The sequence below is a fragment of the Collinsella aerofaciens genome (genome assembly GCF_040926185.1).
GTDB lineage: Bacteria > Actinomycetota > Coriobacteriia > Coriobacteriales > Coriobacteriaceae > Collinsella > Collinsella aerofaciens_BC.
Genome location: NZ_JBCOIQ010000007.1, coordinates 57,672 through 98,624 on the forward strand (window position 1 = coordinate 57,672; position 40,953 = coordinate 98,624).

At 57.3% G+C, this 40,953-nt stretch carries 38 protein-coding genes and 2 pseudogenes (1 of these 40 cut by a window edge); 17 read left to right on the forward strand and 23 right to left on the reverse strand.

All coding sequences use genetic code 11. The annotated features are described in order from the left end of the window. On the reverse strand, positions 1-235 hold the beginning of the coding sequence (locus tag AB5750_RS04785) for a putative RNA methyltransferase (protein ID WP_368145568.1). The gene continues 581 nt to the left of window position 1, outside the view; 235 of the gene's 816 nt are visible here — the first part of the coding sequence; it begins with the start codon at positions 233-235; its stop codon lies beyond the left edge, outside the window. A gap of 206 nt (positions 236-441) precedes the next feature. On the opposite strand from AB5750_RS04785, the gene AB5750_RS04790 reads away from it, so the two are divergent. Next, a complete protein-coding gene (locus tag AB5750_RS04790; RefSeq protein ID WP_368145567.1) occupies positions 442-1,824 on the forward strand; it encodes an MATE family efflux transporter in 1,383 nt (460 codons plus the stop codon). Between the two features lie 27 nt (positions 1,825-1,851). On the opposite strand, the gene AB5750_RS04795 is transcribed toward AB5750_RS04790, so the two are convergent. Beyond that, positions 1,852-2,718, reverse strand: coding sequence for a LysR family transcriptional regulator (locus AB5750_RS04795; RefSeq protein ID WP_161161009.1), 867 nt, complete (start codon positions 2,716-2,718; stop codon positions 1,852-1,854). Positions 2,719-2,876: 158 nt separating this feature from the next. Between AB5750_RS04795 and AB5750_RS04800 the strand changes: the two genes are divergently transcribed. Together AB5750_RS04800 and AB5750_RS04805 are read left to right on the forward strand one after the other, a co-directional pair. After that, entirely contained in the window at positions 2,877-3,779 is a 903-nt protein-coding gene (locus AB5750_RS04800; protein WP_161161008.1) for a DMT family transporter, read from the forward strand. Between the two features lie 88 nt (positions 3,780-3,867). Next, positions 3,868-4,593 carry a uracil-DNA glycosylase gene (locus AB5750_RS04805; protein WP_161161007.1) on the forward strand — a complete coding sequence of 242 codons (726 nt, stop codon included), beginning with the start codon at positions 3,868-3,870 and terminating at the stop codon, positions 4,591-4,593. 50 nt (positions 4,594-4,643) lie between these two features. Here the strand turns inward: AB5750_RS04805 and AB5750_RS04810 are convergent, their stop codons facing one another. The 3 genes from AB5750_RS04810 to AB5750_RS04820 all read right to left on the reverse strand — a co-directional run bounded on the left by AB5750_RS04810 (position 4,644) and on the right by AB5750_RS04820 (position 7,826). Beyond that, positions 4,644-5,324: an SDR family NAD(P)-dependent oxidoreductase gene (locus tag AB5750_RS04810; RefSeq protein ID WP_161161006.1), complete on the reverse strand. Its 681-nt coding sequence runs from the start codon at positions 5,322-5,324 to the stop codon at positions 4,644-4,646. Between the two features lie 9 nt (positions 5,325-5,333). Then, entirely contained in the window at positions 5,334-6,056 is a 723-nt protein-coding gene (locus AB5750_RS04815) for a VUT family protein (protein WP_022093974.1), read from the reverse strand. Between the two features lie 156 nt (positions 6,057-6,212). Then, a complete protein-coding gene (locus AB5750_RS04820; RefSeq protein ID WP_055286676.1) occupies positions 6,213-7,826 on the reverse strand; it encodes a peptide chain release factor 3 in 1,614 nt (537 codons plus the stop codon). 215 nt (positions 7,827-8,041) lie between these two features. Here AB5750_RS04820 and AB5750_RS04825 point away from each other — a divergent pair, with 215 nt between their 5' ends. Genes AB5750_RS04825 through AB5750_RS04835 form a run of 3 tightly spaced genes read left to right on the forward strand, consistent with a single transcriptional unit; the run spans position 8,042 to position 10,022 of the window. After that, positions 8,042-8,422 carry a GntR family transcriptional regulator gene (locus AB5750_RS04825; RefSeq protein WP_368145566.1) on the forward strand — a complete coding sequence of 127 codons (381 nt, stop codon included), beginning with the start codon at positions 8,042-8,044 and terminating at the stop codon, positions 8,420-8,422. Positions 8,423-8,445: 23 nt separating this feature from the next. Beyond that, positions 8,446-9,327 carry an ABC transporter ATP-binding protein gene (locus AB5750_RS04830; RefSeq protein ID WP_368154927.1) on the forward strand — a complete coding sequence of 294 codons (882 nt, stop codon included), beginning with the start codon at positions 8,446-8,448 and terminating at the stop codon, positions 9,325-9,327. Further along, the gene (locus AB5750_RS04835; RefSeq protein ID WP_368145564.1) at positions 9,324-10,022 is read left to right on the forward strand and encodes an ABC-2 transporter permease; all 699 of its coding nucleotides are present in this window, start codon (positions 9,324-9,326) and stop codon (positions 10,020-10,022) included. Before AB5750_RS04830 ends, AB5750_RS04835 begins: the two co-directional genes overlap by 4 nt. Positions 10,023-10,111: 89 nt before the next feature. Here AB5750_RS04835 and AB5750_RS04840 read toward each other — a convergent pair whose 3' ends face one another. The 3 genes from AB5750_RS04840 to AB5750_RS04850 form a co-directional block, all read right to left on the reverse strand. Next, positions 10,112-11,416: a chloride channel protein gene (locus AB5750_RS04840; RefSeq protein ID WP_368145563.1), complete on the reverse strand. Its 1,305-nt coding sequence runs from the start codon at positions 11,414-11,416 to the stop codon at positions 10,112-10,114. Between the two features lie 125 nt (positions 11,417-11,541). Continuing rightward, a complete protein-coding gene (locus AB5750_RS04845) occupies positions 11,542-12,075 on the reverse strand; it encodes a TIGR00730 family Rossman fold protein (protein WP_368145562.1) in 534 nt (177 codons plus the stop codon). Positions 12,076-12,111: 36 nt separating this feature from the next. Beyond that, a complete protein-coding gene (locus AB5750_RS04850; RefSeq protein ID WP_368145561.1) occupies positions 12,112-12,537 on the reverse strand; it encodes a potassium channel family protein in 426 nt (141 codons plus the stop codon). A 229-nt stretch (positions 12,538-12,766) separates the two neighbouring features. Here AB5750_RS04850 and AB5750_RS04855 point away from each other — a divergent pair. The 3 genes and pseudogenes from AB5750_RS04855 to AB5750_RS04865 form a co-directional block, all read left to right on the forward strand. After that, positions 12,767-14,416, forward strand: a pseudogene (locus AB5750_RS04855) (transporter substrate-binding domain-containing protein); the annotation flags it as partial. A gap of 150 nt (positions 14,417-14,566) precedes the next feature. Next, a complete protein-coding gene (locus tag AB5750_RS04860; RefSeq protein WP_368154929.1) occupies positions 14,567-15,382 on the forward strand; it encodes an ATP-binding protein in 816 nt (271 codons plus the stop codon). A 41-nt stretch (positions 15,383-15,423) separates the two neighbouring features. After that, positions 15,424-15,903: a pyridoxamine 5'-phosphate oxidase family protein gene (locus AB5750_RS04865; RefSeq protein WP_368145560.1), complete on the forward strand. Its 480-nt coding sequence runs from the start codon at positions 15,424-15,426 to the stop codon at positions 15,901-15,903. 95 nt (positions 15,904-15,998) lie between these two features. Here AB5750_RS04865 and AB5750_RS04870 read toward each other — a convergent pair whose 3' ends face one another. Then, entirely contained in the window at positions 15,999-17,213 is a 1,215-nt protein-coding gene (locus AB5750_RS04870) for a MalY/PatB family protein (RefSeq protein WP_368145559.1), read from the reverse strand. A 111-nt stretch (positions 17,214-17,324) separates the two neighbouring features. After that, entirely contained in the window at positions 17,325-18,062 is a 738-nt protein-coding gene (locus AB5750_RS04875; RefSeq protein WP_368145558.1) for a tRNA (N6-threonylcarbamoyladenosine(37)-N6)-methyltransferase TrmO, read from the reverse strand. Positions 18,063-18,203: 141 nt separating this feature from the next. Here AB5750_RS04875 and AB5750_RS04880 point away from each other — a divergent pair, with 141 nt between their 5' ends. The 3 genes from AB5750_RS04880 (at position 18,204) to AB5750_RS04890 (ending at position 20,429) form a co-directional block, all read left to right on the forward strand. Continuing rightward, positions 18,204-19,031 (forward strand): TipAS antibiotic-recognition domain-containing protein, encoded by an 828-nt coding sequence (locus tag AB5750_RS04880; RefSeq protein WP_368145557.1) that lies wholly within the window; start codon positions 18,204-18,206, stop codon positions 19,029-19,031. Between the two features lie 51 nt (positions 19,032-19,082). Beyond that, positions 19,083-19,328 (forward strand): glutaredoxin family protein, encoded by a 246-nt coding sequence (locus AB5750_RS04885; protein ID WP_368145556.1) that lies wholly within the window; start codon positions 19,083-19,085, stop codon positions 19,326-19,328. An 834-nt stretch (positions 19,329-20,162) separates the two neighbouring features. Further along, positions 20,163-20,429 (forward strand): ribbon-helix-helix protein, CopG family, encoded by a 267-nt coding sequence (locus tag AB5750_RS04890; protein ID WP_368145555.1) that lies wholly within the window; start codon positions 20,163-20,165, stop codon positions 20,427-20,429. Between the two features lie 151 nt (positions 20,430-20,580). Here the strand turns inward: AB5750_RS04890 and AB5750_RS04895 are convergent, their stop codons facing one another. The 5 genes from AB5750_RS04895 to AB5750_RS09695 form a co-directional block, all read right to left on the reverse strand. Further along, on the reverse strand, positions 20,581-21,534 hold the full coding sequence (locus tag AB5750_RS04895; RefSeq protein WP_368145554.1) for a tRNA dihydrouridine synthase: 954 nt from the start codon (positions 21,532-21,534) through the stop codon (positions 20,581-20,583). 53 nt (positions 21,535-21,587) lie between these two features. Next, complete coding sequence (locus AB5750_RS04900; protein WP_368145553.1) at positions 21,588-24,842, reverse strand: ABC transporter ATP-binding protein/permease; 3,255 nt, start codon at positions 24,840-24,842, stop codon at positions 21,588-21,590. Positions 24,843-25,095: 253 nt separating this feature from the next. Continuing rightward, complete coding sequence (locus AB5750_RS04905; protein ID WP_368145552.1) at positions 25,096-26,067, reverse strand: TlpA family protein disulfide reductase; 972 nt, start codon at positions 26,065-26,067, stop codon at positions 25,096-25,098. A 29-nt stretch (positions 26,068-26,096) separates the two neighbouring features. Then, positions 26,097-26,786: a 4Fe-4S binding protein gene (locus tag AB5750_RS04910; RefSeq protein ID WP_438266013.1), complete on the reverse strand. Its 690-nt coding sequence runs from the start codon at positions 26,784-26,786 to the stop codon at positions 26,097-26,099. Positions 26,787-26,991: 205 nt separating this feature from the next. Then, positions 26,992-27,081 carry a CD1871A family CXXC motif-containing protein gene (locus AB5750_RS09695; RefSeq protein WP_022094046.1) on the reverse strand — a complete coding sequence of 30 codons (90 nt, stop codon included), beginning with the start codon at positions 27,079-27,081 and terminating at the stop codon, positions 26,992-26,994. Positions 27,082-27,210: 129 nt separating this feature from the next. Between AB5750_RS09695 and AB5750_RS04920 the strand changes: the two genes are divergently transcribed. Both AB5750_RS04920 and AB5750_RS04925 read left to right on the forward strand, forming a co-directional pair. Then, complete coding sequence (locus AB5750_RS04920) at positions 27,211-27,903, forward strand: response regulator transcription factor (RefSeq protein ID WP_438266012.1); 693 nt, start codon at positions 27,211-27,213, stop codon at positions 27,901-27,903. Continuing rightward, positions 27,900-29,039 (forward strand): HAMP domain-containing sensor histidine kinase, encoded by a 1,140-nt coding sequence (locus AB5750_RS04925; RefSeq protein ID WP_368145549.1) that lies wholly within the window; start codon positions 27,900-27,902, stop codon positions 29,037-29,039. Before AB5750_RS04920 ends, AB5750_RS04925 begins: the two co-directional genes overlap by 4 nt. 113 nt (positions 29,040-29,152) lie before the next feature. On the opposite strand, the gene AB5750_RS04930 is transcribed toward AB5750_RS04925, so the two are convergent. The 4 genes and pseudogenes from AB5750_RS04930 to AB5750_RS04945 form a co-directional block, all read right to left on the reverse strand. Then, positions 29,153-30,187, reverse strand: coding sequence for an IS3 family transposase (locus AB5750_RS04930; protein ID WP_368145548.1), 1,035 nt, complete (start codon positions 30,185-30,187; stop codon positions 29,153-29,155). Then, positions 30,076-30,315, reverse strand: a pseudogene (locus AB5750_RS04935) (transposase); the annotation flags it as partial. The pseudogene AB5750_RS04935 and the gene AB5750_RS04930, both read right to left, overlap by 112 nt. Positions 30,316-30,337: 22 nt before the next feature. Continuing rightward, positions 30,338-30,832 carry a hypothetical protein gene (locus tag AB5750_RS04940; RefSeq protein ID WP_368145547.1) on the reverse strand — a complete coding sequence of 165 codons (495 nt, stop codon included), beginning with the start codon at positions 30,830-30,832 and terminating at the stop codon, positions 30,338-30,340. Between the two features lie 415 nt (positions 30,833-31,247). Continuing rightward, positions 31,248-32,456, reverse strand: coding sequence for an ATP-binding protein (locus AB5750_RS04945; protein WP_368145546.1), 1,209 nt, complete (start codon positions 32,454-32,456; stop codon positions 31,248-31,250). A gap of 252 nt (positions 32,457-32,708) precedes the next feature. Between AB5750_RS04945 and AB5750_RS04950 the strand changes: the two genes are divergently transcribed. The 3 genes from AB5750_RS04950 to AB5750_RS04960 all read left to right on the forward strand — a co-directional run bounded on the left by AB5750_RS04950 (position 32,709) and on the right by AB5750_RS04960 (position 38,084). After that, positions 32,709-34,706, forward strand: a complete 1,998-nt coding sequence (locus AB5750_RS04950; protein WP_368145545.1) for a DNA gyrase/topoisomerase IV subunit B — start codon at positions 32,709-32,711, stop codon at positions 34,704-34,706. Positions 34,707-34,751: 45 nt separating this feature from the next. Next, on the forward strand, positions 34,752-36,992 hold the full coding sequence (locus AB5750_RS04955) for a DNA gyrase subunit A (protein ID WP_368145544.1): 2,241 nt from the start codon (positions 34,752-34,754) through the stop codon (positions 36,990-36,992). A gap of 228 nt (positions 36,993-37,220) precedes the next feature. Beyond that, the gene (locus tag AB5750_RS04960; protein WP_368145543.1) at positions 37,221-38,084 is read left to right on the forward strand and encodes a DUF8462 domain-containing protein; all 864 of its coding nucleotides are present in this window, start codon (positions 37,221-37,223) and stop codon (positions 38,082-38,084) included. A 109-nt stretch (positions 38,085-38,193) separates the two neighbouring features. Here the strand turns inward: AB5750_RS04960 and AB5750_RS04965 are convergent, their stop codons facing one another. The 4 genes from AB5750_RS04965 to AB5750_RS04980 all read right to left on the reverse strand — a co-directional run bounded on the left by AB5750_RS04965 (position 38,194) and on the right by AB5750_RS04980 (position 40,615). Beyond that, entirely contained in the window at positions 38,194-38,724 is a 531-nt protein-coding gene (locus AB5750_RS04965) for a flavodoxin family protein (RefSeq protein ID WP_368145542.1), read from the reverse strand. Positions 38,725-38,960: 236 nt separating this feature from the next. Then, entirely contained in the window at positions 38,961-40,133 is a 1,173-nt protein-coding gene (locus AB5750_RS04970) for an ATP-binding protein (RefSeq protein WP_368145541.1), read from the reverse strand. A gap of 154 nt (positions 40,134-40,287) precedes the next feature. Then, on the reverse strand, positions 40,288-40,470 hold the full coding sequence (locus tag AB5750_RS04975) for a restriction endonuclease subunit S (protein ID WP_368145540.1): 183 nt from the start codon (positions 40,468-40,470) through the stop codon (positions 40,288-40,290). Positions 40,471-40,513: 43 nt separating this feature from the next. After that, complete coding sequence (locus AB5750_RS04980; RefSeq protein WP_218565035.1) at positions 40,514-40,615, reverse strand: TetR/AcrR family transcriptional regulator; 102 nt, start codon at positions 40,613-40,615, stop codon at positions 40,514-40,516. Between the last annotated feature and the right edge of the window lie 338 nt (positions 40,616-40,953).

Here is a 40,953-nt window from a genome sequence, read left to right on the forward strand (position 1 = left end):
GCTTGCGCACCAGCTCGATCATCGCATCGCGCAACGGCGCGTAGTATCCACGGTTCAGAAAGTCACGACGGCTGCGCGCCTGAGACTTGGGATCGCCCATGGAGTCGCCGCTCTTGGACGAGCGCAGCAGATACAGATAGCCCTCGCGCGCACGGTCAAACCGGTGTCCGCCCGCACATGCAGCACCGCGCTCGTCGTCCACCAACGGCTCATGGCAAACGGGACACAACAACATGGCAACTCCTTAGCGCGAACAACACAACGCCCACCATTGTCGCACGCCTTCCCCACCTAGTCATTCAAGAACGTCCCCAACGACTAGTTAGGAGTGTCCCCAACTGCCGGCAGAAAAGGAACGTCCCTAAGTGCCGACTGGTTGCATTAGGAGTATCATCATCTGCGCAAATAAGCACGAAAGAGCATATTAGAGATTGAGAGCGTATGGCTGACACCGTATCTAAGCACATTGACATGACCACCGGCTCGCTGTGGCGCAATATTCCCCTGTTTGCCTTCCCCGTGGCCGCCACGAGCATCTTGGAGCAGCTGTCGAACCTCATCGCCACGGTCATTATCGGTAACTTCTCGGGCGACCAGGGAACCCTCGCCATGGCGGCGGTCGGCTCCAATGTTCCGCTTACCAGTCTTATGCTCAACCTGTTTATTGGCATGTCGCTTGGCTCCAACGTGGTCATCGCCAACGCTATCGGCCGCGACGATCAGAACATGGTCAAACGCGCCGTCCATACCTCGATTTTAATGGCGCTCGTGGGCTTTGTCGTCATCGCGCTGGGCGAGATCTTTGCCGAGCCCATGCTCGCCGCCCTCAACGTTCCCGCCGAAACCATGCCGCTCGCTTCGCTCTACCTGCGCGTCTTTTTGCTGAGCATGCCCTCGATCTTGCTCTACAACTTTGAGGCTGCGATCTTCCGCTCCGTCGGCATCACCCGCATGCCGCTGCAGGCGCTTGCCGTGTCCACCGTCCTCAACATTGGCCTGGACCTCATCTTTGTCCCTGTACTCCACTGGGGCGTCGCGGGCGTCGCCATCGCCACCGCCATCGCTTACACCGTCAGCGCCGCTACGCTTTTTATCCGCCTACTCAAGACCGACTCCGTCGTCCGCGTCACCCCACGCGACCTGGCTATCGACCCCGTCGCCCTCAAGCGCATCGTTAAGATCGGCCTGCCCGCCGGCATCCAAAGCGCCGTCTTTGCCGTCGCCAACATCATCATCCAGTCCGCCATCAACAGCCTTGGCACCGAAGTCATGGCCGCATCGAGCGCCGCCATGAGTCTGGAGTACGTGTGCTACAACCTGCTCAACAGCTTTAGCCAGGCGTGTACCACCTTTGTGGGACAAAACCACGGTGCCCGCCAGATCGATCGCTGCACCAAAACGCTTAAGGTCTGCCTGGTCGAAGGCGGTATCGTTGCACTCACCACGATCATCGTTATTGTCGGCCTGGGACGCGAGATCTTGTCGCTGTTCAACAGCGACCCCAACATCGTCTCGATCGGCTATATCCGCGTGTGTTCGATCTTCCCGGCGTACGCCTTTAGCATGTTCTACGAAAACATGTCAGGCTACCTGCGCGGCTTTGGTATCTCGCTCACGCCCGCCCTCATCACCATGATCTGCGTCTGCGGCATCCGCTTCTATTGGGTGTTCTGCGTGTTCCCGCACTTCCGCACCTTTGCGAACATCATGATGGTCTACCCCATCAGCCTGGGCACCACGGCGTTCTTTATGGTCGTGGCGGTGCTACTCTGCCACCCGGCACGCACCTATCGCGCCACCCAAGCCAAAGCGACAGCCCGCTAAACACCGCACCCAACGCTACGCCAGTCATTAATTGACAATATGCGAGCTCATATAGTCGATAAAGCGCCTCGTGGCGATAGGCATGGTGTCCCAGCTGCGCCAAGCCGCCACCACGTCGCGCGAGGGGGCATGCACGATGGGCCGCACACGAATATCGGCTCGCATGCCCTCCACAGTACGACGGTAGAGCATGCTCACGCCTAGGCCCTCCTCCACCATCGCCATGATGGTGTAGTCGTCGGTCACCTCGCTCGTCACGTGCGGCGACAGCCCATGCGCCGCAAATGCATCGAGCACCAGGCTCTGTTCGCCCTCATCCAGCAGTACAAACGGCTCGGACGCCAGGTCGGCGAGTGTCACCTTTTCCTTTGCCGTCAGCGGATGCGCGGCCGGCAACAATGCCACCAACTCGTCGTGATAGACCACGCGCTTCTCGAGCCCAGCGGTAAATCCGCGTGCCGTAAAGCAAAAATCAACCACGCCATCGTGCACCCACTGGGCGTTGCGCGTGTAATCGCCCTGCTTGAGGGTAAAGCGTACGCCCGGGTGCAGGGCTCCAAAATCGCGGATCACGCGCGGCAATACGGTTCGACTCACGTTGGTAAACGTCGCGATGCGAATATCAGTCGACGAAAGTCCCAGCAGCTCCTGGCGCTTGCCCTCGAGCTCGGCCTCGGCGGTCACAATCTGGCGCAGGTACGGCAGATATTGTTTACCGTCGCGCGTAAGCGACACGCCCTGCTTGCCGCGCTCGATAATCGTAGTGCCCAGCTCGCGCTCGAGTGCCTTGACGGCCTGGCTCACCGCACTTTGCGTATAGCCCAGCTCGTCGGCCGCACGTTTCAGACTGCCGCGATCGACTACCATACAAACAATCTGATACCGCGATGCCATCGTGCCTCCACATCGATATGGTTGTAAAACGTTTTGCCATGGCTCTTTCTGTCAACATTAGTATTTCTTAATCATACTGAAGACACATTCGCTTTACTACATCAACATCTGGGAGCAGAATCCTTTTTGCGTAACCGTTCTGTAACAAAAGGAGTCCCATGGATCGCAAAAAAGCAATCGCGCTCTCATTTTCCGTTCCCGTCGCATGGGGCTTTTCGTATCCCCTCATGAAGATTGGCATGGACAGCATGAACGCCACGAGCATCGTCGCGCTACGCTGCATCATCGCCTTTGTGGTCTGCCTGCTGCTCTTCCACAAGCACGCGTTGCGCATTAACCGCGACCTTATGGTCCGTGCCGCCATCATCGGCGCCATTATGGCAACCGAGCTCACCTGCATGTGCCTGGGCTCTAGCCTCACCTCTGCCTCCACTGCCGGCTTTTTGCAGAGCCTGACGGTCGTGATCGTGCCGTTTGCCAACGCAGCTCTGCTGCGCCGCGCCCCCGAGCGCAAAGTGCTCGTCGGCACCGCCATCGTCACCTGCGGTATGTTGCTGCTCTCGGGCGCTGACTTCACCAGCCTGAACCCGGGCGCGCTCATCATGCTGCTCTCCGCCTTTGTCTACGCCGGACACATCATTGTCGCCAAGCGGTTTGTCGAAGAAGTCGATCCGCTGGCTCTGGGCGTTTGGCAGCTGGGCTTTGGCGGTTTGTTCTCGGGCGTCGCGGCATTCACCTTTGGCGGCTTCACGCTTCCCAGCACGCCCAGCGAGATCGTCGTTGTCGTCGCGCTCGCACTCATCTGCTCTGCCTACGGCTTTATCACCCAGACGCTCGTGCAGCCCCACGTGCCCGCCGAGACCACCGGCTTTGCCTTCTCGCTCGAGCCGGTCTGCTCCGCTGTCTTCTCGTTCTTCCTAGTCGGCGAGGTCCTGAGCCCCATCGCCTTCCTGGGTGCAGCTCTCATCCTCACCGGCGTCATGGCGGCAACCGTCGAGCTTCCGCGCCTCCGCGCACATGGACGCGCTCGTATGGCGGGAGCGCCCGAGCGCGCCTCGTAGACCCCGCTCTTCATGCAGCCGCGGCATGAAGGCAACCGGTGCGCCTTTACAATAGATGCCAACAGAGCATCTGCCATAAAGGAGCCCCATGGACACCGCAACCCGCGACCGCAACATAGCAACTTGGTTGGGCAATGCGCCGCAGCCGGTACGTGACACTACGAACCAGCTGCTCGAGCGCATCGCCCTTTTGCGTGCCGAGCAGACTATCTACCCGGCACAAGACGACATCCTCAATGCCCTCGCCTACACCCCGGCCGACCAGGTCAAAGTTGTCATCTTGGGTCAAGACCCCTATCACGGACCCAACCAGGCCATGGGACTGTCGTTCTCGGTCCCCGCGACGCAAACCAAGTTGCCGCCGAGCCTGCGCAACATCTATAAAGAACTCAAAGCCGATCTGGGTTGCCCCATTCCCGCCACGGGAGACCTAACCCCATGGGCACAGCAGGGCATCCTGCTCCTCAACACCACGCTCACCGTGCGCGAGCATGCCGCCAACTCGCACGCCAAACTGGGCTGGAGCACGCTCACCGACTACGTTATCGAACGCTGCTGCCAGCTGCCCCAACCAGTCGTCTTTTTGGCATGGGGTCGCTTTGCCCAGCAGATGGTCGAAGGTAAGCTCGTCGCAACTGGTGCGGGCAAGGCAACCGACAAGTTCTGTCTGGCCTCCACACACCCCTCGCCGCTTTCGGCCAACCGTGCCACGGCAGAACTCCCAGCTTTTATGGGGTCGCGCCCCTTCTCCGCTGCCAATCGACTACTCGAACAGCACGGCTCGACCCCCGTCAACTGGACCTGCCTCGGCTAAAAATCGATACATCAAAAACGCGCCCGACGGCTTTCCATCGGGCGCATTTCCTATTCGGGCCAAATAAATTGTGTGCGGCCGGCCTCGCCGCCATCGATCAGCAGGCTCTGCCCGGTCATAAACCGGTTGGTCACGCCCACAAAGTAGATCCACTCGGCAATCTCTTGGGCGGTGGCCCAGCGCTTAAGCGGCGTGAGCTCCATAATCTGGTTCCACAGGTGTTCGTCTTCCATCACGCAACGGTTGAGCGGCGTGATAACGCCGCCCGGGTCCACACTGTTGGCGATAGCCTGCGGCGCCAGACGGTTTGCAAGGTTCTTGGTGTAGGCGATAACGCCGCCCTTGCTGGCGGCATAGTCGGGAAACTCCGATCCCGTATGCCCGCTCGCCGACCCCACATTGACCACGGATTTGATAGCCGGCGCCGGCTTGGCGGCAAGCCCCTCCCCCGCAAAGGCGTAGCGCTCGGTCACGTTGATGGTGCCATACAGGTTGGCGGCGATGTCGTCGGCCGAATCCTGCGTACCGGCAACGTTCACGATCACCTGAGGCTCAAGGTCACCTGGAAACGCGTCCGGCTCGCGGACATCAACAATCAGATGGCGGTAGTGTTCGTGTTCGATCGCCGCCGGCAGCAAATCAAAGCCCACGACCTCGTGGCCCTCGTCCAAAAAGTGCTGCACGCACGCGGCTCCGATGCCACCCGAAGCGCCCGTGATCAAAACCCGCATACTTGCTCCTTAGGCGGTTGCGTGGCGCTCGAGGTACTCGGAGCCCACATTCTCGCGCTCCCAGCCGCGCACGACCTTGTAGCCCACGGGGCTCAGGAAGACTTCGCACAGCAGCTCGGCGACGGCACCCGTCAGCGAGCACATAAGGACCTGCACCCAGGTCCAACCAAAGAACGTGTGGCTCACCACAATGGCAAAGACCAGATTGTCGATAAACTGGCCAACGCCCGTAGACACATAGGAGCGGAAGGCGAAGCTCGCAAAGTTATTCTTTTTGAGCATACGGCCGAGCGACTGGTTGAGCGTGGAGTTAACCACGGCAGAAACGAGCATTGCCAGCGAAGAGCCCAACACCACGTACCAGGTGCCGCCGATGGTGGCGTTAAGGGCGGTGTTGACCTCGATCATGCCCGTGTCGTAGTAAGCGCCCCACATGCCGGGCGTGAGCGAACACGCCCAAAAGCACAGGCTGACGGCGAGGTTGACCAGCAGCGCAAGGATAGAGATTTTGATGGATGCCTTGGCGCCAAAGCGCTTGCAGATCATGTCCTGGCACAAAAACGAAACCCAGCTCACCACAAAGCCGCAATCGAGTGCCAGATACGGCAGGCTGATAAGCTCTTTGTTGGCCAGCAGGTTCATCATGATGACGCTCACGAAAAACAGCGAAACCGTTGCCGCGGGAATGCTCCGCAACAGGACCTTGTAGTCCTCCATGACCTTCTTGATCATTATGTACTCCTTTGGTTTTAGGTTTAACGAGCAGGATATCGGACCCGAACTGCTCGGACGCCCCGGTCTTGAGACGACGGTGGGTATGATAGCCGCTCACACGGCATCAGGCAAGCAAACGGCGCGGCAGCCCCGCAGGGCCACCGCGCCGATGCGTTAAAAGGCCACGTTGCCAAACTCCGACAGGATAAGGTCGGGGTTGTGGTCGGTTGCCCAATCCACGTTCCACGGGCTCGTGAACAACAGCAGCTTACCGCCGCGCATGTCCTCGACGCGCAACGTGTCGCGCGTGAGCGAAAGGCCCGGGATATCGATGGTGTCGGGGTCGTTCTGGATCCAGCGGATGTCCGTATAGGGCAGCGGCTGGCGACGAACCTCAACACGGTACTCAGCCTTGAGGCGGCGCTCGAGCACCTCAAACTGCAGCACGCCGACCACGCCCACAATGACGCTCTCCATGCCGGCACCCAGCTCGCGGAAGATCTGGATGGCACCCTCCTGGGCAAGCTCCTCCATGCCCTTGACGAACTGCTTGCGCTTGAGCGTGTCGACCTGCGTAATGCGAGCGAACATCTCGGGGGCAAACGTCGGGATCTGCGGATACTGCACGTGGCGCTTGCCAGAGCACACGGTGTCGCCGATGCTAAAGATACCCGGATCGAAGAGGCCCACGATATCGCCCGCGTACGCCTCGTCCACGATGGCACGGTCATCGGCCATCATCGACGTGCCCGTGGCAAGCTTAAGCTTGCGGTTGCCCTGCACGTGGAAGGCGTCCATGCCGCGCTCGAACTTGCCCGAGCAAATACGCACAAAGGCGATGCGGTCGCGGTGGTTCTTGTCCATGTTGGCCTGGATCTTAAAAACAAAGCCGCTAAAGTCGTCGCGGCAGGGATCGACCGGCTCGCTGGTGAGCGTATCGGTATAGGCACGCGGCGTCGGGGCCAGACGCAGGAACTCCTTGAGGAAGGGTTCCACGCCAAAGTTGGTGAGCGCCGAGCCAAAGAACGCCGGGCTCAGCTTGCCGCAGGCCACGGCATCCAAATCGAGCTCGTCGCCGGCGCCATCGAGCAGCTCGATGTCGTCCATCAGGTTCTTATGGTTCTCCTCGCCGATGAGCTCATCCATGGAAGGATCGCCCAACTCGGCCTCGACCTCGGCGACCTTCTTGGTGGCGTTGGCGTGACCGTCGCCCTCAAAGGCGATAACGCGACGGGTCTGACGATCGAACACACCGCGGAAATTGCGGCCGCTGCCGATCGGCCAGTTCATGGGATACGTATTGATACCCAGGACGTTCTCAATCTCTTCCATGAGCTCAAACGGATCACGAGCCTCGTGGTCGAGCTTGTTCACAAAGGTGAAGATGGGAATGTGACGCAGCGTACAAACCTTAAAGAGCTTTTTGGTCTGGGCCTCGACGCCCTTAGCGCCGTCGATGACCATAACAGCAGCGTCGGCGGCCATAAGGGTACGGTAAGTATCCTCCGAGAAGTCCTGGTGACCGGGGGTATCGAGGATATTGACGCAGGCGCCGTTATAGGTGAACTGCAGGACCGAGGAGGTAACGGAAATACCGCGCTCCTTCTCGATGTCCATCCAGTCCGAGACGGCATGCTTGGCCGAGCTCTTGCCCTTGACCGAGCCGGCAGTCTGGATGCTGCCGGTATAGAGCAGCAGCTTCTCGGTAAGTGTGGTCTTACCGGCGTCCGGGTGGCTGATGATCGCGAATGTGCGGCGCGACGAGATTTCATCCGACAGGCTTGCCATGCGGATCCTTTCTTGCATTGAGTGCATTACGTCGTTGTAACCGCACTATTGTAGCCGCGAAATCCCGCTCTAGGGCGCCTATCAGGACAAATTCATCAGTTGGGACCTGGGTAGCCGGCCCAATCCGTATTTTCCTCTTGCATAACTGTGTATAGTGTATATATACTGTGATTACCGGTTATATACACGTGTAGCCCAACAGCTAAGGAGCCGCTGTGGACATCATCCTATCCAATTCGAGCGACAAGCCCATCTACGAGCAGATAACCTCGCAAGTCAAAGTTCAGATCTTATCGGGCACGCTCGCTGCGGGAGCCAAACTCCCCAGCATCCGTGCACTCGCGAGCGATCTTGGCGTGAGCGTCATCACCACAAAGCGCGCCTACGCCGACCTGGAGCAGCTCGGGTTTATCTGCACCGTGCAGGGCAAGGGCTGTTTTGTCGCCGAGGGCAACCAGGAGCTCTTGCGCGAAAACCAGCTCTGCCATATCGAAGAGCTGCTTGCGAAAGCGGCGAGCCAAGCCGAAACCCTGGGTGTCACGCGCGACAAGCTGCACGAGATGCTCGACCTGGTAGCCCCCGAAACCATGCAGTAGCCATCTGCAAGAAAGGCTATACCATGCAATATTTGCTAGAAATCAAAGGTGCATCGCGCCATGTGAGCGATCGCTTTTCGCTGCACGACGTCACGCTTGCCGTGGAGCCTGGCCAGATCGTCGGCTTTGTAGGCGCAAACGGTGCCGGCAAAACAACGACGATTCGCGCCGCGCTCGGGCTTATAAAGCTCGATGCCGGCGAGGTGCACCTGTTTGGGCAGCGCTGTGGCGCCGACGCGCCCGATGGGTCGCAACGCCATCTACGCTCCCGCGTCGGTCTTGTCCTGGACACGTGCCCCTTCCCCTCCACGCTCAAGGTGGGCCAGGTCGAGTCGCTCGTAGGCCCGGCGTACCCCACGTGGGACCGCGAAACGTTCGCCGGATTCATCAACCAATTTGGCCTCGATCCCAAGACAAAGGTCAAGGACCTCTCCCGCGGCATGGGCATGAAACTGCAGCTTGCCTGTGCACTCAGCCACAATGCCAAGCTGCTCGTTTTGGACGAAGCCACCGCGGGCCTCGATCCCATGGCACGCGAGGAACTGCTTGATGAGCTGCTTGCCTTTGTCGCCGACGACCAGCACAGCGTGCTGCTCTCGAGCCACATTACGTCCGACCTCGATCGCACCGCTGATCGCGTCATCTGCATCGATAATGGCGCGATTATTTTTGACCTGCCGCGCGAGGACATTACCGACCGCGCCGGCATCGCCCACTGTACCCAAGCACAGGCTGCCGAGCTTATGACTTGCGTCGAAGGCGCCCGTGCCGTCCACCACGCCTATAGCGTGGACGTGCTCGTGCCCAACCGTCGCGAAACGCTCGAGGCCTTTCCCGAGATTCCCTGCGACCGGGCAACCATTGATGACTATCTGCGCCTCATGCTGAAAGGGGCTTCGAAATGAAACGCGCCTTTATGTCCGAGCTCGCCATCGTTCGCACGCTCATCCCGAGCATCGCGGGTGTCGGCCTGTTCATCTTCGTCGTGTTGACGCTCGCCAACGCGTCGGATGGCGATTCCGGTATGAGCGCCGGTGCCTGCGCCGTCAGTGCCATGTCGCCCATCATAATCATGAACTCGCTGGCAGGCTTCGACAATCAAAATGGCTGGGAGCGTTATCGAGCAACGTTGCCCTTCTCGCGCAAAGACATTATTTGCGCACGCTACCTGTGCATCGTTGTCTTCTCGGCCATCATGGCCTGCGCCGCCGTGCTTTTGAACATCATCGCCCTTCCGTTCTTCAACAGCGCGGGCGTGGCCTCGACAGGACAAACCATCTTTGAGATCGCAATTGCCTCGGCAGCATCGATGCTCATCTCCCTCATGATGGTGTTCTTGGCACAGCCGCTATTCTTCCGATTTGGACACATGGAGGCACTGCGCCTATCCGTTGGCCTGTTTGCCCTACTCGGATGCCTTACCATGGCAGCGCTGAGCTCCTCCAACCCCATCAGCAACTGGCTCATGTCGATTGCCGGGGCGAATCCCGATCCCGCCGTGATTGGCTGTCTGTGTGCAGGAATTGCCGTACTGGCGCTCGCACTATGCGCAATCAGCTGCACCGTCAGCACCAAGGTTTATCGAGTACGCGATCTGTAGCCACACGAGTCTCAATCCGCGAAGGACGCGATCGCCCCCCTCCCCGCAAATCCGTGGCAAAGGGCATGTCCCCGGCGTGCGCCACCGCACTACCTGCGCAGCGGCTTGGGCAGTGGAATGCCGGCGGCAATGACGGCCGCGATGATCATGCAGACGATACCCTTGAGTGGGAAGCACATGAGCAGCAGGCCCACGACCATGACCGGCTGACGCATGACCGCACCCATCGTCGATGCCGTGCAGACGGCGACGCAAAAGACCGGATCTGCGCCGGTGAGGATGGCAAGGCCATAGCCCAGGCTTACGCCCGAGAAGATAACCGGGAAGAAGTGACCGCCGCGCCAACCAAGGTTGATGAGGGCGGGCGTCAGCATGGCCTTAACGAGACCGGTCGCGATAAGCACGCCGGCGGGAATGGTCAGATAGGTTTCCATGAGCACGTCGGCCTGGGTCTCGCCGGCAAACATGGTATAGGGCAGGACCGTGCCACAGATGGCGAGTGCCAAACCGGCCAGCATGGCCTTGACGACAGGACGCTCCCCTATTGCGTGGGACAGTGCCTCGCTTGCATGCTCAGAGACAAAGTACAGCCAGCCGCAGACGGTGCCGATCAACGACAGAGGGACGAGCCAGGTAAGCTCTAGGTTGCCCACCTCGGCGGACTCGAACCTGGGCATGCCCATGCCGCCGCCCACAAGCTGTCCAAGCAGCAGGTAGGTGCCCAGACCGCCGGCAATCGCAATACCGTAGACCACCGTCTTTTGCGCCTTGGGCAGCTTGATGGTGATCTCGCCGGACGCGGACTCATCGTCGGCGTCTTCACCCTGGCCGTCGGTGCTACCGGCAAGCGGCGCCACAAAGCCAAAGACGGGCGCGGTAAAGAGCGCCGTCAGGGCAGCCTGGGTGCCCAGCAACGTGAGCTCCCTAAACTCGGCGCCAAAGCGACGCATGCGGTCGCCGACCCAGCTGCACAGACCGGCGATAACGCCGGTCAGGCCGGCCTCCGGTCCAATGCTTCCACCAAACAGCAGCGGCAGCAATGCCACGAGCGAAAGCTTGCCCAGGTTGTCGTGCGGGTAGCGCCCGTCTTGCTTAACCTTAGCCATCACCTGGTTGAGGTCATCGGTCTTGGTGCCTGTCATCTTTTCGTACAGACCGATTAACAGGCCGCCCAGCAGGCAGACAAAAAACGGGTATGGCAGAAAGCCAAACGGGCCGCTGGCAAGCTCGGGCGAAGCGACGCCCAGCGCGTGCGGAATCTCGGTCCATAGATAGTCGATACCGTGCTCCATCGCAAAAAAGAACAGCCAGACTGCGGCACCCGCGAGTGCACCGGTCACGGCAACGCTGACCAAAAACAGCGCTCGGTTCGTGGGTTTGGCAAGGTTATCCATCGGGTCCTCCCGCGGTCAAAGTCGACATAGATACGTTTTATTGTAGAGCGAGCGTTACCCGAACGAGCCAACCATCTGCGCCGCAAACGGCACCATTGGGAGTCATGGTGGGGCAGGCTCAAGACTTATCCGTTGATAATCGAGGCAATCTCGCGCAAATCGTCGGCAAAGTAGATGCCGTGCTGGCGCCTCGGGCTCGAAAGCCCCTTATCAATCATGTGCCCGAGCAACGCCTTGAGGTCGTTGTAGTAACCGTCCAGGTTATACAGGATGCACGGAGAGCTCAGGTGCCCCAACGACACCGCGGACATAACCTCGGCAATCTCCTCGAGCGTGCCCGTGCCGCCCGGAAATGCGATGAACGCATCGCCGAGCTCAATCATCTTGGCCTTGCGCTCGGCCATATCGCTCGTCACGATAAGGTCATTGATACCGTCATGTTGAAACTCGGCCTCGATAAAAAAGCTCGGCTCAACACCCGTCACGTGTCCACCCGCCTCGAGTACGCTATCGGCGAGCGCACCCATCAGCCCCGATTTGGACCCGCCGTATACCAGCGCGTGCCCGTTGGCGCCAATCCAGTTGCCCAGCTCCTGCACCGCGGGCAGAAACGCCGGATCATTGCCGGCACTGGCACCCAGATACACGGTGATATTCATATTTGGTCCCCCTTGTTGTGGCGCACGACGTTCGTCTTAGCGCTGGCGTCGACGATACTCGCGCACGCGACGCGAAAGATCGGCGAGCTCGTCACGATCGAGCTCTTCCAAATGCTCAAGATCGTCCATAAAGCGCGCCATGGTGTCCTTTTGGCGCAGCTTGATAAGCGTATTGCAGTAGTTCACCGCCACGCCCGTGAGCATGGCGATGTAGAAGATGCTGATAACGCTCAAGACGACGGTAATAGCGCGGGCAACCGGTGTTTCGGCCGGAATATCGCCAAAGCCGATGGTCGAGACCGTCTCAAAGCTAAACCAGAGACCGTCGCCAAACGTAAGGGACGTGGGCTCGGACAGCCAGACGGCAGTCGAGCACAGCAGGTAAAAGATTAGAAACAGGTCCGTGATGCGCGCAAAGCCAGCCTGTCGCAGCACATCGGCAAGCGTCCTGAGCTTTTTCATCGCGACCCCTTCCACGGACAACCAATCACGTTCGCTCGGTATTGTCCCACGCCTCCCCAGCAAACGGAACTAGTCATTGGGGACGTTCTTAAATGACTAGTCAAACAAGAACGTCCCCAATGACCAGTCGTTTAAGAACGTCCCCGATGACTCTAGTCAGCCAGTCAAGACGGTCCGCGTCGGCTGGCTCGTCAGCAACGAGGGCTTCCAGGACGGCACCCCCGGCGAGCGTCTCTCGGGATGGGGTTACGAGTACCTCCAGACCCTGTCGTACTACACGTCCGGCTGGCGGTACGAATACGTCTCCGGCACCTTCACCGAGCTTATGGACATGCTCGAGGCAGGCGAGATCGACCTCATGCCCAACATCTCCTACTCCGAGGAACGTGCCCAAAAGCTGCTCTTTTCCTCGAACCCCGAGGGCACCGAGCGCTACTACATCTACGCCAGGCCCGACCGTGACGACCTGGCCAAGAGTGACCCTCAAGCACTCCAGGGTCTCACTATCGGTTGCAACCCCGACGTCATGCAAACCTTCGTTGGCCAGCAATGGCTCGCCAGCGAAGGAATCGCCTGCACATACAAGGAGTATGACGGAGGATCCGATCTCTTCGACGCGCTCGCAAACGACGAAGTCGATGCCGTCATCATGAACGACACAATCTCGTCGCCCAATGCCTCCCCCATGTTCTACATTGGTTCGAACGACTACTACTTTGCCGTTCCCAAAAGCCGCCCCGACCTGATGGACGACATCAATGCTGCCATGACGGCAATCGCCCGCGTCAACCCACGCTATAACGACGAGGTCAAATCGAACTATTCAGCGCAAAACAGCGGATCATCCTCGCTCACCGGCGATGAGCGCGCCTGGCTCAAGGCGAACAACAACACCATCACGCTCGGCTACATTACGGGCAAACTCCCCTACTGCAACGAAGACGAAGACGGCAAAATGGAAGGCTCGCTCGCATCGCTTGCGACGACGTTGCACGATAAATTTGGCATTACGGTCAAAACCGTCGCCTTTGATAACTACAAGATGATGTCAAAGGCCCTGTCAAAGGAAAGCATCGACGTTGCGCTGCCGGTATACCGAGATTACTGGTTTGCCGAGCAATCAGGCGTTGTGCAGTCGATATCGTTGGGGACCACATCCCTCACCGCCATCCACACCGGCGGCAACCTGAACAAAGACCTTCAGAACATCGCCTGTACCAAATCATCGTTTATCAACCAAAATGTATTTGAAAGTCTGTTCCCCACAGCGACCGTAACCGAATACCAATCCGACGATGAAGCGTTCGACGCCCTCAGGAAGGGAACGGCGCACTGCATCGTCGCTCCCAGTTCACGCGTAAAAACCATCGGTGACCGTTACGATCTCGAGGACTGCGAGACGGCCGAGCTCCCTGACACCTGTGAGCTCTCGTGCTGGATTTCGCGCGGAAAACCCGAGCTGTTGGGAATCATCAACAAGGGCATCATCAATGCCGGAGAATCGCTCTCCGCAAGCAATTTCTCCTCCACGTCGTACACGGCCCAGGAATCCAACACGCTTCAATTCCTTTATCGCAACCGCACCGCCATTGCAGCTACCCTCATCGGTATGTTGTCGGTCGGCATCGTCCTGCTCATCTGGGCGCTCGTGCGCGCTCGAACTGAGCGCAAAAAAGCCGATGCTGCCAACGCCGCTAAGACGGCATTCCTCACGCGCATGAGCCACGACATCCGTACGCCGCTCAACGGTATCCTGGGCCTTATCGAGATCGAGGAATTGAAGGAAGGCGATATGCAAGTCGCCCGCGAGAGCCGTGCCAAGGCGCGCGTTGCCGCCAATCACCTGCTCTCGCTGATCAACGACATCCTCGAGATGGGCAAAATCGAAGACCGCAAGCTAACACTGGAGCATGCGCCTTTTAACCTCAAAGAGCTCTGTGACGATACGCTAGTGCTGTGCAAGCTCCGCGCGTCCAGTAACGGCATCACAATGCAGGACAATAGTCTGCCGTACGCCACGGGGCCATACATGATCGGCAGTCCCACCCATATCCGACAGATCATGATCAACCTGTTAGACAACAGCATTAAGTACAACAAGCACGGCGGCTCCGTCACCTTTAGTTCAAAGACCAAGCCACTCGATAACGGGCGCGCGCTCTTTTGCTTTAGCGTTTCGGATACCGGCATTGGCATGGCTCCCGAGTTTTTAAAGCATATCTATGAGCCGTTTGCCCAAGAAGGTGACGATGCGCGTAGCAAGTTCCAAGGAACCGGCATGGGCATGCCAATCGTCAAGTCGCTTATTGAACTGATGGGCGGCACCATCGAAGTCACCAGCGAACTCCATGCGGGCACCACGTTCTACGTGGAAATTCCGCTCGATATCGACAAGAACCCCCGGGCGCGGGCGAATACGGTCGAGAGGGCGCTCGACTGCTCACTCGCCGACATGAACGTGCTGCTCGCCGAAGACAACGAATTGAATGCCGAGATTGCCCAGACGCTGCTAGAATCCGAGGGCGTCGTGGTCACCCGTGCCGTCAACGGCAACGAAGTCGTCGATCTGTACCTGTCTCATCCCGCCGGCAGCTTCGATGCGATCCTGATGGACATTATGATGCCGGACATGGACGGCTACGAGGCAACCCGCGCGATTCGTCTGAGCGAGAAGGTCGATGCAGCCGATATCCCCATCATCGCGCTCACCGCCAATGCCTTTGCCGAGGACGCCAAGGCGGCACACGACGCCGGTATGAACGCCCATCTGTCCAAACCGCTCGACTTTAACAAGCTCAAAAACATACTCGCCCGCATCAAGAAAAACGGATCCGTTTCGCTATAGTTTGTGCTCAACAACCATGCCCAGTAGAAAGGAAGCCAACGATGTTTAGGCCCTTACGTCGAAAGAAACGCGCCATCACTGACGAGGAAGCGCGCGAACTGCTCGCTACCTGCAAGCGCGGCGTCTTTGCCGTCAACGGCGACGATGGCTACCCGTACGCCATTCCCGTCAACTACTTCTTTGACACCGAGCACGACAAGATTTATTTCCATGGCGCCAAGGCTGGCCACAAGGTCGATTCACTCAAGCGCGATGACAAGGTCTGCTTTACCGTTTACGGCAACGAGTGGTACCAGGACGGCGACTGGGCTCCCTACGTTATGAGCACCGTCGTCTTTGGCCGTTGTCGCCTGGCGAATGACACCCCCGCGTTTATCGAGGACAAAGTCCGCCAGCTCGCCCTTAAGTACTACCCTTCTGCCGAAGAAGTCGAAGAGGAAATCGCCAAGGACATTAAGGGCGTCAAGCTCTACGAGATTACGATTGAGCATCTTTGCGGCAAGCAGATTCAAGAAAAATAAACCTCCGCAGCAGGTCCGCGCCCAATGGTTACAGACGTTTTACCATGCGGGACCTTCCAGCCGGCTTGGCAGAAGGCCCCGCATGCAGTGCTCACTTACCGTGCATTAAAAACGTAGCGGTCCAAGCGGTCGCACGCTTCCCTTACGCGCGAAAGCGGCAGCGCCAAATTCACGCGAATGTGGCAGGGCCCGTGGAACGGGCGGCCGTCCTGATACCCCACGCCCACGCGCGCCCCCTCGTCGAGCAACCACTGAATATCGCGGCCATGCTCGCGGCACCACTCGGTGCAGTCCAGAAACACCATGTACGTGCCCTGCGGACGCGAATAGGACACGCCCTCAAAATGCTCGTCCACGTAATCGCAGAAGTACTCGATATTGCTGGCAAGCACCTGGTTGAGCTCGTCCACCCACTCGTAGCCCTGCGGCTGGTAGGCACCGATAAGCGCATGCATGGAGAGGACATTCATCTCGTTGTAGTGAGTCTTGTTGGACACGGCGCACACGCGGTCGCGCAGCGTCTCGTTGTAGACAATGTGGTAGCTGCCGACCAGGCCCGCCAGGTTGAACGTCTTGCTGGGCGCATAGAGGGCAACCGTGCGCATGCGGGCGTCCTCGCTCACCGACTGCGTCGGGATATGCTTGTGCCCCGGCAGGATGATATCGGACCAAATCTCGTCCGAGATCACCACGCAATCGTGCTGGCGATAGATGTCCATGGCGCGCCCGATCTCGTCGCGTTCCCATACGCGGCCGCAGGGATTGTGCGGCGAGCAGAACACCGCGGCATGGATGTGGTTTTGGGCGAGCTTGTGCTCCATGTCCTCAAAGTCCATACGCCACACGCCCTGGTCGTCGAGCTTAAGCGGGCTGTGGACAATGTGATAGCCCGCGGCCTCAATGGACTTGGTAAAGCCGATGTAGGTAGGGCTGTGGACCAGCACCGCATCGCCCGGCTGGACATACGCGCGCAGCGTCGACACGACGCCGCCCAGCACGCCGTTTTCGTAGCCGATATGTTCAGGGCTCAAACCTTCGACGCCATTGCGGCGGTTCTGCCATTCGATGATGCGATCGAAGTACTCAGCGCGCGGGTTAAAGTAGCCAAACATGGGATGCTGGGCGCGCTGAATGATGTGTTCCTGGACCGTGGGTACCGTGGCAAAGTTCATGTCGGCCACCCACATGGGAATGCGGTCGAAGCCCTCGTCGGGTGCGTTCGGAGCCATACCGGGGATCTCACCCCAGGAGTCAACGGCGATGGAGTCCATACCGTGGCGGTCGATAAGTGAGCTAAAGTCGTATTTCATGCCGAGCCCCCGTGCAAAGTGATTGTTTTGGTAGGCGTTATTGTCCACCAGCGTGGGCGGTTTTGGCGCGGGGTTTGGCGCTTAATTTGACAGGCGCGGACGAATGGCTGGTTAGTCTCGCGCGTCGTTGACGGCGACTACGGTTAGCTGGGTTTCATCGACCGTAAAAGATATGTCGAGCCCGGCGTAAGCTAAGTGGTAGATGCGGTTTGGCTCGTGCTTGCTGCCCGCACGGCGCGGATCTTGGCGAAGGACCTCGACCAAGCCGGGGAGCTTTGCGGGCGGGACCATGTCTTGAAGCGCTTGCGGGAACTCAACATCGAGCTCTTGCCACGGAGCCCCCTCGATCCAGCCGCCGGTCGCATCCGGGTGGCAATCCGCGAACGGAATATAGGGCTTAATGTCGTAGATGGGCGTGCCGTCGCGCAGGTCGGCCCCCAGCACATGGATGATGGGGCCATCGTCGGCAAGCTCCACGCGGTCGAGCTTGACGCAGGTAAGCCCGATGGGATTAGGGCGAAACGGACTGCGCGTGGCAAACACGCCCACGCGCTCGGCTCCACCCAGACGCGGCGGGCGCACGGTTTTCGACCATTTTGCGTTGGTGCCGGACCTGTCCTGCGTTTTAGCGTCGACGGCAATATCCTTAGCCGTGCCGCCGGGCGTTCCGTTTTCGAAGCGCCACAGCAGCCACAGGTGAGAGAAGGAGTCCAGGCCCTCAACCGCTGCATTGGAGGCAAATTCCGGCTCAAAAAAGATTCGTCCCTGCAGATGGGGCGCCAAAAAGCTGTTGCGCGGAATGCCGAACTTCTGCGACAGGTCGGTATGTATGTGTGCGATAGGTTCCATGCCGGTCATTGTACGGCATGGAGGCGTGGGGCGTTGCGCGCAATTCTTCGCCGCGGTCCCCCGTCGTGCAACCAACGGTTGCTTGGAAGGGTGCCTGCCGCCGCGTATGCTTAAGCCATCAACCAGCAGAAGGGAGCCGCTATGGCCTTTGCAGAAAAGCTCATTGCCATCCGTCGCGTCCATCACCTTACCCAAGAGCAGCTCGCCGCCAAGCTCTTCGTCACACGCCAAGCCGTCAGCCGTTGGGAGCGCGACGAGGTCACGCCGGGCATCGATATGATGAAGCTCATCGCCGCCGTAACCGGAGAACCGCTGTCCCACCTGCTCGAAATGCCTGAGCACTATTGCCAGAGCTGCGGCATGATACTCACGCCCGACGACTGCGGCACCGATGCCACGGGCACCACGACCGACCATTTCTGCAAGTGGTGCTACGACCACGGCAGGTACACCTACGACACCACGATGGAGGCAATGATCGAGGATTGTGCCCCGCGGCTGGCGCAAAACACCGGCATGTCGCTCGACGAAGCTGTCTCGCTCATGGGCGCCGTCCTGCCACAACTGGAGCGCTGGCGCACCGTGCAGGAAAACGAGGAGCGCTACGGTGCCGAAGCGCGGGCGCGCTATGGCGACGAGGCGATCGACGCAGCAAACGAAGCGCTGCTGGACATGGACCCCGAGACATGGAACGACATGAAGGAACTTGAACGCGCTGTTCTGGGCCAGCTTTCGATTGCCATGGGCATTGGCGACCCAGAGAGCTACGAGGCCCACAAACTTGTCGCAATGCATCGCCGATGGATTGGCCTTAATTGGGGACACGAGCCCCAAGACGAGGCATATCTGGGGCTCGCCCACGGCTACCTCGCCGACCAGCGCTTTGTAGACTACTACGACAAGCCATGCGGCACCGGAGCCACGGCGTTTCTGGTCCAGGCCATCGAGTCGTCGTTGACGCGCGCATAGACCGCGGCGGCTTTGGGTATTTCAATCAAAACCTCAACCGATTGGAGACCTATGGCTACTAATCACGAGCTCGCGCTGTACGTTATGACCGGCTGCCCGTATTGCTTAAAGGTCAAGCACTTTTTGGCCGATAACGGCGTGACCATTCCCGAGCGCAATATCTCGACCGATACCGAAGCCGAGCAGACACTCATCGCCGTCGGCGGAAAACGCCAGGTTCCCTGCTTGTTCATCGACGGCAAGCCGCTCTACGAGTCGAACGACATCATCACATGGGTGCAGGAGAATCTGCTCTAGCACGCACGCTCTGTCCGTCCAGGGCCCCAGCCCATACGACCCAAACATGTACACCAGCATCCAAAGTCGACATTTTTCGACATCTTTGGATGCTGGCGTACAGCTTTTTTGGTAGTCATGGACGCTCTTAGCCGGCTAATTGTTTGAGGAGACCTTTGGATTATGGCTGTTTGACGCCTCTGGAAAGGTTTCCGAGAGGACTGTGGTCAAAAAAGGGCAAATATGAGTACTGCTACCTGTTTAGTAGCAGCGATTTTGATCACTTCAGGAACTATTCAACGTTCCACTCGTCCGCAGACGACGTTATTTCTCCTCATATGTTCAATAAAAGCAGCTCTTAACGGGAACAAATCTCATCAGGAGCTACAATTTACAGCAAAATAAATGCAACCATAATGGCAACAGTACTCATATTTGCCTTTTTTGACCACGACCCTCCAGAATAGTCGCTGAGAACGACACTAAATGACAAAATCCGACACTTGGACGTTCTTATATGAGTAGCCATTGAAGGACACCTAACGACTACTCCCATTCGCGACACACTGTGTCGCGAATTAAGCTGGTCCCATTATCGAAGACCAGTGAGAGCTCCTGCCCAGAATCTCGATAGCTTAATAAAGCGCTCCCCTCCGGAAGTTCAATGAACATCCAAATTCCAGGCTGAAAAGCAAAGGAGTATCGAAGCCGTCAATGCTCATTTTCTATCGAACACGCGGGTCAAAACAAGCTAATTAGCCTGATAAACTGTTTGTATTTTTGTCTACAAAACTGTATACAAAAAGATTATCCGTTGACCTCTGCTCGGCATTATGCCGATTGATAGGAGACGCTATGAACGCTAAGCAGCTCGAAAAAATGATGGGGTTTGCCCCCGGAGAGTTGGAGAAAGCCGCAGAGGCATACGAAGAAGATGAATGGCCGAAGGGTCGCACCATCAAGCTGGGAAGGCCGTCGGTCTCCGATGAGCCAAGCGTTGTTTTATCGGCACGCGTGGGCGAATCGGTCCTTGAAGCCTTTGACGCAAAAGCAAAGCGCCATGGGCAAACACGCACGGAGCGACTCAGGGAGCTCATCACGCTCGATGCAATGATTGCCTAGACTCAACTCCCCCGCCGACCCAAACATATACGCCAGCATCCAAAGTCGACATTTTTCGACATCTTTGGGTGCTAACGTACAGCTTTTTGCAACATAGTCGTTGAGGACGTCCTTAAATGACCAGTCGTTAAAGAACGTCCCCGATGTCTAACTAGCCGCGGAAGCGAGCTATGGGTGCGAGTGGCTGCTCGCGAAAGACCCGCTCGACGGCGGCGCGGTATTCGTCGACCTTTTTGGTCTTACGTACGAGCTTGTGAACGGTAGCGGAGTCGGCGAAAGCGCACTTGGCGTAGAACCACCACTCCTTCATACGAAAGACCGCGTTGCCGCCAATCTCTTCTGCATAGACCGCAAACAGAGTGTCGTGGAAACGCTGCAGTTCGGCTGCCGTGGCAGCGGGACCGCCGTTGACCATGCGAGCCAGAGCGGGGTTCGCGAGCAGGCCACGCCCCAGCATCACATGGCGCGTGCCGGGATAGGCCTCCACCAGCGCATCCATATCCTCAAGATCGAAAATGTCGCCGTTATAGGCCACGGGGAACGGCGCACGCCCCAGCGTCTCGCCATAAAACTCTTTGCGCGGCGATCCCGTATAGCGGTCCTTTTGCACGCGCGGGTGCACAATCAGCTCTGCCAGCGGCATGCGGCAATACAGATCGAGCACGCGCTCGTATTCGTCATCGCCCTCCAGCCCCAGCCTGGTCTTTACCGATACCGGCAACGGCGACCGCTCGCACACGTCACTCAAGAACACTTCGAGCTCGTCGAGATTGCGCAAGAAACCCGAGCCCTTGCCCTTGGCGACAACCGTTCCCGAAGGACAACCCAAGTTGAGATTGACCTCGCGATAGCCCATGTCGGCGAGCACCTGTGCCGCCCACACAAACTCGTCCGCGTTCTTGGACATCAGCTGAGGCACCACGTTGAGCCCCTGGTTATTGGCAGGATCGATCTCCTTAAACGCCTTGCCGCCAAAGCGATTTCCCACCCGCGGCGGCGGCAAAAACGGCGTGTAATAGCAATCGAGCGCGCCGAAGCACTCCGCATGCACGCGACGGAACACATGTCCGGTAATCCCCTCCATAGGGGCCAACGATAGAATCATCTACTCTTCTCTCATATCAACGAACGTGACAAAGGGACTGTCCCTTTGTCACATTATTCGGAGCGCAGGGCTTCGACGGGGTCCTTCTTGGATGCGCTACGGGCCGGCAGCAGGCCGGCAACGACCGTCAGCAGCACCGAAATCGCGATGAGCACCAGCGCATCCTGCACGGGCAGACTCATCAGGTTGGGGACCTGTTTGGCCGCAAGCGCCCAGGCATTGACCGGGAAACTCACGAGCACCACGACGACAATGGCAAAGACGCCGGCGATGAGGCCCTCGATAAAGGTCTCGGCATTGAATACGTTGGCCACGTTACACTTCGACGCGCCGATCGCACGCAGGATGCCAATCTCCTTTTTGCGTTCCAGCACGCTGATGTAGGTGATGATGCCGATCATGATGGAGCTCACCACCAGGCTGATACCCACGAATGCGATGAGCACCAAGCTGATGGTGTTCACGATGTCGGTCACCGAACCCATGATGATGCCCATGTAGTCTGTGTACGAAATTGCCCGATCATCGTGGCCAGCGGCTTTGACCTGCTTGTTGTACGCATCGATGCGACCGAGCACGCGCTCTTTGGCCTCAAAGTCGCGCGGGAAAATCTTGACCGAGATAGGATCCGCCTCGTCCGCATAACCCAACGTGGCCAGATTGTTGTCGTAGGTGAGCTTCGAAGCCTTGGCATAGCTCATCATGAGCGAACTCAGGTCCTCGGCGTCCATGTTGAAATGGATGGCACGGGCAAAGGCGCTCGCATCCACACGCATAGCGCTCGCTAGGTTGGCAAAACTCGAAGACATCTGCGTCGCCATCTGGTCCATAAGCCCAGCCGTGCCTGCCTTGAGCTGAGCTGACACCGTCGCCGCAATCTGGTCGCCGATCGACTTCATCATCTGATCCATAGCCTGCTGCAGATACGGAGCCAGCTGCTTTTGCACATAGTCGGTCATCGCCTGCCGCAGGCGCTCGGCCAGGGCATCGCCGCCGAGGGCCTTCAGCTGAGCTAGGCATTGCTGGGCTGCGGCATCATGCTCAAGATACGTCGAGAATGCGGCAGCAAGCTTTGACGCGTCCTTAAGATCATCGGGTGACAGCGCCCTAAACTGATCAGACTGCAAAAAGCTCTCAAACAGCTGGTTGGCTAGCGTTCCCACCTGCTGCATTTGCTCGGGCGTAAGTTCCAGGCCGTCAAAGATGCCCGAGAAATCTGGAGCCGGCGCTTTGGCCATGATGTCACCAAAGTCGATGTCCTTGCCAACGCCCGAAAGGTCAATGTCCAGCCCCGACAGATCGATGCCAGAAAGGTCCATACCGCCGACAACACCCGAGAGCGCGGAGGTATCGAACGAGAACGCGCTCTTGAGCGCCGCCTCGTCCACACTGAACATGCTGCCCAGATCCACGCCTTGCTTGGCCTCGCCTTGCAGTTCGTCGAAGGTTTTGCCCGTAAAGACATCCGTCTCGGGGTGGTCGAGTTGCTCCTGCACAATCTGCGAATTTGCGGCGCGTTCCATAAGCTGGCGAGTCAGCGCATGCGTGTAGGCAATGCCCGGGGACAACGCGCTCGCGTTGGCGGTCTCGTTGGGTCGCACCACGCCCACAATGTGCACGTCGATACCGTCGGCAACCTTGACGGCCATAAAGTCGGTGTCGCCAGACATGTCAGTCCACATGCCGGTCTCTTCGTTTTTGCGATACGCATCAGCCGGCGACAGCACCTTAAACGTCGTGGACAGAGCATCGTCGTAGGTAAAGTCGGCGCCGGTCTCGAGCGTCTCGATCTTGCCGTCGGCCGCCATGGCGCTGTTAACCAGGTCGTTGAGCTCATCGATATCCAGCGCGCCGATGCTGTAGAGCGTATAGTCGCCCACCGTACCGCGGCTCGAAAGCACCATCACGGCTTCGTTAGCAGACGTAGGCCAATGCCCCGCCACGACATCGTACTGGCTGTCGAGCAGGCTCTGGTCGTCGATCATCTCGTTAAAGACCGAGGTTCCCATGGATTCCATGCTCACCGTTGCCGCTGAGCTCGCGCCTCCGCTCATGGCCTCGGTCATGGCGTTGGGCACCAGCCGGACAGGCTTCTCATCGCCCTTGCCGGCACGATAGACAACCGGCGATACACCGTAGCCGTACTGAATGGCGTTGACCTCTTTATCGATGCCGTCGCCACCGGCATCGAGCCATGCCTTAAAGCTCGTCATGTCGTTGGACTTAACGCTCGCAAACATATCCTTTACGGCCGTGACCACAGGAATCTTATCGGTTCCCTTAGCCTTGCCGCCGGCACTGTCGTCGGACGAATCCACGTTTTCAGGCGAGTCATCATCCGCAGCCCCCTGGCCGCCCATCATGGACGACAGGTCGTAATCCTGCTTGGAAATGGTGAGTGGGTAGCTCGAGAGCGTATCCTCCTCGACCTTTTTGATGTAATTGTTCACGCCGTTGGACAGCGCCAGAATCGCCGCGATACCGATAATGCCAATCGAGCCCGCAAAGGCCGTCATGGCCGTGCGGCCCTTCTTAGTCATAAGGTTTCGGGCAGAAAGCCCCAGCGCCGTCACAAAGCTCATCGAGGTTTTGCGCGTAGGCTTGGCCTCGCGGCGCGTGGCGTCGGCGACATCAAAAGAATCGGAATCGTCGGTAATCTTGCCGTCAGCCAGGTTGACGATGCGCGTGGCGTATTGGTACGCCAGCTCGGGATTGTGCGTGACCATAATAACCAGACGGTCGCGTGCGACCTCCTTGAGCAGGTCCATGACCTGTACGGATGTCGTTGAGTCCAGGGCGCCGGTCGGCTCGTCTGCCAGCACAATCTCGGGATCGTTGATCAGGGCGCGGGCGATGGCCACACGCTGCATCTGTCCGCCCGATAGCTGGCCTGGACGCTTGTTAACATGCTCGCCCAGGCCGACTTTCTCCAACGCCTCGCGCGCACGCTGGCGGCGCTCGGCATGCCCCACGCCCGTGAGCGTGAGCGCCAGCTCCACGTTTTCCAAAATGGTCTGATGCGGAATGAGGTTATAGCTCTGGAACACAAAGCCGATGCGGTTGTTGCGATAGGCATCCCAATCGCGATCGTGAAAGTCCTTGGTCGAAATACCGTCGATTAGCAGGTCGCCGGAATCGAAATGATCGAGCCCACCGATAACGTTGAGCATCGTAGTTTTGCCCGAGCCCGAGGGACCCAGAATGGCCACGAACTCGTTATCGCGAAAAGACAGGCTTACGTTGTCGAGCGCCACCTGCGTAAACGACTGCGTAACGTACCTTTTGCAAATATCTCTGAGATCCAGCATGGACGGCAACCTCTCCTGCACGGGCGCACTTGCCCGCTCTCCTCCACCGTTCGTATTCGACGCGTTTGTCCTACTCTATCCCCATTTTTCACCGACACCAGTGAGGAATGTAGGGAACCGCATCAAAAAACGAACGGGACGGCGTCCAAAAAAGAGGCCCCAAGTGGGGCCTCTATATGGTGGAGATTATCTTGAAAGGCAGCGGACTACTCCGCACAGCGACACACGATCCTCGCGATGCTTTACGCGTTTTCTACTGCTCGCTATTCGCAATCGCCTGATCGATAAGTTTGTTGAGTGCTGCACGCTGCTCGGCGGAGCTGATGGCTCCCACGATGGGCTCCCCTACGATGTTGCCATTCTGATCGATGACATACGTTGTCGGGAACGAGAACAAATTTGACGTAAACTTACCGGCCTCGCTATCCGACTTGAACCAGATGTTCTTATATGTCACGCCCTTCTTGCTCAGCACGTCCTTGGCATCTGCAATCTCGCCCTTGTTGCCATCGAGCGTAAAGGAATTGACGCCCACGACCTGGCCGCCCTTCTTGGCAAGCTCCTTATTCAGGTCCTCAAGGTCGCCCAGCTCGCCCACGCACGGCTTGCAAGTGGTGAACCAGAAGTTCATGACGGCGACCTTGTTCTTAGAGAACAGCTCGTCGCTGCTCACGTCGTTGCCATCCAGGTCCTTGCCCGTAAAGCTGGGGAACTTCGTCGCCTCGCTCGAAGCATTGGCACCAGCCGTCATGCCAGCGGTCGAAGCGTCGACGCTCTCGCCTGCGCTCGGCGTGCTTCCACAGCCGGGGAACTCCTTCTCCAGGCTCTCGAGCTTGTCCTCGATCTCCTTGATCTGCTGTGCACCGGCCTTGAGCGTCTTAAGCTCATCCGCCGTGAACTCATCCTTGGCGCCGTCGATGGTCTTGAGCAGAAAATCGCCGTAATTGCTGCCATCATCAATCATTGCCGAGTCTTTATTTGCCGCATTGAATACCTTTTCCCACAGCGCGTTATCACTCGAAAAGATCTCGTTCTCCTTCTGCATGAGCTTCGCATACAGCTCGGCGGCCTCGTCGGCATTGGCCGGCTTCTGCGCAGTGAGTTCTGCAATCTTAGGATCGGAGCTCGCAGATTCGCTCGCATTGCCACCGGGCGCCGAACATGCCACAAGGCACAAGGCCAATACCGGCACCATAAACAGGGCCGCAATCTTAGAAAGCTTCATAGTCATTCCTCCGTTTTGTCGAAGCTTGTTTACTTTTTATCGGCGGTCAAGGGGAGCTTTTCCGCCGACACATCCAGGTCATAGCGATAGCTGATGGCATCGACGGGACAGGCCCCGATGCACTTCCCGCACCGGATGCATTCGGCATGATTGGGCGCGTGGACCACATCAACGTCCATCTGACAAACCTTTGAGCACTTGCCGCACGAGACGCATTTGCATGCATCGACCCGGATCCCCAATAGGGATACCTTATTCATGAGCGCATAGAATGCGCCGAGTGGACAAATCCATTTGCAGAAGGGGCGGTAGAACAAAACGCTCAGCACTACCACGGCAATGAGAACTGCAAGTTTCCAAGTAAAGAGATGTCCCAACGCAGATCGAATGCCGGCATTGGCAATGGCCAGCGGAATGGCGCCCTCGAGCACACCCTGTGGACAGATGTACTTACAAAAGAACGGGTCGCCCATGCCCACGTCGTTAACCACCAAGACGGGCAGCAGCACCACGGCAAACAGCAGCACGACGTACTTGATGTACGTGAGCGGCTTGAGCTTTTTCGTGGAGAACTTTTTGCCGGGAATCTTATGAAGCAGCTCCTGCAGCCAGCCAAACGGGCACAGAAAGCCGCATACAAAGCGTCCCAGCAGCACGCCGAGCAAAATGAGCGTACCGGTAACATAGTAAGAAAAGTTGAACTTGGATGAACCTACCACCGACTGGAACGACCCGATGGGGCACGCACCCGATGCCGCGGGGCACGAATAGCAATTAAGTCCAGGTACGCAGACTGTTTTTCCCGCGCCCTGATAGATGCCGCCTTTGGCAAAGTTTGGCAGGTGAATGTTGGTGACCAGCGTCGCCGCCGCCTGAATGAATCCGCGAAATCGGGCCAAAACATGCGACGCAGTGTTTTCTCTTTTATCCAATTCCGATACACTCCAAGCACAGCCTAATCGCTTTGGCCAGCACGGCATCCGCCTCGCCACGCATAACGCCAAAGCACACCATGGCAATTCCGACGATCAACAAAGCGACCTGTACCACGGGTTTTACCGCTTTGAACAACCTGACCACTCCTTTCGTAACGCGACCATTGGACCATATCGGCTATAAAATCCGTGTTAAGCGCGATTTGAAATGTGCAAGGAGACTGTTATGCGTATTTTGATCGTCGAGGACGAGCGGGCGCTGTGTGACGCAATCGCGCGCAGCTTGCGAAACTTGGCGTACAGCGTCGACTGCTGTCACGACGGACAGGAGGCGCTCGACCTACTGGACGTTGAGGCCTTCGACCTCGTGGTACTCGACCTCAACCTTCCCCGCATCGACGGCATGACCGTGCTCAGGGAACTTAGGAAAACTGACTGCGAGACTAAGGTACTGATTCTGTCCGCACGCGGCGAAGTATCCGATAAAGTCGCCGGACTCGATGCCGGCGCCAACGATTACCTCACCAAGCCGTTTCATCTGGACGAGCTTGCGGCAAGGATTCGCAGCCTTACCCTCAGACGCTTTACACAAAGCGACATAGTTTTAACCTGCGGAAAGCTCCGTTTTGACACCAAGGCGCGCATCGCTTCCGTGGACAGCGAGGCTTTATCTTTTACGCGCAAGGAAACGGGAATCTTGGAATACCTGATGCTTAATCAGGGGCGACCGGTAAGTCAAGAGGAGCTTATCGAGCACGTTTGGGATAGCAGCGTGAACAGCTTTAGCAACGCAACCCGCGTTCACATCTCGTCACTCCGCAAAAAGCTACGCAGCGCTTTGGGATACGACCCGATTCGCAATCGGATTGGAGAGGGCTACGTTATGGAGGATAGCGAATGAAAAGGCTTTCGCTGCAATGGCGCATAACGATTATGACGGCGCTGCTCACGTGCGCAGCGTGCGTGTTGACGAACTGCCTGGTCGGCTATACGGGCATGCGCTACATGGATGCCATCGGCAGTGACATCTCGGCCTTTACCGCTACCGGCGCGGATTCGCCCCAGGCGTTTGACCCAACACAAGCAGCCCTCGATGACGAGGTCACGGTCGTCGTAAACGACGCACAAGAGTCTTTTGGCACGACAACCTGGTACATCACGGCTGGAGTCACACTCCTTGGCGGCGCGCTGGCATACTTTGTGAGCGGCCGTGCACTCAAACCGCTGCGGGCTTTTGCGGCCCAGGTTGAGCGCGTGCAGCCTGACAACCTAAGCGAAATTAAGCTCAGCGAAGATGTGCCCACCGAGCTACAACGATGCAGCGCCTCTTTCAACGACATGATTGCCCGTCTTTGCGAAGGGTTCTCTGCACAGCGTCAGTTTACCGGCAACGCCGCACACGAGCTGCGCACCCCGCTCTCCCTTATGCAAGCACAGATTGAACTATTCATCTCTGAGCACTCCGGTTTGCAACCCGAAACAGCCGAGCTGCTCGGCCTGCTACAAGAACAAACCGAGCGCATGTCTCGAATGACCAAGGTATTGCTCGAGATGAGTGAGCTCCGCAGCGTTCCTTGCGAGGACGATGTGGAACTTGGCCCCTTGTCCGAAGAGGTCCTCACCGATCTTGCACCACTTGCCGAAAATAGGGGCATAGCCCTCAATTGTGCTGGAGACGCTTTAGTAATCGGAAGTGATACGCTCCTCTATCGGCTGGTGTTTAATCTGGTCGAAAACGCCATCCGTTACAGCCGCTCCGGCTCGACTGTCAACGTCTCCATCTGCGACAACGACAGCCATGTGCTCCTGCGAGTCAAAGATGAGGGCCCGGGAATACCCAAGCAGTACCGTGAGAGCATCTTCCAGCCGTTCTTTCGTCTAGACAAATCCCGCAGCAGGGCATATGGCGGCGCAGGACTCGGGCTAGCGCTTGTTTGGGAGATTGCAGCGCTTCACGGTGGCACGGTAGAGGTCGAAGCAAATTCCGAGAACGGAACCGTGATGCTCGTGACCCTCTCAAAGGGGGCCACCACGTGATCCGACTGTCCAGGAGTCCCACTCGACATTGTGAAACGCGTCCCAAAACTTGGACATGAGAAATGGGAGACAGTGGAGTGGGAAGGATAAACTGGACTTTCTTTTAAGGATCCTCAAGCGTATTGCCGCTCGTATTCCACTGGAGACATGTAGCCCAGGGTGGAATGCATGCGCACCCTATTGTAATAGAGCTCTATGTACTTGAAGATGTCCTGCTTGGCCTCGTCCCTCGTCCCATAGCTCCTCTCTTTCACCAATTCCCTTTTCAGCGCCTTGAAGAACGACTCGGCCACCGCGTTGTCCAGCGGCGTGCCGGGCCTTGATACCGACTGGACTATGCCATGCGAGTCCAGACACCGCTGGAAGGAACGGGAGGTGTACTGCGCGCCCTGATCGTCATGGAAGACGAGGCTGCCGTCATCTGGCGGACCCTCCCTGCCGACCGCCTGCTCCATCGCGTCGATCGCGACCTTCTCGGTGATGCGCTCGGACATCGACCAGCCCACGACCTTGCGGGAGAAGGCGTCTATCACGGCTGCGAGATAGAGCCACCCTTCTCTTGTGGGTATGTAGGTGATGTCGCCCACCCAAAGCCTGTTGCGCTCGCCCACGGTGAAAGCGCGCTCTACCAGGTTCAACCGAGGGTCTCCCGGCTCGACCTTCTTCTGGATGCGGTGTTTTCGGGTCGCGCCCTTTCCGGCAAGTCCGAGCTTCTGCATGATGCGGAGCACGCGCTTCTCGCTCACGACGATGCCGCTTTTTCGCAGTTCGCGGTTGATGCGCCGGTAGCCGTAACGGCCCTTGTGCCGCTCGAAGGCCTCGACGACGAAACCTTCGATCGCCTCCCGCTCTATCTGGGCGTCGGACTTCTTCCGGCCGAGATACTCGTAGAAACCGGATTTCGAGACTTTCATCAGCCCGCATGCCTTCTTGATGGGGCCGATCTCGCCCCTATGCTCTTTGAGGAACTCGAACCTCACGCATGGTCTTGACTCAAGAAGGCCCGGAAATTTTTTAGTATCTCGTTCTCGCGCTCGAGCTCCTCGACCTTCTTCTTGAGCTTCACGATCTCGTAGTCCTTGTTGATCTTCGGGGAGCCGTTTCCGGGGAACGCGCCGTCTCCCATCTCCTCGTATTCGCGGGCCCATCTTCTCAGCGTCGAATCCTTTATGCCGAGTTCCTCCGATAGGCCTTTGACCGTCATTTCCCCGGACAGGACCACCTTTGCCGCCGAGACCTTGAACTGCCTGTCGTATCGCTTTCTTCTTTGGGTCATCTTGAACACCTTTCGCTCTTAACTAGGTGTCCAATTCATCATACCCACTCCAGTCTTCGCCCGGGCCGATATCTGGCCTCTTGGAAAGATCGATGCCCTCGTGAAGCTCATCGGGAGCCTCGCTTGCAACGTAGTCGAGCACGGCCGCCTTGCCAAAAGTAAACAACGGGTCGCCTGCCTCAAGATCGCCCTGGGCAGCATGCACGTTAAAGGAGTTAAACGTCCTGTTCTTTGCATTGTTGTTGGTGATCTTGACGTGCAGGTAAAAGCCGTCCTGCAGCTTAGCGTCACCGCGATAGAACGTACCGTGAGCCACCGACTCATAGGTAATGCCAGCCACCTCGACCGTCTGCGAATCATAGGTCTTGGCCTTCTTGGACTTCTCCTGCACAGAGCCGTTCCCGCCCGAGCCACTCGGCGCATTGCCGCCGCAGCCAGCAAGCGTACACGCCAGCACGGCCGAAAGCATCACAGCGGGAATTCCTAACAGCAGCTTCCTTGTCACGGGCTTCATCATCCTCACCGCTCCTTTCGGCTTGCAGCTCATCCGTTGCCCGAGTCGCAAGTCGACTCCGTGACATCGGCTTCCACTATGAGCGTATGACGAAATGCGGCACAGGCGAAGTGACCCGTGGCCCAACTAGCAACCGCCCAGCATCCCCTATGGACCAAAATGGCTCATATACGCACGCCCTCGGCCCATAAAATGAGACGCCTGTCCCAATGTTCGATTTGAGCCATCCACGCGGCACTTTTCGACAAACGTATCAAGCCGCAAACAAAATGAAGCGGGCTCATCCGTCTTCAAACTTACTCGGGCAGAAACGAGTAAGTGGAATTCATCGGTAAGGAGCGTGGGCTCACCCGCATTATTAAGAAGACCCTCAAGGCGCCCGAGCAGCGCAATGATTTAGATAGGCGTCCACCGCCCGCTATTCGACATCCGACCCCTCCCCCATCAACCATCGGGCGAGGTCGACCACCTTAATCCCCTCATAATCAACAGCCTCGTGCTTTGTTCGCGCAATGAGCATCTTGGGATACGCATCACGTATCGCAAGCAGAGGTGCCACTTCGCGCTCAAAGGTTTCCTGACGCGAAATGTCATCGCTAACTTGGATATACACTCGCTCATCGCGACGAATTGCCACGAAGTCGATTTCCTTCTTATAAAGCACCCCGATATAGATTTCCCAACCGCGTCTTAGGAGCTCTAAAGCGACCATATTTTCATATACATGCCCGAAGTCGAGTTTTTTAGTTCCAAGTTTTGCGTATCTGATTGCATGATCCGATAAATAGTATTTATCACCCGAAGCGAGGTACTTTTTACCGCCTACGTCATAGCGGCGCACTCGATAGAACGCAAAGGCCTGGCATAAAAATCCGAGGTACTGGGCGAGCGTTGCCACGGAAACGCGCGTTCCGGCAGCATCCAGCGCAGCCGCAATCCCACTAACAGAAGATATGTTACCGATATTGTCCATTAGGAAATCGCATGCACGTTCTAGTTGCACTTTGTTACGAACCCCATGCTTTTCTTCCACATCACGCAAAACCAAGACATCTAGCACGTTCGCAATATATCGATAGCGAGCTCGCTCGCTAGGATACAAATACGAGCCAGGCATTCCGCCCTCTCTCAAATATCGGTCAAGCGCTTCGTCCGGGTTATGAATTCCGTGATATGTCGAAAACTCAAGCAACGAGAACGGAAATACTTCGACCTCATATGTCCGCCCGCGAAAAAGCGTCGCCAAGTCACTCGAAAGCAAGAAAGCGTTGGAGCCAGTAACGTAGATATCGTATTTACCCGATGCATGAAGGCTGTTGACCGCTTTTTCGAACCCAACGCAAGTTTGCACCTCATCAATCATCACAATGTTATCGAGGCCCTCGCAATAGCTTTCCTCAACGTAGCGATGCAATGCTCGATAATCCGTTAGTTCCTCGAATTCGAGGAGATTGAAATTGATGCGGATAATATTGGCATCGGGGCCGGCCTCACGAATGCGATCGGCAAGAGCTTCCAGTAGAACAGATTTGCCGCACCTACGAATGCCGGTAATAACCTTGATGTCCGGCGTTCCCTTAGCGCCAAGAAGCGCTTCCATATATTGAGGACGTTCGATAATCTTCATATCATCACCGTTCTATTAAATAAAAGCTCTTCTGATTCGTTTTTGTTTAGTATATATGAGGTTCTACTAAATGGAATCAAATATCTATTGATTTCATTCAGCTATTTTTTCCAATATCGTATTATCAGTCTATATACTCCGAACGATTGTTCGATGGATTTCGTGTTGGTTGGAATCGCCTGTGGGCTGGGCTATGCTACCTTGACTATCTATATGACTTAAACGCAGCAAGGGAGCACCGAGAGAGCGAGTATGGCAAAAAACACCGCAAACTATGGTAACGACAGTATCCGCCAGCTCAAGGACGAGGAGCGCGTACGCCTGCGCCCCGCCGTTATCTTTGGCTCGGACGGGCTCGACGGCTGCGCGCATGCCGCCTTCGAGATCCTGTCCAACGCCGTTGACGAGGCACGCCAGGGCTACGGCAAGCTCATCACCCTTACCGCTTTTCGCGATGGCTCTATCCAGGTAGAGGACAATGGCCGTGGCTGCCCGCTCGACTGGAACCCTTCCGAGAAGCGCTTTAACTGGGAGCTCGTCTTCTGCGAGCTCTACGCCGGTGGCAAGTATAACAACAACCAGGGCGGCGACTACGACTTCTCGCTCGGCACCAACGGCCTGGGCTCCTGCGCGACCCAGTACGCTTCCGAGTACATGGACGTCACCGTCTGGCGTGACGGCAACAAGTACTCCTTACACTTTAAAAAGGGCAAGGTTGTCGGCGCCAAGAAGAAGGCACTCGAGATTGAGCCCAGCGACGAGGACCGCACCGGCACCACCATCAAGTGGCGCCCCGATCTTGAGGTCTTTACCTCAATTAGCATTCCCCACGATTGGTATCGCGAGACCATGCGTCGTCAGGCCGTGGTCAACGCCAACGTGACCTTCCGTCTGCGCATCGAGGGCGACGATGGCGAGTTTTCCGAAGAGGACTTCTGCTATCCCAAGGGCATCGAGGACTACGTGCTCGAGAAGGTCGGCACCGACTACCTTACCGAGCCCTTCTTTATCGAGGCCGACCGTCGCGGTCGCGATCGCGAGGACCTGCCCGACTACAACGTAAAAATCACTGCTTGCATGTGCTTCTCGCGCACTTTCATGATGCAGGAGTACTACCACAACTCATCGTGGCTCGAGAACGGCGGATCGCCCGAGAAGGCTGCCCGCAGCGCTCTGACCAGCGCCATCGATGCCTACATCAAGCAACAGGGCAAGTACAACAAAAACGAGAGCGGCATTAAGTGGCAGGACGTCCAGGACTGCCTGGTACTGGTGACCAACTGCTTCTCCACCCAGACGTCCTACGAAAACCAGACTAAGAAGGCCATCAATAACCGCTTTATCCAGCAGGCCATGACGGCATTCTTTAAGGAGCGCCTCTCGACCTACTTGATCGAGAACAAAGACGCCGCCAACAAGATTATGGAGCAGGTGCTCATCAACAAGCGCTCGCGCGAGAATGCCGAGAAGACGCGCCAGAGCATCAAGACCAACCTGCAGCAGAAGACCGACATGGCCAACCGCGTGCAGAAGTTCATCGACTGCCGCTCCAAGGACAGGAGCCGTCGCGAGATCTACATCGTAGAGGGCGACTCGGCAGCAGGCGCCATTCGCACCTCGCGCGATGCCGAGTTCCAGGGCGTTATGCCCGTCCGCGGTAAGATCCTCAACTGCCTGAAAGAGGACTACCCGCGCATCTTTAAGTCCGACATCATCATGGATCTCATGCGCGTGCTGGGCTGCGGTGTGGAGATCAAGGACAAGCGCATCAAGAACCTTGGCGCCTTCGACCTGGACAACCTCAACTGGAACAAGGTCATCATCTGTACGGACGCCGACGTCGACGGTTATCACATCCGTACGCTCGTGCTCACCATGCTCTACCGCCTGGTGCCCACGCTTATCGACGAGGGCTACGTGTATATCGCCGAATCACCGCTCTACGAGATCAACTGCAAAGAAAAGACCTACTTTGCCTACACCGAGCTCGAGAAGAACGGCATCCTCAAAGAGATCGGCGACCAGAAGTGTTCCATCAACCGCTCCAAGGGTCTTGGCGAGAACGATCCGGACATGATGTGGCTCACCACCATGAACCCCGAGACACGTCGCCTGATCAAGGTTGAACCCGAGGACGTCACCAAGATGGAGACCATGTTCAACCTGTTGCTGGGCAACGACGAGGCAGGCCGCAAGCGCCATATCTCCGAGCACGGCAAGGAATACCTGGACCAGCTGGACCTGCAGTAGCAGCAAATCGATAACGACGGCCCATAAGAAGTTCAAGAGGATATCGTGGCAAAGAAGAAGACGAAGAACCAGCCAAAGAAAAAGCAGGTTAACGCCGAGAACGTCATCGGCCTGCACTCCGAGGTCACCGATCAGCCGATCACGCAGACGCTCGAGGTCAACTACATGCCCTACGCCATGAGCGTCAACGTCTCGCGTGCATTCCCCGAGATCGACGGCTTTAAGCCCTCGCACCGCAAGCTGCTCTACACCATGTACAAGATGGGTCTGCTCAAGGGCGAGCGCCAGAAGAGCGCCAACATCGTGGGCCAGACCATGAAGCTCAACCCGCACGGCGACGCCGCGATTTACGAGACGATGGTGCGCCTGGCGACGGGCAACGAGGCACTGCTCGCCCCCTTCGTGGAGTCGAAGGGCAACTTTGGCAAGTACTATTCGGGCGACCTGAGCTACGCCGCCTCGCGTTATACCGAGGCCAAGCTCTCCCCCATCAGCGCCGAGATCTTCAAGGACATCGACAAGGATCCGGTCGACTTCGTTGACAGCTACGACGGTGCCATGAAGGAGCCGCGCCTGCTGCCCACCACGTTCCCCAACATCCTTGTCTCGGCCAACAAGGGCATCGGCGTCGCCATGGCGTCCGACATCTGCGGTTTCAACCTCAACGAGGTCTGCACCGCCACCATGCATTACCTGCAGGATCCCGACTGTGACCTGCTCGAGTACATGCCCATGCCCGACTTCTCGACCGGCGGTGAGATTATCTACCGCCGCGAGGAGATGGAAAAGATTATCGAGACCGGCCTTGGCAGTTTCCAGATCCGCTCCCGCTGGCGCTGGATTCCCGAAGAGCGCATCATCGAGGTCTACGAGATCCCCTACACCACCAAGACCGATGTCATCATCGAACGCATCGTCAAGCTCTCCAAAGAGGGCAAGGTCAAGGAGATTGCCGACATCCGCGACGAGACCGATCTCTCGGGCCTGCGCATCGCCATCGACCTTAAGCGCGGTGTCGACCCCGACAAGCTCATGGCCAAGCTCTATCGCTCGACCACGCTGCAGGATTCGTTCTCGTGCAACTTCAACGTGCTCGTCGACGGCTATCCACGTGTTATGGGCGTGCGCCAGATTCTGCACGAGTGGGTCAAGTGGCGTATTGAGTCCACGCGTCGCCGCATTAACTTTGACCTGGGCAAAAAGTCCGAGCGCCTGCACCTGCTGCACGGCCTCGAGGCGATTCTGCTCGACATCGACAAGGCCATCGCCATCATCCGCGGCACCAAGCTCGAAGCCGAGGTCGTGCCCAACCTTATGAAGGGTTTCGACATCGACGAGACCCAGGCCGAGTTTGTTGCCGAGCTCAAGCTCCGTAACATCAACGAGGAGTACATCCTCAACCGCACCAAGGACATCGCTAAGCTCGAGGGTGAGATCGCCGAGCTTGAGGAGATCCTCTCCAGCGAGGAGAACATCAAGAAGGTCATCAGAGACGAGCTGGCCGCGGTCAACAAGAAATACGTGATGCCGCGCCGCACGGGCAGGATCGAGCCCCATGAGGTTATCGAGGTAAGCTTGGAACCCGAGGTCGAGGAGTACCCGGTCACCATCATGCTCTCGCGCGACGGCTACCTTAAGAAAATGACAGACCGCGTGCTCAAGAAGGCCACTACGCTCAAGTACAAAGACGGCGACAAACCCTTTATCGAGTTCCCGTCCTCCAACACCCACGAGCTGCTGGTCTTTACCAACAAGAGCCAGGTGTACAAGTGCAAGGTTGCGGCGTTTGAGGACACCAAGTCGGCCCAGCTGGGCTCGTACCTGCCGACCGATCTTGAGATGGAACCCGACGAGAGCGTCATCTGGGTCATCGACCCCGAGGACTACAAGGCCGACGTGCTGTTCGTCTTTGAGAACGGCCGCGTGGTGCGTGTCGCACTTGCCGGATATGTTACCAAGACCAACCGCAAACGCCTGAAGAACGCTATCTACGGCGGCAGCAAGCTGCTGTATGCCCAGGTGCTCAAGGAAGATCGCGACATCGCACTGGTCTCGAGCGACTACCGCCTGATGAACTTCAACACGTCGCTGCTCAAGACCAAGACGACCACCAACACGCAGGGTGTCCAGGCCTTTACCGCCAAGAAGGGCCGCTCGGTCACCACCGTCGGCACAACCGAGGAAATCCTTGGCGCCGGCGTCTCCGCCGAGAAGTTCACCACGCAGAGCCTCCCCTCCGCCGGCGCCCTCATGAAAGAAAACGACATGCCGAGTCTGTTTGACTAGGACGACGGCAGAACCGCCATAGTTTTACAAAGCAGCGGGGCCCGGAGCGCAGCAATATCGCGCCCCGGGCCCCGCTCGTTGCGGAGGTCATCCTCGGAAATGTCGACGATACGGGGGCTTCCCGCACCGTCCTAAGCCGTTAGCAAAACTCGCAAAAGTTAGCAAAAGTTGCAAAAATTAGCAAAACTTGCAAAGGAGCCACCACGGAGTACAGCAAATGGCTCCGCCATGCCAGGCATGCTCGAAGATATTATCGAGCGAACCAAAGAAGCGGCAGATAGCTACCTTTCACAGTCTCACGCGCGCATGAACGGCGTTCAAATTGGTCCAGTGGGCATCGATTGGACATATGTTCAAGAAGCCCAGGGCAACTGGCGCACGTGCATGAATGGCATCTTCAGGCAACTCGAGAAGCATGGCATCGGGCTTCTCATCACCATCGATGAAGTCACCGTCGATCTCGAAGAAATGCTTCAATTTGCCTCTGTTTACCAGCACTTTGTACGCGAAGGTAAAAAAGTTGCCCTACTCATGGCAGGACTGCCCTACAAGGTATCGGCGTTGCTGCGTAACGATTCCGTCTCGTTCCTCAGGCGTTCCCAATATCATCAGTTGGGACGAATTACTGACGTTGAAATTGCAAACGCATTCCGCAAAACCGTTGAGGCCGGAGGCCGCTCAATCACGCCAGAAGCGCTCGAGGATGCCGTGAAGGCCGTCGACGGATTTCCCTATATGATGCAGCTCGTCGGATATCGCACATGGGATGTTTCGGAGAACTCGCCCAAAATCAGTGCACCTGATGTACAGCAGGGTTCTCTGCTTGCCCGCATGGAGCTGCGCGATCGAATTCTCGAAACGACCTATCGAGAGCTTTCCGATAAAGACATTGAGTTTTTGCTCGCGATGCTGCCCGATTCTGGCCCCAGCAGGGTCTCGGAGATAGCCAAACGCATGGGCGTCGCCAGCAACTACACAAGCCAATACAAACGCCGCCTCCTGGAGGACGGCGTCATTGGAGAGCGCGGGCGTGGTCTCGTTGGCTTTGACATTCCCGCGTTCAGGGAATTCTTGAACGAGAAGGCGTTTTAGCACGCCGGAATTGTCCGCGGAAGCATCAACGCATGGCAATCAGCATTCCTCTTGGTAAGGATAGCAAGCATTTTCCACCAACACCGATTGCCATGCGTTCTTCTTGTCCTTAGGCGAGCTTGCGAGCGAGCTCTCGCACCTCTTCCAACTTGGGCGAGGAGGCCATGCTGTCGCGCTCGGTCATGCCGCTAATGGTGACAATGCCCTGGTCCTCCCACTTGCAGTACGCGCATGTGGCCCTATACATAGCAATCGCCGCATCATAGACGCCCTCGCTGTGGCTATCGAGCAAAAGGGCCGTCTTGGTGAACGGGAAGCCTGTAGCACCGAAGGCGTACAGGCGGTCGATGGCGGCCTTCTCCTGCGCAGTGATATCAAACCAGTAGATAGGCGAAGCGAAGACAACCATATCGGCGCCTTTCAGCGACTCGATCACGTCGGCCATGTCATCCTTCTGCACGCAAGTGCCCTCATGGGCGAAGCAATACTGACACCCCAGGCAACCAGCGATTTTCTTGCTGGCAACACGGACGACCTCGACCGTATTGCCGCCCTCACGCGCGGTCTCGGCAAACGCCTCGACCATGGTGTCGGTATTGGCGCCCTTGCGCGGGCTACCACTCAATACAACGATATTCATAAGAATCTCCCTCCTTCATGCCGCAGGCGCGCGGCATATTTTTTGTTTTAACCAAAACAGATGGAGCTATGCAGTCGCCTCGTTTCAGCTACTTCCACTTAGTAATAGGAGCCACTGGTCAAAAGCCTGTCAACATCAAAACAAGTTTTCAATCTATCGATTCTACGTGAGGCAATGGTCCCCATTTGATGCCCGCACTGTTTGCGCACTAGGGAGCAAAAGAATCTGGCCGCCGCTCAAATAAGATCACCGCCATCTTGCATAAACGACGCCATGTTAAGGTGCCTGACGCCATCCCTCTCCTGCAATAGAGGATCAAGCGTGAACAAGTAGCGCGGATACCCATCCCTGATGTGGCCGAACGGCCTGTACTCGCGCTCCTCGACGCCTCTGTCGGCAATCGACATAGAGACCTGGATGTAGGCGTAAGCATTGCGCCTACGAGCGATGAAGTCACACTCGAGCTTCCCAATACGGCCCATAGAAAGCTCGTACCCGCGCGATGCAAGATAGAGGTAGAGCACGTTCTCCAACGCCGGCCCGTAGTTAATCCTCGCATCCGTGTTCATGGCGAAATAGAAGCCGGGATCAGCCAGGTAGTACTTCTCTTCGCGGATAAGCGATCGCCGAGACTTGAGATCGAACCTCGAGCAGCGATAAAGGATCTTCGCGTCAACAAGAATCTGGATATACCGATTGAGCGTTTCGCGCTTGATGGGAATCTTCTCGACATCATTGAAGTACGCAAGGAGGTTCTTCAGGTTCGTCGGCGCACCAAAGTTGTTGATGAGATACGTCTGGACGGCATCGAAAACCGAGACATTCTTAATCTTGTTCGAATGTTTGACGTCCTTTTCAAAGATCTCATGAATAACACTCTTGATATAGGTGCGCTTTTCATCCTCGCCCTCATACTCCAACGCTTTGGGAAATCCTCCAAGGGTCAGGTACTCGGTAAACTCTCCTACGAGAACGTCATTGACAGGCTTGCCGAGAAAACGCTTCATATCGATATATTCCGCAAAGTCGAGTGGGAACACTTCGAACTCGATATAGCGACCCGTCAGCTTTGTAACAAGCTGCCCAGAAAGCAGATATGAATTCGAACCGGTAATGAAAATGGACCAACCGCCATCTGTCCGGTAGCCGTTGATGAGCAGCTCGAATTCCTCTACGTTCTGAATCTCATCGATGAAGAGGTACTTCGTCTCCTCAGTGTCTGCTGAGGTCGACATGTCAATCAGATTTTCGAGCTCATCGGTCGTCTTGACCTTCCTGTTCTCCCGTGAGTCGAGGTCGATATAGATGATGTGGTCGCTCGCTACACCGGATTCCACAAGTTCGCCTGCGATTGATTGCATGAGGCAGGATTTACCACACCTGCGAACACCGGTGATTACCTTGATCATCCCGTCATCGTGGTAGAAACCACGCATTTGCTTCAGATACTTTTCACGTCGGTATATACGCAAGATGCACCCCCTTTTTTTAGTGTCAATTTTATCAGTTATGGGGGTACTTTTTTACATTTTATAAAAAAGCGTACCGATAACTTATTCTCACTTAGTTTCGGAAGTCGAGCAGGCGGTCGCGGTAGTACCCGTACTGCGCCCGGCGTGCCTCGATCTCGGCAGGGATACCGTCGGTGAGCGATTTCGTTAGGGTGTCGAAGCGGTCGAGGATGTCGACGACCTTCTGCTGGGTGCCGATGGATGGGGCGGGAATCTCGACCCTCGATAAGTCCACAGGCGCGGCTTCGATTACCTTTTTCGGTTTAGCGTATTGCTCTTCAGATCATCGTGGTGTGCTCGTAGCCGCGCTCCACGAGGAGCCGCTCGGCAACGTCGAGAATCTTCTCGACCGTCTCCTCCGGGTACTTATTGCGTGCCACGGGCACCTCCGTCCTTGTTATCGCGATAAACATACCATGAGTGGCGTACAGGTCGAGAAGGGCTGGCGCCAAAAGAGCCCAACGGCCGTTACGGCTTCGTTAGAAACGCGCCCCACCATGGATGGTGAACCCGAAAGGCAAGGCGCGCGGGCACGGCGACTCGGCCCGTGCGCCCGGAAGAGAAAGGACGAACCCATGGGTTACATGCTCGAGACGCGCGGGCTCACCAAGCGCTTCGGCCGCGGCGACCAGGCGCAGGAGGCCGTGGCCGACGTGAGCCTTCATATCCGCGAGGGCGAGGTGTACGGGCTGCTCGGCCCCAACGGCGCCGGCAAGTC

Bases quoted from the DNA above. Each gene is read 5' to 3' on its own strand.
- AB5750_RS04800 (WP_161161008.1), top strand. From the start codon at position 2,877: ATGGATCGCAAAAAAGCAATCGCGCTCTCATTTTCCGTTCCCGTCGCA.
- AB5750_RS04965 (WP_368145542.1), bottom strand. From the start codon at position 38,724: ATGAATATCGTTGTATTGAGTGGTAGCCCGCGCAAGGGCGCCAATACC.
- AB5750_RS04790 (WP_368145567.1), top strand. From the start codon at position 442: ATGGCTGACACCGTATCTAAGCACATTGACATGACCACCGGCTCGCTG.
- AB5750_RS04920 (WP_438266012.1), top strand. From the start codon at position 27,211: ATGTGCAAGGAGACTGTTATGCGTATTTTGATCGTCGAGGACGAGCGG.
- AB5750_RS04830 (WP_368154927.1), top strand. From the start codon at position 8,446: ATGCAATATTTGCTAGAAATCAAAGGTGCATCGCGCCATGTGAGCGAT.
- AB5750_RS04840 (WP_368145563.1), bottom strand. From the start codon at position 11,416: ATGGATAACCTTGCCAAACCCACGAACCGAGCGCTGTTTTTGGTCAGC.
- AB5750_RS04860 (WP_368154929.1), top strand. From the start codon at position 14,567: ATGATCGGCAGTCCCACCCATATCCGACAGATCATGATCAACCTGTTA.
- AB5750_RS04845 (WP_368145562.1), bottom strand. From the start codon at position 12,075: ATGAATATCACCGTGTATCTGGGTGCCAGTGCCGGCAATGATCCGGCG.
- AB5750_RS04865 (WP_368145560.1), top strand. From the start codon at position 15,424: ATGTTTAGGCCCTTACGTCGAAAGAAACGCGCCATCACTGACGAGGAA.
- AB5750_RS04945 (WP_368145546.1), bottom strand. From the start codon at position 32,456: ATGAAGATTATCGAACGTCCTCAATATATGGAAGCGCTTCTTGGCGCT.
- AB5750_RS04950 (WP_368145545.1), top strand. From the start codon at position 32,709: ATGGCAAAAAACACCGCAAACTATGGTAACGACAGTATCCGCCAGCTC.
- AB5750_RS04905 (WP_368145552.1), bottom strand. From the start codon at position 26,067: ATGAAGCTTTCTAAGATTGCGGCCCTGTTTATGGTGCCGGTATTGGCC.
- AB5750_RS04805 (WP_161161007.1), top strand. From the start codon at position 3,868: ATGGACACCGCAACCCGCGACCGCAACATAGCAACTTGGTTGGGCAAT.
- AB5750_RS04820 (WP_055286676.1), bottom strand. From the start codon at position 7,826: ATGGCAAGCCTGTCGGATGAAATCTCGTCGCGCCGCACATTCGCGATC.
- AB5750_RS04970 (WP_368145541.1), bottom strand. From the start codon at position 40,133: ATGATCAAGGTAATCACCGGTGTTCGCAGGTGTGGTAAATCCTGCCTC.
- AB5750_RS04880 (WP_368145557.1), top strand. From the start codon at position 18,204: ATGGCCTTTGCAGAAAAGCTCATTGCCATCCGTCGCGTCCATCACCTT.
- AB5750_RS04895 (WP_368145554.1), bottom strand. From the start codon at position 21,534: ATGATTCTATCGTTGGCCCCTATGGAGGGGATTACCGGACATGTGTTC.
- AB5750_RS04795 (WP_161161009.1), bottom strand. From the start codon at position 2,718: ATGGCATCGCGGTATCAGATTGTTTGTATGGTAGTCGATCGCGGCAGT.
- AB5750_RS04890 (WP_368145555.1), top strand. From the start codon at position 20,163: ATGAACGCTAAGCAGCTCGAAAAAATGATGGGGTTTGCCCCCGGAGAG.
- AB5750_RS04835 (WP_368145564.1), top strand. From the start codon at position 9,324: ATGAAACGCGCCTTTATGTCCGAGCTCGCCATCGTTCGCACGCTCATC.
- AB5750_RS04870 (WP_368145559.1), bottom strand. From the start codon at position 17,213: ATGAAATACGACTTTAGCTCACTTATCGACCGCCACGGTATGGACTCC.
- AB5750_RS04875 (WP_368145558.1), bottom strand. From the start codon at position 18,062: ATGGAACCTATCGCACACATACATACCGACCTGTCGCAGAAGTTCGGC.
- AB5750_RS04815 (WP_022093974.1), bottom strand. From the start codon at position 6,056: ATGATCAAGAAGGTCATGGAGGACTACAAGGTCCTGTTGCGGAGCATT.
- AB5750_RS04960 (WP_368145543.1), top strand. From the start codon at position 37,221: ATGCCAGGCATGCTCGAAGATATTATCGAGCGAACCAAAGAAGCGGCA.
- AB5750_RS04885 (WP_368145556.1), top strand. From the start codon at position 19,083: ATGGCTACTAATCACGAGCTCGCGCTGTACGTTATGACCGGCTGCCCG.
- AB5750_RS04850 (WP_368145561.1), bottom strand. From the start codon at position 12,537: ATGAAAAAGCTCAGGACGCTTGCCGATGTGCTGCGACAGGCTGGCTTT.
- AB5750_RS04925 (WP_368145549.1), top strand. From the start codon at position 27,900: ATGAAAAGGCTTTCGCTGCAATGGCGCATAACGATTATGACGGCGCTG.
- AB5750_RS04900 (WP_368145553.1), bottom strand. From the start codon at position 24,842: ATGCTGGATCTCAGAGATATTTGCAAAAGGTACGTTACGCAGTCGTTT.
- AB5750_RS04810 (WP_161161006.1), bottom strand. From the start codon at position 5,324: ATGCGGGTTTTGATCACGGGCGCTTCGGGTGGCATCGGAGCCGCGTGC.
- AB5750_RS09695 (WP_022094046.1), bottom strand. From the start codon at position 27,081: ATGGTGTGCTTTGGCGTTATGCGTGGCGAGGCGGATGCCGTGCTGGCC.
- AB5750_RS04930 (WP_368145548.1), bottom strand. From the start codon at position 30,187: ATGGGCCCGCGAATACGAGGAGATGGGAGACGGCGCGTTCCCCGGAAA.
- AB5750_RS04940 (WP_368145547.1), bottom strand. From the start codon at position 30,832: ATGATGAAGCCCGTGACAAGGAAGCTGCTGTTAGGAATTCCCGCTGTG.